This is a genomic window from Rhizobium sp. BK060, from assembly GCF_014193145.1.
Lineage (GTDB): Bacteria > Pseudomonadota > Alphaproteobacteria > Rhizobiales > Rhizobiaceae > Rhizobium.
Genome location: NZ_JACHYW010000007.1, coordinates 1 through 57362 on the forward strand (window position 1 = coordinate 1; position 57362 = coordinate 57362).

49 protein-coding genes and 6 pseudogenes (1 of these 55 running past the window's edge) are annotated in these 57362 nt (G+C 60.1%); 31 read left to right on the plus strand and 24 right to left on the minus strand.

The window, feature by feature from the left end:
• Positions 1-570: 570 nt before the first annotated feature.
• The 7 genes from FHT71_RS09365 (at position 571) to FHT71_RS09390 (ending at position 6470) form a co-directional block, all read left to right on the plus strand.
• Entirely contained in the window at positions 571-909 is a 339-nt protein-coding gene (locus FHT71_RS09365; RefSeq protein WP_183719529.1) for a hypothetical protein, read from the plus strand.
• 752 nt (positions 910-1661) lie between these two features.
• Entirely contained in the window at positions 1662-2405 is a 744-nt protein-coding gene (locus FHT71_RS09370; protein ID WP_183719531.1) for an SDR family NAD(P)-dependent oxidoreductase, read from the plus strand.
• A complete protein-coding gene (locus FHT71_RS09375) occupies positions 2402-3310 on the plus strand; it encodes an RNA polymerase sigma factor (RefSeq protein WP_183719533.1) in 909 nt (302 codons plus the stop codon). The genes FHT71_RS09370 and FHT71_RS09375 overlap by 4 nt, the downstream gene beginning before the upstream one ends.
• 375 nt (positions 3311-3685) lie before the next feature.
• On the plus strand, positions 3686-4021 hold the full coding sequence (locus tag FHT71_RS09380) for a GrpB family protein (RefSeq protein WP_348649297.1): 336 nt from the start codon (positions 3686-3688) through the stop codon (positions 4019-4021).
• On the plus strand, positions 3960-4136 hold the full coding sequence (locus FHT71_RS32305) for a GrpB family protein (RefSeq protein ID WP_348649298.1): 177 nt from the start codon (positions 3960-3962) through the stop codon (positions 4134-4136). The genes FHT71_RS09380 and FHT71_RS32305 overlap by 62 nt, the downstream gene beginning before the upstream one ends.
• 736 nt (positions 4137-4872) lie before the next feature.
• Positions 4873-5709, plus strand: coding sequence for an alpha/beta hydrolase (locus FHT71_RS09385; protein WP_348649203.1), 837 nt, complete (start codon positions 4873-4875; stop codon positions 5707-5709).
• An 83-nt stretch (positions 5710-5792) separates the two neighbouring features.
• Positions 5793-6470: a gamma-glutamylcyclotransferase gene (locus FHT71_RS09390; RefSeq protein WP_183719635.1), complete on the plus strand. Its 678-nt coding sequence runs from the start codon at positions 5793-5795 to the stop codon at positions 6468-6470.
• 21 nt (positions 6471-6491) lie between these two features.
• Here the strand turns inward: FHT71_RS09390 and FHT71_RS09395 are convergent, their stop codons facing one another.
• A complete protein-coding gene (locus FHT71_RS09395; protein WP_183719537.1) occupies positions 6492-7391 on the minus strand; it encodes a LysR family transcriptional regulator in 900 nt (299 codons plus the stop codon).
• A 117-nt stretch (positions 7392-7508) separates the two neighbouring features.
• On the opposite strand from FHT71_RS09395, the gene FHT71_RS09400 reads away from it, so the two are divergent.
• The 9 genes from FHT71_RS09400 (at position 7509) to FHT71_RS09445 (ending at position 16176) form a co-directional block, all read left to right on the plus strand.
• Complete coding sequence (locus FHT71_RS09400; RefSeq protein WP_132589668.1) at positions 7509-8441, plus strand: VOC family protein; 933 nt, start codon at positions 7509-7511, stop codon at positions 8439-8441.
• A 72-nt stretch (positions 8442-8513) separates the two neighbouring features.
• Positions 8514-9431, plus strand: a complete 918-nt coding sequence (locus FHT71_RS09405; protein ID WP_183719539.1) for a LysR family transcriptional regulator — start codon at positions 8514-8516, stop codon at positions 9429-9431.
• Between the two features lie 748 nt (positions 9432-10179).
• Positions 10180-10869 (plus strand): hydrolase, encoded by a 690-nt coding sequence (locus tag FHT71_RS09410; RefSeq protein ID WP_183719541.1) that lies wholly within the window; start codon positions 10180-10182, stop codon positions 10867-10869.
• 66 nt (positions 10870-10935) lie between these two features.
• A complete protein-coding gene (locus tag FHT71_RS09415; protein WP_132589672.1) occupies positions 10936-11223 on the plus strand; it encodes a XapX domain-containing protein in 288 nt (95 codons plus the stop codon).
• Positions 11223-13205 (plus strand): amidohydrolase, encoded by a 1983-nt coding sequence (locus FHT71_RS09420; RefSeq protein ID WP_183719543.1) that lies wholly within the window; start codon positions 11223-11225, stop codon positions 13203-13205. The genes FHT71_RS09415 and FHT71_RS09420 overlap by 1 nt, the downstream gene beginning before the upstream one ends.
• Before the next feature lie 162 nt (positions 13206-13367).
• Entirely contained in the window at positions 13368-13811 is a 444-nt protein-coding gene (locus FHT71_RS09425; protein ID WP_183719545.1) for a DoxX family protein, read from the plus strand.
• Positions 13812-14543: 732 nt separating this feature from the next.
• Entirely contained in the window at positions 14544-15218 is a 675-nt protein-coding gene (locus FHT71_RS09435) for a hypothetical protein (RefSeq protein WP_183719547.1), read from the plus strand.
• 134 nt (positions 15219-15352) lie between these two features.
• Positions 15353-15715 (plus strand): hypothetical protein, encoded by a 363-nt coding sequence (locus FHT71_RS09440; RefSeq protein ID WP_132589681.1) that lies wholly within the window; start codon positions 15353-15355, stop codon positions 15713-15715.
• 95 nt (positions 15716-15810) lie between these two features.
• Positions 15811-16176 carry a GNAT family N-acetyltransferase gene (locus tag FHT71_RS09445; RefSeq protein WP_183719549.1) on the plus strand — a complete coding sequence of 122 codons (366 nt, stop codon included), beginning with the start codon at positions 15811-15813 and terminating at the stop codon, positions 16174-16176.
• Positions 16177-16450: 274 nt separating this feature from the next.
• Here FHT71_RS09445 and FHT71_RS32310 read toward each other — a convergent pair.
• The 3 genes and pseudogenes from FHT71_RS32310 to soxR all read right to left on the minus strand — a co-directional run.
• Positions 16451-17135 (minus strand): annotated as a pseudogene (locus FHT71_RS32310) (nucleotidyl transferase AbiEii/AbiGii toxin family protein); the annotation flags it as partial.
• Complete coding sequence (locus tag FHT71_RS09455; RefSeq protein WP_132589685.1) at positions 17128-17721, minus strand: DUF6088 family protein; 594 nt, start codon at positions 17719-17721, stop codon at positions 17128-17130. The pseudogene FHT71_RS32310 and the gene FHT71_RS09455, both read right to left, overlap by 8 nt.
• 510 nt (positions 17722-18231) lie before the next feature.
• On the minus strand, positions 18232-18666 hold the full coding sequence (gene soxR / locus FHT71_RS09460) for a redox-sensitive transcriptional activator SoxR (protein ID WP_010059864.1): 435 nt from the start codon (positions 18664-18666) through the stop codon (positions 18232-18234).
• Positions 18667-18751: 85 nt separating this feature from the next.
• Here soxR and FHT71_RS09465 point away from each other — a divergent pair, with 85 nt between their 5' ends.
• The 6 genes and pseudogenes from FHT71_RS09465 to FHT71_RS31515 form a co-directional block, all read left to right on the plus strand.
• Positions 18752-19474, plus strand: a complete 723-nt coding sequence (locus FHT71_RS09465; RefSeq protein ID WP_132589687.1) for an SDR family oxidoreductase — start codon at positions 18752-18754, stop codon at positions 19472-19474.
• Positions 19471-20517, plus strand: a complete 1047-nt coding sequence (locus FHT71_RS09470; RefSeq protein WP_132589689.1) for an S-adenosylmethionine:tRNA ribosyltransferase-isomerase — start codon at positions 19471-19473, stop codon at positions 20515-20517. Before FHT71_RS09465 ends, FHT71_RS09470 begins: the two co-directional genes overlap by 4 nt.
• 83 nt (positions 20518-20600) lie before the next feature.
• A pseudogene (locus tag FHT71_RS09475) lies at positions 20601-20899 on the plus strand (hypothetical protein); the annotation flags it as partial.
• 170 nt (positions 20900-21069) lie between these two features.
• A pseudogene (locus FHT71_RS09480) lies at positions 21070-22773 on the plus strand (acetoacetate--CoA ligase); the annotation flags it as partial.
• A 239-nt stretch (positions 22774-23012) separates the two neighbouring features.
• Positions 23013-23342, plus strand: a pseudogene (locus FHT71_RS31510) (helix-turn-helix domain-containing protein); the annotation flags it as partial.
• A 21-nt stretch (positions 23343-23363) separates the two neighbouring features.
• Positions 23364-23846, plus strand: a pseudogene (locus FHT71_RS31515) (IS30 family transposase); the annotation flags it as partial.
• 323 nt (positions 23847-24169) lie between these two features.
• On the opposite strand, the gene FHT71_RS09490 reads toward FHT71_RS31515, so the two are convergent.
• Positions 24170-25954, minus strand: coding sequence for an APC family permease (locus FHT71_RS09490; RefSeq protein ID WP_132589717.1), 1785 nt, complete (start codon positions 25952-25954; stop codon positions 24170-24172).
• Positions 25955-26197: 243 nt separating this feature from the next.
• Here FHT71_RS09490 and FHT71_RS09495 point away from each other — a divergent pair, with 243 nt between their 5' ends.
• Positions 26198-28567, plus strand: a complete 2370-nt coding sequence (locus FHT71_RS09495; protein ID WP_183719551.1) for a DUF1989 domain-containing protein — start codon at positions 26198-26200, stop codon at positions 28565-28567.
• A gap of 4 nt (positions 28568-28571) precedes the next feature.
• Here the strand turns inward: FHT71_RS09495 and FHT71_RS32145 are convergent, their stop codons facing one another.
• The 14 genes from FHT71_RS32145 to FHT71_RS09565 all read right to left on the minus strand — a co-directional run bounded on the left by FHT71_RS32145 (position 28572) and on the right by FHT71_RS09565 (position 42641).
• Complete coding sequence (locus tag FHT71_RS32145; protein ID WP_183719553.1) at positions 28572-29171, minus strand: PAS domain-containing protein; 600 nt, start codon at positions 29169-29171, stop codon at positions 28572-28574.
• Positions 29172-29286: 115 nt separating this feature from the next.
• On the minus strand, positions 29287-30624 hold the full coding sequence (locus tag FHT71_RS09505) for an NAD(P)/FAD-dependent oxidoreductase (protein WP_183719555.1): 1338 nt from the start codon (positions 30622-30624) through the stop codon (positions 29287-29289).
• Between the two features lie 68 nt (positions 30625-30692).
• On the minus strand, positions 30693-31733 hold the full coding sequence (locus FHT71_RS09510; protein WP_132589725.1) for a DUF3445 domain-containing protein: 1041 nt from the start codon (positions 31731-31733) through the stop codon (positions 30693-30695).
• Between the two features lie 27 nt (positions 31734-31760).
• Positions 31761-32726, minus strand: a complete 966-nt coding sequence (locus tag FHT71_RS09515) for a PDR/VanB family oxidoreductase (RefSeq protein ID WP_132589727.1) — start codon at positions 32724-32726, stop codon at positions 31761-31763.
• The gene (locus FHT71_RS09520; RefSeq protein ID WP_132589729.1) at positions 32723-33328 is read right to left on the minus strand and encodes a dimethylamine monooxygenase subunit DmmA family protein; all 606 of its coding nucleotides are present in this window, start codon (positions 33326-33328) and stop codon (positions 32723-32725) included. The genes FHT71_RS09515 and FHT71_RS09520 overlap by 4 nt, the downstream gene beginning before the upstream one ends.
• Before the next feature lie 10 nt (positions 33329-33338).
• Positions 33339-34472: an aminomethyltransferase family protein gene (locus FHT71_RS09525; protein ID WP_183719557.1), complete on the minus strand. Its 1134-nt coding sequence runs from the start codon at positions 34470-34472 to the stop codon at positions 33339-33341.
• Positions 34473-34583: 111 nt separating this feature from the next.
• Complete coding sequence (gene folD / locus FHT71_RS09530; protein WP_183719559.1) at positions 34584-35483, minus strand: bifunctional methylenetetrahydrofolate dehydrogenase/methenyltetrahydrofolate cyclohydrolase FolD; 900 nt, start codon at positions 35481-35483, stop codon at positions 34584-34586.
• A 3-nt stretch (positions 35484-35486) separates the two neighbouring features.
• Positions 35487-36371, minus strand: a complete 885-nt coding sequence (gene purU, locus FHT71_RS09535; RefSeq protein WP_132589734.1) for a formyltetrahydrofolate deformylase — start codon at positions 36369-36371, stop codon at positions 35487-35489.
• Positions 36372-36471: 100 nt separating this feature from the next.
• The gene (gene glnT / locus FHT71_RS09540) at positions 36472-37779 is read right to left on the minus strand and encodes a type III glutamate--ammonia ligase (RefSeq protein ID WP_007788174.1); all 1308 of its coding nucleotides are present in this window, start codon (positions 37777-37779) and stop codon (positions 36472-36474) included.
• A gap of 79 nt (positions 37780-37858) precedes the next feature.
• Positions 37859-39187 carry an FMN-binding glutamate synthase family protein gene (locus FHT71_RS09545; RefSeq protein WP_007788172.1) on the minus strand — a complete coding sequence of 443 codons (1329 nt, stop codon included), beginning with the start codon at positions 39185-39187 and terminating at the stop codon, positions 37859-37861.
• A gap of 15 nt (positions 39188-39202) precedes the next feature.
• Complete coding sequence (locus FHT71_RS09550; RefSeq protein ID WP_132589736.1) at positions 39203-39889, minus strand: GXGXG domain-containing protein; 687 nt, start codon at positions 39887-39889, stop codon at positions 39203-39205.
• Between the two features lie 32 nt (positions 39890-39921).
• The gene (locus FHT71_RS09555) at positions 39922-40830 is read right to left on the minus strand and encodes a glutamine amidotransferase family protein (RefSeq protein ID WP_132589738.1); all 909 of its coding nucleotides are present in this window, start codon (positions 40828-40830) and stop codon (positions 39922-39924) included.
• A 91-nt stretch (positions 40831-40921) separates the two neighbouring features.
• On the minus strand, positions 40922-41605 hold the full coding sequence (locus tag FHT71_RS09560; protein ID WP_132589740.1) for a helix-turn-helix domain-containing protein: 684 nt from the start codon (positions 41603-41605) through the stop codon (positions 40922-40924).
• Between the two features lie 76 nt (positions 41606-41681).
• Positions 41682-42641 (minus strand): GlxA family transcriptional regulator, encoded by a 960-nt coding sequence (locus FHT71_RS09565; RefSeq protein ID WP_183719561.1) that lies wholly within the window; start codon positions 42639-42641, stop codon positions 41682-41684.
• 88 nt (positions 42642-42729) lie between these two features.
• Here FHT71_RS09565 and FHT71_RS09570 point away from each other — a divergent pair, with 88 nt between their 5' ends.
• Genes FHT71_RS09570 through FHT71_RS09585 form a run of 4 tightly spaced genes read left to right on the plus strand, consistent with a single transcriptional unit; the run spans position 42730 to position 47766 of the window.
• A complete protein-coding gene (locus FHT71_RS09570; protein ID WP_183719563.1) occupies positions 42730-43980 on the plus strand; it encodes a sarcosine oxidase subunit beta family protein in 1251 nt (416 codons plus the stop codon).
• Positions 43981-43992: 12 nt separating this feature from the next.
• Positions 43993-44271 (plus strand): sarcosine oxidase subunit delta, encoded by a 279-nt coding sequence (locus FHT71_RS09575; protein ID WP_183719565.1) that lies wholly within the window; start codon positions 43993-43995, stop codon positions 44269-44271.
• Positions 44268-47201 (plus strand): sarcosine oxidase subunit alpha family protein, encoded by a 2934-nt coding sequence (locus tag FHT71_RS09580; RefSeq protein ID WP_183719567.1) that lies wholly within the window; start codon positions 44268-44270, stop codon positions 47199-47201. The genes FHT71_RS09575 and FHT71_RS09580 overlap by 4 nt, the downstream gene beginning before the upstream one ends.
• On the plus strand, positions 47194-47766 hold the full coding sequence (locus tag FHT71_RS09585) for a sarcosine oxidase subunit gamma family protein (protein ID WP_183719569.1): 573 nt from the start codon (positions 47194-47196) through the stop codon (positions 47764-47766). Before FHT71_RS09580 ends, FHT71_RS09585 begins: the two co-directional genes overlap by 8 nt.
• Positions 47767-47848: 82 nt before the next feature.
• On the opposite strand, the gene FHT71_RS09590 is transcribed toward FHT71_RS09585, so the two are convergent.
• From FHT71_RS09590 to FHT71_RS09600, 3 genes are all read right to left on the minus strand, one after another.
• Entirely contained in the window at positions 47849-48091 is a 243-nt protein-coding gene (locus FHT71_RS09590; RefSeq protein ID WP_183719571.1) for a hypothetical protein, read from the minus strand.
• A gap of 79 nt (positions 48092-48170) precedes the next feature.
• The gene (locus tag FHT71_RS09595) at positions 48171-49526 is read right to left on the minus strand and encodes a GntP family permease (protein WP_183719573.1); all 1356 of its coding nucleotides are present in this window, start codon (positions 49524-49526) and stop codon (positions 48171-48173) included.
• An 80-nt stretch (positions 49527-49606) separates the two neighbouring features.
• Positions 49607-50155 carry a gluconokinase gene (locus tag FHT71_RS09600; RefSeq protein ID WP_132589756.1) on the minus strand — a complete coding sequence of 183 codons (549 nt, stop codon included), beginning with the start codon at positions 50153-50155 and terminating at the stop codon, positions 49607-49609.
• A 181-nt stretch (positions 50156-50336) separates the two neighbouring features.
• Between FHT71_RS09600 and FHT71_RS09605 the strand changes: the two genes are divergently transcribed.
• The 3 genes from FHT71_RS09605 to FHT71_RS09615 all read left to right on the plus strand — a co-directional run bounded on the left by FHT71_RS09605 (position 50337) and on the right by FHT71_RS09615 (position 52880).
• Positions 50337-51353, plus strand: coding sequence for a LacI family DNA-binding transcriptional regulator (locus FHT71_RS09605; RefSeq protein WP_132589757.1), 1017 nt, complete (start codon positions 50337-50339; stop codon positions 51351-51353).
• 295 nt (positions 51354-51648) lie between these two features.
• Positions 51649-51882: an AbrB/MazE/SpoVT family DNA-binding domain-containing protein gene (locus FHT71_RS09610; protein ID WP_007788156.1), complete on the plus strand. Its 234-nt coding sequence runs from the start codon at positions 51649-51651 to the stop codon at positions 51880-51882.
• Between the two features lie 227 nt (positions 51883-52109).
• The gene (locus FHT71_RS09615; protein WP_183719575.1) at positions 52110-52880 is read left to right on the plus strand and encodes an SDR family NAD(P)-dependent oxidoreductase; all 771 of its coding nucleotides are present in this window, start codon (positions 52110-52112) and stop codon (positions 52878-52880) included.
• Between the two features lie 116 nt (positions 52881-52996).
• Here the strand turns inward: FHT71_RS09615 and FHT71_RS09620 are convergent, their stop codons facing one another.
• Positions 52997-54580, minus strand: a complete 1584-nt coding sequence (locus FHT71_RS09620) for a Na+/H+ antiporter (RefSeq protein ID WP_183719577.1) — start codon at positions 54578-54580, stop codon at positions 52997-52999.
• Positions 54581-54918: 338 nt separating this feature from the next.
• Here FHT71_RS09620 and FHT71_RS09625 point away from each other — a divergent pair, with 338 nt between their 5' ends.
• On the plus strand, positions 54919-56574 hold the full coding sequence (locus FHT71_RS09625; protein WP_183719579.1) for a Na/Pi symporter: 1656 nt from the start codon (positions 54919-54921) through the stop codon (positions 56572-56574).
• 270 nt (positions 56575-56844) lie between these two features.
• On the opposite strand, the pseudogene FHT71_RS09630 reads toward FHT71_RS09625, so the two are convergent.
• Positions 56845-57362, minus strand: a pseudogene (locus FHT71_RS09630) (mobile mystery protein B); it runs 91 nt beyond the window's last position.

The window sequence follows — 57362 nt, forward strand, 5'->3', positions numbered from 1 at the left end:
TCTGAAGGGTGGGTTTGCAACACCCAAATCCTCTCAGACAGGAGGCATCTCTCAAAGCGGGCACCAATTGCCGCGACTAGCGGCTTAGTTCAATCTGCAGCTATGGTCGCGGTGTGGTGGCTATTGAAGTCCACCAGCGGTTTCAGGAGGTGGTCAAGCTCGTCTGCAGTTGGCTCGGCCGAAAGGGTTTCTAGGATTGCAATCATCGCGCGAGAATGCGTGAAAGGATGACGGTTGTCTAGTCGATAGTCGCAGCAGTTCGTTTATGGGACGCTTCTGACTTGGGCCGCCGATCTGAATGTCGATGCTATCGTTCAAAAAGCGATCGTGGATGCAGGAAGCGAGCAGCCGAGAGACTTCATTGCGAAACAAGGATGGGTCTTAATTGCTTTTTAGAATGCCATTTTCCACCTCTTCAATTCAAGTTCGCTAGAGCAGTGTTTGGTTGATACGATTTCGCGTGTCATGACCGCTATGGGGCCGAAGGCGGCCCTGGCGCGGGGCAACGGGTGATTTTCCATGCGAGACGTGTAAGCTGACCAACAATCTAAGCATATGGAGAAAGCATCAGTGCCACGTTTTCTTGCCGTTTACACCATGAAGCCCGAAGACCTCTCGTCTTTTCGAAGACTGCCAAAAGCCGAGCAGGATGCAATTGACGCCGTTGGCATAGCGCAGTGGGCAACGTGGGAGGAAAGAAACGCTGCGTTCATCCTTGATCGTGGCGGCATGGTCGGCAAAACGACCCGTATCACCAAGGACGGGGTCGCCAAAGCTGTAAACCCGTTCTGCGGTTACCTGGTGGTCGAGGCGGAAACCGCTGAGGCCGCCGCACGGCTGTTTGAGGACCACCCGCACATCACAGTGTTTCCTGGTGATGGCGTAGATATCATGCCATTTGTAACCTGAGCGCCTTCAGCCGAGCATAACCACCTCCGATCCGGGGGGCGGAACGGTGGATGGACTGCAAAAGGCTCGTCATGAACTGGTAAACGGTGGCATCCGCTTTCGGCTGACAGTACTGCTGAGCCTTCGGCCTTGTTACGCCACAAGCGCTCACATCAATCCGACTATCTCGCACGGAATGTTCGAAAGGCCAGCCAACCTGTGGTGGCAGCGAGCACTGGGCTGGCAGGTGCGGCCCACGCCATGCCCCACATAACGGCCTCCGCATCGCTGCATTGTACGGCTTCGGGGCAGCCGCGAAAGGAGTAATCACTCCGGATAGCAAACCCTGCGAGCTGAGAATCAGAAATACAAGCGTGGCACCAACGGCGATGGCGCAGGCAATCAGACCGGTGGCTATCTTCGCAGCCTCAGATATCCGGTAGCAATTGCCACCAGCATAGGGGAGAGCGACGGCAGCTTCGCGGCGCGAAGTTGCCGTTTGCTGCCGTCCTGGGAACATCACCAAAGCCACGAAGATAAGACCTCCCTTGTGTCTGTCCACGAAGTTGGCATCGCAGGATCAAGCCGCACTCGCCGGTCTGTATTGATCCGTTCTAGGCCGAAGTCGATCACCGTCGAATTTCGGAGGAGTCAGACTTTTAGACGCTGGCATCCGCAAATCGCTCTTGGCGATGACTCTTTTCACCTTGTTGGAACGTCGTTGTTGCGACCGTCGTCGAGCGGTCGGACCCGACCCAAATGAGGACTGAGAGATGGATCTGGAAGGAAAGCGAATCGTGGTTGTCGGCGGGAGCCGCGGCTTGGGGAGGGGGCTCGCCGAGGCATTTATGGTTCGCGCGGCCGAAGTCACCGTGGTAGCCCGAAACGCGGCTGCCGTGCAGGGGCCAGGCGAGCAATCGACCGTCACCGCCATATCGGCTGATGCAACCGATGTCGACACGGCATGGCGGATCATGGAGCAGACGCGACCAGATCTCGTCATCATGAATGCTGGAGCGGAACCGCCCATGGAACGGATCGACCGGATTGGCTGGCAGGCATTCACGACCAACTGGAATGTGGACGTCAAGGCCGCGCTGCACTGGGTACAGGCTGCTCTGACGTTGCCGATGACGCCGGGCGGGCTTGTCGTCCTGGTCTCCAGCGGAGCGGCCGTGCAGGGGTCGCCGCTATCGGGCGGTTATGCGGGAGCCAAGCGCGCGCAGTGGTTCATTGCAAAATATGCCGAGGGCCTGTCGGCGGAACTCGGACTGGGTCTGCGCTTCCGGGTCATCGTTCCCCGACAGATGTTCGCCGGAACCGGTGTGGGCGATACCGGCATCGCGGCCTATGCCGCGGCGGCGGGTCGGACATTCGCCGAACAGGCCGCCACCTGGCCGGACATGACGCCGCGGGCTTTTGGCGATATGGTCGCCGAGCTGATCGGCAGGACGGGCCTCGCCGAGGCCATGGTCTACGCGGTGCGTGGGGATACGGGTGTGACGGTCATCGAATGACAGAAGACGCTGCTCTCGAAGACGAAGAGAGGAAAACTCTGCTCGCGGCCCTGGCCAGGGAAGCGGACGCGCTTCGCCCCGAACTGCACCGCTATGCTGCCCGTCTGGTGGGTTCGGTGATCGACGGCGAGGATGTGATTCAGGAGGCGTTTGCCAGGGTATTTGCGACGGCTGGCTCGATCCCGCCGGGCACGCCGCTGCGACCCTGGCTATTTCGCATTGTCCACAATCGAGCCATAGATGCCCTGCGCCAGCGCAGTACGCTCCGATCGGAGCCCCTTGAGATGGCTTTCGATCTGGCCGATATCAGCGCCGTCGGTCCGGAGGACGCGCTGATCCGGCAGGACGCGGTGCGGGTCGCCCTGGGCCACTTTGCAGAATTGCCGGTGCCGCAACGCAGCGCGGTGATCCTCAAGGATGTGTTGGGAGAGTCGCTTGCGGACATCGCAGCGCTGCTGGAACTGAGTGTCGATGCCGTCAAGGCCCATCTGTCGCGCGGTCGGGCGAGATTGCGCGCCATCTCCGACGTGCGGTCCGAGGTTCCGCCACCGCCGAGTCCCGAGGTCCTGAACTTTGCAGCGCTCTTCAACGCCCGAGACTGGGACGCTTTGCGTCGCATGCTGGCGCAGGATGTTCGGCTTCGTCAGGCGCGACGGCCGGAAATCTCTGGTGCCGCCCACGTCGGTCGATTTTTCACCTATTATGCCGAATATCCGCGGGTCAGGATCGAACCGGCTTGGCTGGAAGGCCGGGAGATATTGCTGGTATCAGCCGAACCGTCGGGCGGTCCTTCATATTTCATGCTGCTCGAATGGCTTGGGCAAAAGATAAGCCTGATCCGCGACCATCGCTATGCGACCTATGTCATGGACGGTGCGGACGTCATGCTGGCCGCATCGCGGTGACCGACATTGATTAGGACGCGCTTTCTCGAGGAGGTCCAATTGCGGTCATTGGCTGTCTGCGCTTTCCAGGGGGCCGGCCCCACACTTTGATATGATTACCTCGGTCGACGCTAACTCATGTACGTTGGGAGAGTTCTGCCAGTCACGCTGCTCACATTGGCGACCGCCCAGTCGATATCAGCAATGACCCGTAAACAGATCATTGCTCGATTTATGATCCCTATTGATGTCATTTCATTTGACAACTTTTGGTAATCTGGCCGAGAGCTGACGACGAACGTGGCTGGATTGCGCCACATTTGGTTTCGAACAGCGGGTAGCTTGCCGAGCAGCGATTGGTTAGCGTCGTGCATCCCCTGTCAAAGGATGAAGCGCATGCCGACATTGGTTGAGCTCGTTCCATATGATCCGTATTGGGTAAGGCACTTTTCCGTCGCCGAAGCGGCATTGAAAACAGACCTTGGACCCAACGTTGTGGCCGTTGACCATATCGGAAGTACTGCCATTCCGGGTATGTCTGCAAAGCCTATCATTGATATCGATATCACTATGTCGAGTTTATCGGTCATTCCAAGTGCCAGGGCGCCCCTCGTCAACGCGGGATATGAGCCTCGGGGAAATAGGAAGAACGATGAAGTTTTGGGCATTCATGTCGAATTCCATCCCCAAGCTTCGGGCGTATCTTTGCCCTCCAGGAAATCAAATTCATGAGCGTCGATTAGTGTTTCGCAACTACTGCCGTCGCAACGACGATGTCGCTAAGGAGTATTCGTTTTTGAAGAGGCGGCTTGCTGATCAGCGGCTTGCTGGAACAGTTCCCATATGACGGAGATCGCTACACGTCAGAAAAACCCAGTTTTTAGCGACGGCAACCTGCCGTGCACGCTGTCGAAAATCTGTTACTCGAGATTCTGGCACCGGCCCGTTCCGGTCGCGGCACCGTCATCTGCGACTGTTGCCGCCGGGCAAGAAGCGCAAGCGACTTCGACGAGGACGGGTGCAGCATCTGTTGCGGGTGCCTAGAGTCGGACGCGCTCCTCGTTGAGCTGGACGCGAGCGTGAGGGGCGACGAGCGGTCAGCGGGCTCCCGATTAGGCTTTCAGGCATGAGAAGCGTGTTTCGCAACAGTCACCGTTGGTATCCGCCGAGCGATCGCAGCCTAACCTGCCGAACGTAACGCTGGCTCCGTGTTTATTCACGAGCTCCGCACGTAACTGCCAGAGCGACCACAATGACAGCACATCGCCGGTCAGAAACAGGACCCCACGATATGATGCCAACGCCCATTATTGCATAATGGACAATAAAGTGAAAACTATTATCGCAATTGTTGGTTTGCGGATCCCGCCGCATTCTCCATCCGTCAGACGAACTCAGCGTCGCCTGAAGTTCTCAATCACCAAATCGCAGGACGCGAGATGACCCAGAACCTTTCTTCCATGACACGCAGGGGCGCACTGCTCTCCGCAGGCGCCGCCGCAGCGAGCATGGCAATTTCACCCACTCTCAGCTTCGCAGCCACGGCAGCTCGCGCCACCAACCCAATCGAAGGAAACAAGACAATGGCATATGTAACCACCAAGGACGGCGTTGAGATCTTCTACAAGGACTGGGGTCCGAAGGACGCGCAGCCGATCGTCTTCCATCATGGCTGGCCGCTGTCGTCGGACGACTGGGACGCACAGATGCTGTTCTTCCTCTCGAAGGGCTATCGCGTCGTCGGCCATGATCGCCGCGGTCACGGCCGTTCCGCTCAGGTGGCCGATGGTCACGACATGGATCATTACGCGGCCGATGCCTTTGCCGTCGCAGAAGCGCTCGACCTGAAGAATGCCGTACATATCGGCCACTCGACGGGTGGCGGCGAGGTTGCCCGCTATGTGGTCAAGCACGGCCAGCCCGCCGGCCGCGTCGCCAAGGCGGTTCTTGTCTCCGCTGTACCGCCGCTGATGCTGAAGACCGATAACAATCCGGAAGGCCTGCCAATCGAAGTCTTCGATGGTTTCCGTTCGGCGCTCGCCGCCAACCGCGCCCAGTTCTTCCGCGATGTTCCAGCCGGTCCTTTCTATGGCTTCAATCGCGATGGCGCGGCGGTTCAGGAGGGTGTGATCCAGAACTGGTGGCGTCAGGGCATGATGGGCGGTGCCAAGGCCCATTACGACGGCATCAAGGCCTTCTCCGAAACCGACCAGACGGAAGACCTGAAGGCGATCACGGTTCCGACGCTCGTCCTGCACGGTGAAGACGACCAGATCGTTCCGATCGCGGACTCGGCGTTGAAGTCGGCCAAGCTTCTGAAGAACGGCTCGCTGAAGACCTATCCAGGCTTCTCGCACGGCATGCTGACAGTCAATGCCGACGTGCTGAACGCCGATCTTCTGGCCTTCGTTCAGGCCTAAACAAGACACGGAGCCGCGATGTGAAAGCAATCGCGGCTCCGATCTTTTATTGAACACAGAACGAATTTCTGAACGGGACCATGATGCTGTTGACCCCAGAGCTTGTTGCCCTGACGTTGCGAGACGTCCTGGACGATGGCCCAGAACCGGGCTGGACACCACTCTCCGAGGCGGAACTTGACTGTCTCGTCGACAGGATTGAACGAGAAGTAGGTGGCGAACCGATTTGGGTCTTCGCTTACGGTTCCCTTAGCTGGAATCCTGAGTTCAAGCCGACAGCCCGAATGCGAGCATCCGCATATGGATGGCACCGATCGTTTTCGCTGAGGATCGAACGTTGGCGGGCAACCAGCGAACAACCAGGCCTGATGATGGCTCTCGAACGCGGCGGCAGGTGCGATGGCGTAGTACTCGGGTTATCGGAAGAGCGTCGCCGCCAGGATCTCCGTGCGCTCGTGGCGCGCGAGATCAAGTACCACGAAGTCGCCGACATGGTCCGGTGGGTTCGCGTGCAGACGCCTGAAGGCATGAAGAACGCCCTGACGTTCTGGGCAAGTACCAGACGATCCGGCCTCACCAAGCCATTGCCGATCCAGACCACCGCGGACCTCATCGCAAATGCCTGCGGGCAAGGCGGATCGTGCGCGCAATATCTGCACAACACGATCGTTCATCTTGAGGCCGAGGGGATCCGAGACCGAAACCTCTGGCATCTGCAGGCGCTCGTGGCCGAGCAGATCAAGGCAAAGCAAGCGGCCTGAGGTCGTCGTCCTAACTGAGCGTCAATCCAGCATGACCATGTGCGCCGGGACCTGCTCTTCGAAGAACTTCGAGAAGGATGCGATCCGGGGAGGCAGGGCCTGATATGGGGGATAGTAAAGCGTCAGCCACAACTCTGGGGGTGCCCATCCTTTAAAGACCTGTACCAGGCGTCCGGTGCGCAGGTATTCGGCGATGTGAAAGCCCGGTAGCATGGCAACGCCCGCACCGTCGGCGGCCATGTCCGCCAGAACCTCGCCACTATTGGCGCTGAAGGCCCGACCTGCCGAAATCGTCATGCTGGATCCACCATCCGACAGGACCCAGTTCTCGCGCCGGCTCTCACCGCTATAGGCGAGGCAGTCGTCAGGTGTCAGTTCGTTCGGGTGCTGCATTTCGACGAACCGACTCCCGGGCGCCGCGACAAGAATCCGAGGGACGACGCGGATCTTGCGCCAGATCGTGAACTTGTCCGATGGTTGGGATGAGATGCGGATCGCCAGGTCGTAGTCGTCATCGACGATGTTCACCAATCCATCGGACAGCGAAATCTCGAAGCTCATCTTCGGATATCGTTCCTTGAATCCTGAAAGGATCGGCGGCAGCACTGCCTTGCCGAACCACGTCGGCGCACTGATCCGAAGCCGTCCCTCATCGGCCTTGTGCGCGTTCATCACCTCGCGCCGCGCGTCTTCAAGCGTCTTCACCGCGGGCTGGATCTGCGCGGCGAAGATGGCCCCATCAGTCGTTAGTGATACCTGTCTAGTCGTGCGAACAAAGAGCTGCACGCCAAGTTCCGCTTCGAGCGCGGCGATCGCCCGTGTCACGGCTGCGGGTGTCATGTCCAATTCGCGCGCGACCTGAGCGAAATTCCGCTTTTCGGCAGCGAGGAGGAAGGTTCGGAGTGCCTTGTAGTCGTTCATATCATTGTTTCAAATTTGGCAATTCAATCACAAGGAATATTGCAATTCTGCGCGGTGATCAACGGGCCTACATTCCTATCAACACTTGAACACCAACGCTGATCGAAAGGCACTGACATGATCAAGGACATCAAGGGACTTCACCACGTGACTTCGATGGCATCGGACGCGCGGCAGAACAATCACTTCTTCACCGACACGCTGGGCCTGCGCCGCGTCAAGCAGACGGTCAACTTCGACGATCCGAGCGTCTACCACCTGTACTACGGCGACGAGAATGGTTCCGCAGGCACGGTGATGACCTACTTCCCATTCCCGAACATGATGCTTGGTCGTCCGGGCGCGGGTGAGGTCGGTGAGACGCAGTTCTCGGTTCCAAAGGGCTCGCTGAAGTTCTGGCAGGATCGCTTCGCGGCTCAAGGTGTCGACGGTCTGGAAACGGATACTGTCTTCGGTACCAACCGTCTTCGCTTCATGGGTCCGGATGGCGACGGTCTTGCGCTGATCGAGTCGGCCGACGACAACCGCGCGCCATGGCTGGCGGATGGAATTCCCGACGATGCGGCCATCCGCGGTTTCGCCGGCGCTCGCTTCAGCCTGCATGACACCGCAGCGACGGAAGAGCTTCTCGGCTTCATGGGTTACCAGCGCGCCGAGAAGGAGGGCGACGTGACTCGCTTCATCATCCCCAATGGCAACGGAGCGGATACGATCGATCTCGCATCCCTGCCGAAAATGCCCTTTGCGCGTCAGGGGGCGGGATCGGTTCACCACATCGCGTTTGCCGTCGACAACCGCGAGAAGCAGCTCGAGGTGCGCAAGGCCTTAATGGACACGGGGTATCAGGTCACGCCCGTCATCGACCGCGACTATTTCTGGGCGATCTACTTCCGCACGCCGGGTGGCGTTCTGTTCGAGGTTGCCACGAACGAGCCGGGCTTCAATCGCGACGAAGACACGGCTCAGCTTGGGGAAGCGCTCAAGCTACCGGGCCGATATGAAGCCTTCCGCGATCAGATCCAGGCAAATCTCGAGCCATTGGCTGCCTGACAATACCACTCAAAACTGGTGGCATTTCGAATATTGGACGCCGCACCCATAAATTTCGATGGAGAGATGACAATGGATCAATTGGGAGCGATCAGAGCCTTTGTTCGCGTCGTCGAGGCCGGATCCTTTGCAAAGGCTGCAGACACGATGGGTGCGCCACGGTCGACCGTGAGTAAGCTTGTTCAGGATCTAGAGGCAAGCTTGAGCCTCAAACTGCTCGAACGCACGACACGTTCAGTCACAGTGACACCTGAGGGAGTTGCTTACTACGAGCGCGCCATTCGCCTGATCGCCGATTTCGACGAAATGAACAATGAGGCGAGCCGTGGGCGCCTAGCCACCAGGGGAAAACTTCGGGTTGACGTAGGAGGGACCTTCGCGAATGCAATTCTGATCCCTCGGTTGCCAGAGTTTTACGCGCTCTATCCAGAGATCGAGTTGCATCTTGGTGTAACAGAACGTCAGGCCGACATCGTCGAAGAGGGCATAGACTGCGTCATTCGTGCCGGCGATCTGCCCAGCGCATCTCTTGTTGCGAGGAAGTTATGCAGCGTTGAGATAGTCACCTGCGCAACCCCGCGGTACCTCGAAAAACACGGGGTGCCAGCTTTGCCATCGGATCTGCAGCGTGATCATATTTTCGTGCAGTACTTTTTTGCACGTAGTCTGAAAGCTGCACCCGTTCGACTGATTAAGGGCGATGAGAAAATAGAGATCTACGGCCCCATCAAGCTCTCCACCAGCGATGCGACGGCGCATTTGCATGGAATATTAGCAGGACTGGGTATCGGGCAGACATTCGAATTCTTGGCACGGCCCCATATCGCTCGTGGCGCCCTGGTCCCAATCATGAACGATTGGGCGCCACCAAGTTATCCTGTTCACATAGTAAGGCCAGCGGGCCGGTTTCCGAGCCTTAAGTATCAGGTCTTTGCAGACTGGATTGCGGGCGTGTTTTCTGCCTATGACGATGATACCGGCACACCTTAGTGGCTTTGTCCATATCCATGGATAGTTACTCCACAATGACGGGCTTCTCCCATCTCTCCTTTGAAGATATTTCCCACGGCTGATCCATCGTTGGACAGCGCGGAGTGGGTGATGGCCCTATCCTGTATGGGAGGTGCCGTGACATGCACTCGTCTCCTGGTTCGGCATAAATCGATCTCTGAATTTGGAGCAACGCCTGTTGAGAGTAAGCAGAAGACAAAGGAATCGCGATATGGAACCCCTGCGCGTACAGCGTACTCACCATCTAGTCGCGTCAACGCTAAATGGCCAACTGCCAAGCATTTCGCGGCTCACACGCCGCTCTCCTGTTGTCCACGGGCTGTCTCGCCCCAAGCGAATTCAGCCAAATCGCTCCACGCCGAATAGCGTGAACAGCGACACTGAAAACTACCTCAGGGCCGCCAGTCCGAACGAAATTTTCTTGAGTAAATTTTGGACCGAATGGTCGCGTAAAGCAGCCTCGTGCGACGTCCGCAGGTCAACCGAACTTCCAAGTAATTATTGCGGCAAAGGCAACTCATTCGCAATTAATATTGCAATTTTTCACAAGCGCAAATCACACTACGTTTCCTTTCAGCAGCCGAGGCAACGAGTGAATGAAAGCATCGGTTTCGACCTACTCAGGGCCTTATGAGCCGTGTTCGAGGACATGGTGTCCGTCCGACAGGCCCTGCCCAGTTTATAACCCGCCGCGTTCGCGGTCCAAACAACCGAAGAGGAAAATATCATGTCCAAGCTCGAAGTTCTCACTCCCGCCAACAGCCAGTTGATTTTTATCGACCAGCAACCTCAGATGGCTTTTGGCGTTCAGTCGATCGACCGCCAGGTACTGAAGAACAATGTCGTCGGCCTCGCCAAGGCCGCCAGGATCTTCAACGTCCCGACCACGATCACCACGGTCGAGACGCAATCCTTCTCGGGCAACACGTTTCCGGAATTGCTTGCCGTCTTTCCGGAGAACGACCTCCTCGAACGCACCTCCATGAACTCCTGGGACGATCAGAACGTCCGTGACGCGCTGGCGAAGAATGCCGCCGAGGGCCGCAAGAAGATCGTCGTCTCCGGTCTCTGGACCGAGGTCTGCAACACAACCTTCGCACTCTCGGCTGTGCATGATGTTCCGGATTATGAGATCTACATGGTCGCGGATGCTTCCGGCGGCACGTCCTCAGACGCGCACAAATACGCGATGGACCGGATGGTTCAGGCAGGCGTGATCCCTGTCACCTGGCAGCAGGTCCTGCTCGAGTGGCAGCGCGACTGGGCCCGCAGGGAAACCTACGATGCTGTCACCACCCTCGTGAAGGAGCATTCCGGCGCATACGGCATGGGCATCGACTACGCCTACACGATGGTTCACGGCGCAGAGGAACGCGTCAAGCACGGCAAGCGCATCGGACCGAACCCAGCCAAGTAACGGCCTGATCAGGCCGCTCCGATAACCCCGTCGCAGCGGCCTTTCTCTAACCGTGGAGGACATCCCGTGAAAATCTATCTCCTGTCTCTCGGCGCAGGCCTGCTGGTCGGCATCGTCTACAGCCTCCTGAACGTCCGCTCGCCGGCTCCGCCTGTCATCGCCTTGGTCGGCCTTCTCGGCATTCTCGTCGGTGAACAGATCATCCCTTTCGCAAAGACCTTGTGGAGCAGGGAGCCAGCAGCCGTTTCATGGCTTCATCAGATCAAGCCGCACATGTTCGGCCACCTACCGAAGGGCAGCGATCGGATCGACCTCGCCCATCAGGCAGCGGCGAAAGCGGAGGAGCGGAGCTGATGACGACTCGTCGATCCTTTCTTGGCGGCGCGTCGAGCCTGGCGTTCTCGAACCTCTTCTCCCCGGCGAAGGCCGCCGATCCCAACCAGACCGGAGTAGACACCATGCATCCCGACCTGATCCTCCACAACGGCCAGGTGACGACCCTTGACCGGACCAATCCGAACGCCACGGCGATCGCCATCAAGGATGGCCTGTTTCTCGAAGTCGGATCCGACAGCGAGATTATGGCGCTGGCTGGTGCCAACACAAAGATCGTCGACCTCAGGGGCAAGCGCGTCCTGCCGGGTCTGATCGACAACCACACCCACGTCGTTCGTGGTGGCCTGAACTACAACATGGAGCTGCGCTGGGACGGCGTTCGGTCGCTCGCCGATGCGATGGACATGCTGAAGCGCCAGGTGGCGATCACGCCCGCGCCGCAATGGGTTCGCGTCGTCGGCGGCTTCACCGAACACCAGTTCGCGGAAAAGCGCCTCCCGACCATCGAGGAGATCAATGCTGTCGCGCCCGACACACCCGTCTTCCTTCTGCATCTCTATGATCGGGCGCTGCTCAACGGGGCTGCCCTCCGTGCAGTCGGCTACACCCGGGACACGCCGAACCCGCCCGGCGGCGAAATCACGCGCGATGTCAACGGCAACCCGACTGGCATGCTGCTCGCGAAGCCGAATGCGGGCATTCTGTACTCGACGCTCGCCAAGGGGCCAAAGCTTCCTCTGGACTACCAGGTCAACTCGACCCGTCACTTCATGCGCGAACTGAACCGCCTCGGCGTGACAGGCGTGATCGATGCGGGCGGGGGCTTCCAGAACTATCCGGACGACTACGAGGTCATCCAGAAGCTCTCCGATGAGAAACAGATGACGGTGCGTCTGGCCTACAACCTCTTCACCCAGAAGCCCAAGCAAGAAAAGCAGGACTTCCTGAACTGGACGCAGTCGGTCAAATACAAGCAGGGCAACGACTACTTCCGCCACAACGGTGCCGGTGAGATGCTCGTCTTCTCGGCTGCCGACTTCGAGGATTTCCGCCAGCCCCGTCCGGAAATGGCTCCTGAAATGGAAGGCGAGCTGGAAGAGGTCGTCCGCGTACTGGCAGAAAACCGCTGGCCCTGGCGTCTCCACGCCACCTATGACGAGACCATCTCCCGCGCCCTCGATGTGTTCGAGAAGGTCGACAGGGACATTCCGCTCGAAGGACTGAACTGGTTCTTCGACCATGCCGAAACCATCTCGGATCGCTCGATCGACCGCATCGCCGCACTCGGCGGTGGCATCGCCACTCAGCATCGCATGGCTTACCAAGGCGAATACTTCGTCGAGCGATACGGTCACGGCGTGGCCGAGGCTACGCCGCCGATCCGCCGCATGCTCGACAAGGGTGTGAATGTCTCCGCAGGCACCGATGCGACGCGCGTTGCTTCCTACAATCCGTGGGTTTCGCTGTCGTGGATGGTCACCGGCAAGACTGTCGGCGGAATGCAACTCTATCCGCGAGCCAACTGCCTCGACCGGGAGACCGCGCTGCGCATGTGGACTGAGAAGGTCACGTGGTTCTCCAATGAAGAGGGCAAGAAGGGCCGCATCGAGAAGGGTCAGTTCGCCGATCTGGTGGTGCCGGACAAGGACTTCTTCTCCTGCGCCGAGGACGAGATTTCGTTCCTCACCTCGGAACTGACCATGGTCGGCGGCAAGATCGTCTATGGCGCGGGCGACTTCAAGACGCTCGACAAGAACGACATCCCGCCTGCGATGCCCGACTGGTCTCCAGTCCGCAAGTTCGGCGGTTACGCGGCCTGGGGCGAACCGGAAGGCGCAGGCGCTCGCTCATTGCGCCGCACGGCGATCTCCACATGCGGATGCGCCAGCGATTGCGGCGTGCACGGCCACGACCATGCCGGAGCTTGGACATCCAAGCTCCCGATCGCCGACCTCAAGGGGTTCTTTGGCGCACTCGGTTGCTCCTGCTGGGCCGTCTGACGAGCCTTAGCTCGGGTGGCATCCGGTCACCCGAGTATCACTTCATAATTGCTGCTTTTGCAATTAAATCGAAACTATTGCTGCAATTGTTGGCGCCGCTGCAACCAGTCAATATCGCTCCATCAAAAGCAGCCGCTCGCGGCGAACATGCAGGAGCAGATTATGACCCACCTATCCCCCACGTCGAACCCGATCCTAAGCGGCCTGACGCGCATCATGGCCTCTCCGATCACGCGAACCGTTTCGCTGCTCGCACTCTGCGCTGCCTACCTACAGGGTCCGCTTACCAAGATCTTCGACTTCAACGGCGCACTGGCTGAGATGGATCATTTCGGTCTTCATCCTGCCGCGTTCTTCGCGGTCGCCGTCATCGTGTTCGAGCTGACGGCTTCTGCCATGGTGGTATCGGGCCTCTTCCGTTGGGCTGGAGCATTGGCCCTCGCGGGCTTCACGCTCATGGCAACGTTCATCGCCGTACGCTTCTGGGAGATGGCTCCTGGCATGGATCGCATGATGGCGACCAACGCTTTCTTTGAACATCTCGGCCTCGCCGGCGCCTTCGTCTTCGTTGCAGCGTTTGACCTCACCAAGGGAGCAGGCGAATGAGTGCTGCAAAATCATCCGGCGGAACCTTCGCGCCCCTCACACAGCCAGTCTTCGCGGTTCTGTGGATCGCCACCGTCCTTGGCAACACCGGAAGGCCCGATGGAGCATGCCAAACTCATGCAGAGCATCGAGCTCTACGGATCAAAGGGCATCCCGCTGGTTCGCACCTGGCTGGGAGCGATTAGCGAAGGGATCTCTCTGGCGGACACCCGTCCGTCGTGGGTATGCCGGTGCCGCAGGTGAGCAGATGGACGGGACTGCCGGACAGGCGCTTAGCGTTCGACAAAGTCGAGGCCAGTTGACGCCGAGAAAGCTCAACACCTTCAGTAAGATCCTGACTTTGTTTCAAGTGATCACATAGCGCGCGCCCATGCCGCCGCTGGCGCCAATCACGACCGCGCGGAAGCCATGGGGCAGGGAGCGGAGGAGGGTAGGGGTTTGCATCATGTATAAACGCTCGGCGCCTTCCCATGTCCGCGTTCGGCTTCCCTCCAAAAGGCACAAATCACGTGGCCTGCCCCGCTCCGCTCGTTTCACTCACGCTCATTCCATGGATCCCCGGTTGAGAAAGCATATCCAAATGGCACCGCCTGGCGTCAGCTTTGACTTCAATGACGGGTCGGCCGTGGTCAGCGCCATCGGTCAGAGACTTCACCGCCGAGAGGTATTCCGAGAACGTTTGGATCGTCAAACTCGGGAACGGTGCCCGTAGGTACGCATTGGATTGTGAAGGTGATCAAGTTGTTGCTTTTCTTTGTACGGCGGACTGCAACAGACGCCTCTGGTGTTGCGGAATTGAACGAGCGCGATGTTGCTTTTTGGAGCCCTCGCAAATGGAGGTATTGGTCGCGTCATCCTGAAGTAGGACCCCGATTGCAGCGACGTCAAAAAGCAACTAGGAATAATGCCGATGATGGACTGATAGGATTCTTAGGGGGAACGACGAACGGTGAAGAGTTGAAGTTCATGTACGGTCTGATTTTTCTGGCTGGTGCTGCCGCGTTTAGTTGGTGCGGCATGCTTGTCTTGAACTACTGGGACCGCACTAAGGACCCCGACCGCTTGGCCTTCGTTCTAAACATCTCCCAGATACCATCGTCGGTCCGCAACCTTAACTGTAACGCCAGCGCCACCACGGACGTGATTGTTACGTGCTCGTTCGAGATTGACCCACGGGATTTCGACAAGGTGCTGTCTGGTTGGCAATTTACGGATAAGAACGTCTTGGGGAAGCGTGCCTTTTACGACCTTGAGGCACAGCCGACGGACACGTCTGGCTCATGGGGAATAAGGAAGGCGAAGTGGTCGCTGAGCGATATGACGAGTGACCTTTGTCGATTTCCACACACGGTACAGCGTCACTGTCCGCTCGATTGTCGGCCAGCAGGTGCCTTATTGATGGTCTGAGTAGCAGATGTTAGCTTTCCAATGGGAGCCTTACCAAACCTGCTGCCGGGTTGAAGGGTATTGATATTGATGACGTCCCTGTCCGGAGGTCGAAGTGTAATCGGCAGACTTCGACGAGGATTAAGGGATTGCCGATGTTCTATGAGACAATAAGGTTTTCGCCGCACAACATAGCAGCTCTCAAAAAGGCGCTGCGCAAGCGGTATCCAGCTATGGGCTCATCGCATGCCGATGAAGCTATTGCGGCCTCGTTCGGTTTCAGAACGTATGCAGCAATGCGGGGTGTGCTGCTGCAGGTCAGTGGCTCCGCCCGCTTCATGGTTCAAATCGACGCTTGCTTGCTTATGTTACGCCTTGAAGAGCTAGGCTATAGCAGCCTCACAGTCCAAGAATTGCGGCGAGCTATTTTGGAAGCGCCCTATCCTGATCGATGGATTGGGGACGAACTAGAGCAATCACTGGTGCGACGTCGCGTACCAGATGCGGCGAATGGCTAGGCTATGGGGCCCAAGTGGCGCAGGCAATGTCAATAATCCTACGTCCCGCGACAAAATCGGATGCAGCTTACCTGCTTAACCTAGAGGAGGCATGCATGCGCGGTTACGCGGACGCGTTGTGGGGCGACTGGAAACAGTCTGACACGGTGGAGAGCCTAGATGTTGCGGGTCATGAGGTGATTGAACTGAACGGCAAGGCCGTCGGCTGTATTGCCGCGATCTGGCACGAAGATCATATTTTCATAGAAAAACTCTATATTGCCCCCGCCTTTCAAAGCAGGGGGATAGGGACCTATGTTTTGAACACGAAGTCTTCCCAGGCAGCACAACAGGGACGTCCCACAAGGCTTAGTGTCCTGACCACAAATCCTGCGGACCGATTCTACAAGCGAGCGGGGTTCGTACTAGAGGCGGAAACGCTGGAACGCCGCTGGTTTTCCAAGGCAGTACCGACACCCTGAATTCGCGCCGCGCCCAAGCCACGATGCAAAGAGATGATAGTCGCTTACGTCCCGCCGGAGCCGACCGCATTAGCCTAGTACTACAGTTGTAAATGAAGGCAAATCATGATTCTCTTCAAGGAGTTTCTTGAAGGGGATGCGGCATGTCTGTTTCGGAATGGTTGGGTTCGGGGATTTCCTGGGAAGGGGAACTGTCGGCGCTGAAGGCGCGTCTTGGCGTGGCGTTCCGCCGTTCCGAGGCGCGGGAGGGCTGCGGGGCGTTTATCGACGGGCTTTCGCCGCGGAGGCGTTCCTGCAGGCAGAAGACATGGATTGCGGTCGCTTTCTCCCAGAACGTCCGCTCCGCGTGCATGACGCGAGGGCTCGTTTTCGGAAATTCGACACCATTGACCTGACCCGAGGCGTCGCAGGTCACATCGCGAATACTGGCTGGCTCACCGGTGGATCGGGCTCCGAATTCGAGCATGACGCTCGGGGCGACATAGCCGGATCCGCTGCTCACCGCGTCATAGTCCAGATAGAGCGTATCGTCCTCGATGCGAATTGCCGCCAGAAGAGATTGATCGCGCAGCGCGCCGGCGATAACCGGCTTCACCGACTCCGACACCCAGGCGGGAAGAGCGCTTTCGCACTTCGCTGGTCCAGCGTTTCTCCTCACTGCGGGTTTTCGGCAGCGCCTCATCGTTGTCGCCGACCAAGTCCGGCGCCAATGCGCGGATATCATAGGTCAGGTCGACGTCCTCCGAGAACCTTTTGATGACCCCGTAGGCTTTCGAAAGCGAAGTACCGCCCTTGAACACGAGGTGCTCGCCCAGCTTGGACGAAAAGAGGGTCTGCAGCGTCCAGACGACCCAGACATCCTTTTCGAGCAGATGAATGGGCCGTCCGCTGCGGTCGGCTGCCACAGCCAAGGCTTCGCGCCGGTCATCCTTTGACAAGCTCAGGAATAGATCAGCCATGCGCAGCCCTTCCTACGCTTCTTGCAAGCCAGGTTGGAAACTGCGGAGCCGCCGCCACCAGCTCCCCGAATTCGTCCGGCGGCAGCTTCCGCTTGATCCGCGACAGTGCTTCGTCGGCCTTCTCTGGCCCAAGCCATGCAAGTGCGCGGACCGCCACCCCGGCCGGTCGATCGGCCAAGGCCAATTGCCAGCGCGGCACGTGCTTGAGCTCGACCATCTGCTTTCCAAGATTCATCGTACGGCTGCGGCCGGATGTCAGGTAGACTGACCGGACTGGGACTTGAGTGGTCAGGCCCAGGGCATTCGCCGCGGCGGCGCCGTTCGAGACGATGACCTCACCGCGCTGCCGCGCCACCGCCTCTACGGCCTGTTCGACCGTTGGCGGCCGACTGCCAAAGCGACTTTTGACGGGCCGCATATAGATACCACGACCCGCCCGAACGAGCTCGCCGCGCTCGGCCAGTCGCGACAGGGCCTGGTCCAGTGCGGCACGATTTGCGAGATGCAGAAAGCTCTTTGCCGAAAGCGCGGATCCTTCCGGCAGTCGTTCAGCATGCCCCATGATTTGCGATGTCAGCTTTTGCATGGCATGTCTCCTGTCAGAAATATATGCAAATTTCTGACAATTTGCAATGAGAGGGGAAGACGACGCGTGTCATACTGGTATTTTTCGCCGCGTTCGTATTCTTGCTGGGAAAATCGAGGAAGGCGCCCGCTGCCAAAGCAGGGCGTCGAGCGTTGCGCTGACACTTCGCACCTCGGCGTAGTTGTAGCGGTCGTTCGACATCCGCTTCGAGGACGTTGCTGGCACGGCGAGAGCTTTCGAGGCCAGCGACCGGCTTGTTGCCATAGAGTTCACGTTTTAGGCCAGAAGGATCGCATAATGGATCTAAGGGAACCGGCCTTGAGGCGAATAGAAAAAGTGCTGCTTGCAGAGCACACAGGAAATTCGCACTAGCGGCCCGCGAGCGAATCCATTCAAGACTCGAATAAGGTAGTCGGACGTTGCCCGTCGTTACAAAGCCTATCGGCCAATATGGATTTGGGCGACATTGAATAATCGGGAAAATCGTTCGGCGTAACGTTGGAGGCTCATTCACCCCAGCCAATACCTCGCCCCCGGGCCTTTGCGCCCTGCCACGTCGGCAGGGTTCGCCAAGCGGCATCGGTCGATCGACAGGCAGCCGCAACCGATGCATTCGCCAAGACCAGACCGCAGGCGCTGTAGCTCGGCTATGCGTTGGTCGATACGTTTTGCCCACACGCTCGACAACCGCGACCAATCCCGACGTGACGGTACGCGATCGGCCGGCAGCTTGGCGAGCTCGGCGCCGATCTCCTCAAGCGTCAACCCGATCCGCTGTGCAAAGACGATGAAAGCGATCCGCCGCAATGCAGACCGGTGGTAGCGTCGATGTCCCGAGCCGGCGCGCTCGGATGCGATCAACCCACGCTCCTCATAGAAGCGCAGAGCTGATGAGGCAACGCCGCTGCGCCGCGACACGTCGGTGATGGTCAGCATCGGATCCATGCATAAATAAAAGCACGAAGCTCTCTTGACTTCAAGTTAACTTGAACTTGTAGCAGTTAGGGGTACCCATTGAAGGAGCACCGCAATGCAGGCGAATATCGATCTTCAAGGACTTCGCGTAGGGATCACCGGCGGCACTTCCGGCCTCGGACTGGCGCTTGTGCGGCAGCTTGCCGAGAAGGGTGCGAGCGTTGCCTTCGTCGCCCGCACCGCCGCGAATGTCGGACGCGTCGCAGCCGAGACGGGCGCGCACGGCATTGTCGCCGACATCGGCAAGAAGGAAGACATCTACCCGATCGCGATGCAAATCACTGCCAATCTTGGCGGTGTCGACGTCCTGATCAACAATGCGTCGAGCCTCGGTCCTGTGCCTCTGGCGCTTCTTGCCGATACGGAGTGCGAGGAGCTGGAAGCGGCGCTCGTAGTCAACCTTCTCGGCGTCTTCCGGCTGACGAAAGCCCTGTTCGGTGCGCTTGCCACGTCCGCGCGCGAGGGCCGCGGCGGGCTGGTGATCAACATCTCCAGCGACGCGGCGGTCAACGCCTATCCCGGTTGGGGCGCATATGGCGCGAGCAAGGCAGCGCTTGCCCATCTGACGGCAATCTGGGACTCGGAGTCGAACCCAGATGGAATAAGGTTTCTTGCCCTCGACCCGGGCGATATGGACACCCCGCTGCACGCGCTGGCGCTACCAGACGCCGATCGGTCGACCTTGAAAGATCCGGAGCTGGCCGCTGCCGAGATCATCGAAAAGATGCTCGACGCGTTGCCGAGTCACGATGCGCTTACCGCCGGAGCCCACGCGTGATCGCCGCTGATCGGCTCGATCGGCAATCGGCCAGGCTGCTCGTCGTGGAGCCGGACGGCACGATGCGCGACCTGCCGCGGGCTAACCTCGGGACGTTATTCGATCCTGGAGATCTGGTTGTCGCCAACGACGCTGCGACCTTGCCTGCCAGCCTGCACGGCACGCATCTCCAATGTGGAAAGACAATCGAGATCCGCTTAGCCGGCTGGCTGTCACCTTCCGCTCCAGTCCGTTTCCTTGCGATCGTCTTCGGCTCGGGCGATCACCGCACCCGCACGGAAGATCGGCTACCGCCGCCTGCGCTGTCATCAGGCGATCGCCTCCAGCTCGGCCCACTTCAAGCCGTCGTCAAGCGCGTTCTCGACCATCCTCGCCTTCTCGAGCTTAGCTTCCAAGGCACCCGAGCAGCCATGTTTACAGGACTGGCGCAGCATGGCAGGCCGATTCAATACGCGCATGTTCCCGAGCCGCTGGCACTGTGGGATGTTTGGACGAGAATTGCCGCCCGGCCGGTCGCGTTCGAGGCGCCATCGGCTTCCTTCGCGCTCGACTGGCGCACACTGCAAGTTTGGCGTCGGCGCGAAATCGGTTTTGCAACACTCACGCATGCCGCGGGGATTTCTTCCACCGGCGATCCCGCGCTCGACTCGCGCCTTCCCTTCGACGAGCCGTACCACATCCCTGAATGTACCGTGGCGCAGGTAGCGCGGGCGCAGCTCAGGGGCAGCCGCATCATCGCGATCGGCACGAGCGTCGTGCGCGCACTTGAAGCAGCCGCCAATCCCGATGGCAGCGTGCGTGCCGGAGATGGTATTGCGACAGGGCGCATCGCATGTGGCACTCCGCTCGGCGTCGTCGATGCGGTTCTCACTGGCGTCCACCAGCCGGGCGAAAGCCATTTCGAGCTGTTGCGCGCCTTCGCCGACGACGGCCTCCTCGCCAGTGCCTCCACCGCTCTAACTGCATGCGGTTACCGTGCGCATGAATTCGGCGATTCCATGCTGCTCAACCGTCAACCGCCACTTTATTGGCGCGAACCTTAGATGGATAGAGCAGTTTGCATCGCCGTTCCTTGGCTGGCCCGCCGGCACTGAAGCGTCGCGTAAGGCCGGTTGGAACATCGGCTCGCTCGCGCAAGGTGGTGCTCGGCGCCATCGTGATCAATGGCAGGATTCAGCAGGAGGCCGACGTGGAACACCTCGTCGCTCAGTAGATCTTCGATCTCTCGGCCGATCTGTCGTCCTGCCGGGCGCGACAGTGAATTCTGGCCGCCGACCGGACGCGGCGGCGACGTGTTCGCGCACGGCTCTTCATGCAGCCCGGATTCTCGCGAACGGCTGGCGCCGGGGCTTCGGCTGAGAGATATGTTTGTGCCGGACCTTTGATATCGATACCCTGAAGATCAAGGGCAGGAATTTTCAGTAGATTTGCTGCTGACTAATGGTAGCCACGGCGCAGCGGTGGTTCGATTCCCATCAAGGCGCTCAATGTCTCAAACGAACCTACTGAGACGCGCGGTTCGCAGATCTTCTTGTGACAATGCTCGTTCTGGATCCGACGCTCTTCCGAGGGCTGGCCCCATTCTTAGGACACTCGCCCGCTTCTTCCCCGATGCGCAGCTGAACTACGCCGAGAACCTGCTGGTCAAGCAGGGCGCCGCGGACGCCCTGCTTTTCCGCGGCGAGGACAAGGTCAATTATCGCTGGAGCTGGGACAAGCTCCATTCCACTGTCTCCAAGCTGCAGCAGGCCTTCCGCGCTATGGGCATCGGCAAGGGTGACCGCGTCTCGGCGATGATGCCGAACATGCCGGAGACCATCGCCTGCATGCTGGCCTCCGCCTCGATCGGTGCCATCTGGTCGTCCTGTTCGCCCGATTTCGGCGAGCAGGGCGTGCTCGACCGCTTCGGCCAGATCGAGCCAAAGTTGTTCATCACCTGCGATGCCTATTGGTACAATGGCAAGCTCCAGGATGTCGGTGACAAGGTCCGCGCCGTGGCGCCGCCCGGTCGTGGTCGTCAAATATGCGGGTGACACCGAAGCGCTCGCCGCCTCGCTGCCCAACGCGCAGACGTTCGACGCGGTGACCATCCCTTTCACCGCTAGGCCGGTGGAATACGAGCCGCTGCCATTTTCGCATCCGCTCTATATCCTCGTCTCGTCAGGCACGACCGGGGTGCCGAAATGCATTGTCCATTCCGCAGGCGGTACCCTGCTTCAGCACCTCAAGGAACACCGTTTCCATTCCGGGGTAGGGGAGGGCGACAAGCTTTTTTACTTCACCACCTGCGGCTGGATGATGTGGAACTGGTTGGCCTCCGGGCTCGCGAGCGGCGCGACGCTCTGCCTGTTCGACGGTTCGCCCTTCGCGCCCTCCGGCAATGTGTTGTGGGACTATGCTGCGCAGCAACGCTTTGCGATCTTCGGCACCTCGGCCAAATATATCGATGCCGTGCGCAAGGGTGGCATCGAGCCACTCAAGACGCATGATCTCTCAGAACTCCGCCTCATCACCTCCACCGGTTCGCCGCTGTCGCCGGAAGGCTTTTCCTTTGTCTATGAGGGCATCAAGCCGGACGTGCAGCTCGCCTCGATCTCCGGTGGCACCGACATCGTCTCCTGCTTCGTGCTCGGCAACCCAGTGAAGCCGGTCTGGCGCGGCGAGATCCAAGGCCCCGGCCTCGGCCTTGCTGTCGATGTCTGGGACGACGAGGGCAAGCCGGTTCGCGGCGAAAATGGCGAACTGGTCTGCACCAAGGCTTCCCCTCCATGCCGGTGGGCTTCTGGAACGACGAGAACGGCGCGAAATATCGCGCAGCCTATTTCGAGCGCTTCGACAATGTCTGGTGCCACGGCGATTTCGCCGAATGGACAGAACATGGCGGCCTCATCATCCATGGCCGCTCGGATGCGACGCTCAATCCCGGCGGCGTGCGGATCGGTACGGCCGAGATCTACAACCAGGTCGAACAGCTCGAGGAAGTGGCCGAGGCGATCTGCATCGGCCAAGATTGGGATGACGACGTGCGAGTCATCCTCTTCGTCCGCCTCGCGCCTGGCGTGTTCCTGGACGCGGAACTCGACAAGAAGCTCACCACCAAAATCCGTGTGGGTGCGTCGCCGCGTCACGTGCCGGCCAAAATCATTCAGGTCGCCGACATTCCGCGCACCAAGTCGGGAAAGATCGTCGAACTCGCCGTCCGCGAGGTCGTCCACGGCCGACCGGTGAAGAATAAGGAAGCGCTGACCAATCCGGAGGCGCTGGAGCTCTTTGCTGGGCTGGACGCACTAAGTGTCTAGGCGCCATCGTGATGAATGGCTTGTTGCGCAATAATGAGGCTACGTTTCGCGGCCAATCGTGGAAAAGTTCCATAAGTTATCTTATCCGACTTCTGGATGTAGGGGCTATTTAGTAATGCGACAGTTGGGCCCGTTAGAGATGCGACAGTCTCGCCTCTCGACGCACTGGTCAAAGCCAACGTTGGGAGCAAGGATGACGATCTTCAGCCTGGTCGAGACCATGAGCGGTCGGAGTCGTCATGTCCTTTATGATCACCATGTCGCAGAAAGAATTGCATCGCCTCGACGTCATTCAGAAGATCCGTGATCAGCGCCTGAGCGTCGTCCAGGCTGCCGAACTGCTCGACCTCAGTCGAAGTCAGGTCCATCGGCTGCTGCGGGCCTATGACCGGGATGGTCCAACTGGCCTGGTTTCGAAGAAGCGAACGCAGCCGAGCAACCGGCGCCACAGCGAGGAGTTTCGCAATGCGGCGCTGGACCTGATCCGCGAGCGCTATCTGGATTTCGGTCCGACGCTGGCGCGCGAGAAGCCGCGCGACGGCTTGATCCCGCTTGACTACAGAATCTCCCAACGCCCGGATTTTATTGGTGATCGTTCACAGTTCTGGCATTGGGAGGGCGATCTCCTGATCTTCCGGCGTGAACTCGGAGAGACCAACGTCACCTCGCTCGTCGAGCGCAAGAGCCGCTATACGGTGATGATCAAGAACCGCAGCCGGCACTCGCGGCCAATCATGGACAAGATCATCGATGCGTTCTCACCTTTGCCGGCCTTCGCCCGCCAGAGTTTCACCTTCGACCGTGGTACCGAGTTTCGCGGCTTTCGGGCTTTGGAAAATGGGATCGGCGCCAGAAGCTGGTTCTGCGATCCCAATTCGCCCTGGCAAAAAGGCGCTGTCGAGAACACCAACAAGCGCATTCGACGCTTCATGCCAGGCGATACGGATCTGTCCAATGTCGCTCAGCAGCAGCTCGTCGACCTCGCTCATCACCTGAATTCGCTGCCAAGAAAGTGCTTGGGCTACAAAACACCGGCGGAGGTCTTCATGGCGCATTTGCGTGAATGCGGCTAATCCCCTACCCTTCACACGCCCATGTTGCACTTGGTGTAGATTCTCCAACTCTTGCTGGTCTTGGATCGTTGGTAAGCGTGCTGACTGGATGTGCAGGCAGCACAAAAGCAGTTGCCGGGGCGCCGGCCCTTTTGTGGCGCCCGATAAAGCTTATGACAGCAATGCTTGACCAGATCATTCCCCAGACCGGTGCCGGGGCGGTCATCCCCGGCAACCATTCGCGCAAGATCCCCATCCTCCCCGGGCCCGGCCATCTACGAGATGCGCAACTGCCGAGGATAAATCAAGTGACGGGAAGATGCTGGTTCTGCCCTCGCCTTGCGTTATCCTGGCAGTTGGAAAAACCAATTGGCGATCAGCACGATTGCGAGGCCGCCGGCAAGCGCCAGATATGGCAGAATACCTGCCTTCTTCACACCTAGATCCAATCCGACCAGGCCCAGATCCTCCATCGCCCCGGCAGGGAACTTGCCGCCGTCGCGCACATAGTGCCTGTAGGCGAAAACCGGCAGGATCAACGCGGCGAAAGCGAAGCCGATCCAGAGCGCGTTTGCGTAACCCCAGACCTTGGCACCGGCACCGAGGAAGAGCGCATTGACGAAAGCGAGAACGGTGTTGAGGCCGATGAGCCAGGTCGGCGCCTTCCACGGACGCCCGATATGGCCGGAGTCGATGCGGTGGATCCAGCCGGAATTGAGATTGAGGAAGTTGAAGATGATGTAGCCGACGTTGGAGACGGCGAGCACGAAGAAATAGCCGCTGGTGTCAGATGCAATGGCGAGAAGGGCGAGGTTAAAGGCGAAGTCCGTCCACATTGCCCTGGTCGGTGCGCCATTCTCGTTCACATGGTCGAGATATTTCGGCAGCCAGCCGTCCTTCGAGCCCTGATAGAGCGTGCGTGAGGAACCGGCCATCGCGGTCATGATCGCGAGGAACAGCGCCAGGATCATCAGGATGACGAGCAGCTGCGTGACGATCCTGCCGGCGCCGATCAGGCCACCGAGCGCTTCGCCTACACCGGTGCCATCTACGATGCCCGGCGCCAACATGCCGGCATGGCCGAGCACGCCCTGGAAGGCGAAGGGCACGAGGAAGAAGAACAGGCAGCAGGCAAGACCGGAATAGAAAATCGCCTTGAACGTGTCGGTCTTCGGATTCTTGAGCTCGCGCGTATAGCAGACGGCGGTCTCAAAACCATAGGTCGACCAGGCAGCGATATAGAGGCCGCCGAGGAAGAGCGTCCAGCCACCATTGCTCCAGATACCGTCGGTACCGGCATAGGCGGCTGTCGGCGGCACGAGGCCGGTGACGTTGGAGGCAATGATCTGGCCGCTGACGATCGGATAGACACCGATGATCAGCAACGGCACGAGAACGATGATCGCGAGCCACTTCTGCACACTTGCCGTCTCAGAAATGCCGCGATGCTGGATCGCGAAGATGATCAGCATCAGGATCCCACCAATGAAGAAGGTGGCGTTGATGTTGGCGGTCGCGAGGAATGGAATGTTGAAGCTGACGAGAGACCAGTTGCGGATGGCTGGCGTCAGCGCGGCAACGCCATCGGCGCTGAGCAACGTGCTTACAGCATCCTGTGGCGACGTGCCGGCGTGAGCTGCAATATATTCAGCAACGCGCGGGCTATCGGCCGCTATAGACGTGGCATGCGCGCTGATCCAGGTGACGACGGCCTGCGAGTCCGCCGCCGGGATCGGGAAAAAGGCATTGAGAATATAGCCGGCTGCGATGGCACAACCCAGTGACAGCACCGGCGACCAGGCAAACCAATTGCACCAGACCGAGAGTGGCGCGATGAACTTCGAATAGCGCAACCAGGCAGTCGCACCGTAGACGGAGGCGCCGCCGGACTTGTTGGCAAACATGCCAGCAATTTCCGCGTAGGTGAAAGATTGCAGAAATCCCATGATCATCGAGATGATCCACACGGCGAAGGCGAGCTTGCCCGTTGTTCCGGCGATACCGCCGATGGAGAAAAGAACGAGCGGCGGCACGCCCGCAGCAACCCAGAACGCGCCCTTCCAGTCGAGCGCGCGTATAAGCTTACCTTCGGTGCCAGCGGAAACGCCGGCGTCCACAATATCAGTCATCGATGAAGTTCCCCGTTTTTGTTCCGAACGTAACTTTCGTACGTCTCCTTGAACGTGCCTCCCATGGCATTTCGGGCTTGCTGGAGGTTTTCGTGAGCCGCGTCTGCACGCGGATTTCCAGTCTAGGCCCTTTATAGAAAGTAAATATATTTTCTTTTTAGTCAACATCCCTTTACTTTCGGGAGGCGTTTTGTCAGCATGATCCGAGTGCCGGGAGGCACATCGTTCCGCCGAGAGGATTGCATGCGAGATCTCCATCCGACGATCGCCGGAGTGCGGCCCCCTTCGGCGAGCATGATCCGCTATCCGGGCATCACGACATTGCCGCCGAATACAGAACGCTACCGCTGCAAGGGTGGCGGATCGCTCGTTATGCGCGTCGAGCCCGGTGATCATATCACGGTGACCGACAGCGAGGGCGGACAGGCCTGCGAACTGTCCTTCCTCGATACGACGGGCAAGTTCCAGGCCGCCGGCTTGGGAACGGCCTTCACCGATGCTGCGGAAGGGCTGAAATCCATCCTCTCTTCCGACGACGAGAGCGCGGCAAGAACCCGCGCAGCATTGCAACGCCGTGGCGCCGATCTCTCGAAAGCCGGGGCTCTTCGTATCCTTGGAACGGCATCGCCTGCCGGCAGCACGGCCGAGTTCACGATTGCGCTGACAGGCCTGTTGATCGTCACGGCACCGGGCGATGCCATGTCACCGGAGGCACAGGACACCACGACGCCGATCGAGATTAGAATTCGGCGCAGCCAATTCATCCGCGACTATGCCTCCGCCCTGCCGGAACCGCTGGCAGACCCAATCGAGGATATCCGTATCAGGGCGGCCACGGCGTCCGCCTACTTCGTGCGCGCCGGCGAATTCATCCAGATCATCGACGTCTACGGCCGGCAGTGCACCGACTTCCAGGCCTTTGCTGCCCGCAAGGTGGACAAGGGGTTGGATCTCGCGCTCGATGCCACCATCACCCGCACTCTGCTCGGCCGCAGCTATCCCGCGCCCGGCCTGCCCTCGAAAGCCTTCGATCGCGACTTCGAACCGCTGGTGGAGATCGTGCAGGATACGGTCGGGCGTCACGACGCCTTCGCGACCGCCTGCAATTCCCGTTATTATGACGATATGGGCTATCCTGGCCACGTCAATTGCACCGACAACTTCAACGCGGCGCTGGCGCCCTATGGCATTGCCGGCCGCAAGGGCTGGGAAGCGCTCAACTACTTCTACAACACCAATATCGACCACAATAATCAGCTCTATCTCGACGAACCGTGGTCGCGGCCGGGCGACTATGTACTGATGCGGGCGCTGACCGATCTCGTCTGCGTCTCCTCCTCCTGCCCCGACGATATCGACGCGGCGAATGGCTGGGATCCGACGGATATTCACGTCCGCACCTTTTCCGGAAAAGAGAAATTCTCACGAGCGGTAGCCTATCGCATGACCCCTGACGCCGACGCCGAACTGACGCGCGAAACCGCGTTCCACCCTCGCCTCTGCGCACTGACGCGGGATTACACCGAATATCGCGGCTACTGGCTGCCGAACCGCTTTGCCGCCGAAGGCCCGGTCGAGGAATATTGGGCCTGCCGTGAACATGCTGCCGTCATCGATCTCTCGCCACTTCGCAAGTTCGAGGTGACGGGGCCGGATGCCGAAGAGCTGCTGCAATATTGCCTGACACGCGATGTCCGCAAGCTATCGACCGGCCAGGTCGTCTATTCAGCCATGTGCTATGAAAACGGCGGCATGATCGACGACGGCACGCTCTTCCGGCTCGGCGACAAGAATTTCCGCTGGATCGGCGGCGACGACTACAGCGGCATCTGGCTGCGCGAGCAGGCTGAGAAGAAGGGTTTCAAGGCCTGGGTACGCTCATCGACCGACCAGATGCACAATATCGCCGTGCAGGGACCTAAGAGCCGCGACATCCTGAAGGAGATCATCTGGACGGCGCCGCGCCAGCCGACGATCGGCGAACTGGAATGGTTCCGCTTCGCCGTTGGCCGCATCGGCGACTTCGAGGGCGCTCCCGTCGTCGTCTCGCGCACGGGTTACACCGGTGAGCTCGGCTACGAGATTTTCTGCCATCCCAAGGATGCTTTGACCGTCTTCGATGCCGTCTGGCAGGCGGGGCAACCGCACGGTCTGAAGCCCATGGGTCTCGAAGCACTCGACATGGTTCGCATCGAGGCGGGACTGATCTTCGCCCATCACGAATTCACCGACCAGACGGATCCCTTCGAGGCCGGCATCGGCTTCACCGTGCCGCTGAAATCCAAGCAGGATGATTTCATCGGCCGCGACGCACTTATCCGCCGCAAGGAGAACCCACGCCACCTTCTGGTCGGACTAGATGTCCAGGCCAATGAAGCGGTCGACCATGGCGATTGTGTTCATATCGGCCGAGCACAGGTCGGCGTCGTCACCAGCGCCACACGCTCGCCGATCCTCGCCAAGATGATCGCGCTTGCCCGCATCGACGTGACTCATGCAGGCGTCGGCACCGCGGTTGAGATTGGCAAGCTCGACGGCCAGCAGAAACGCTTGCCGGCCGTCATCGTGCCGCTCTCACACTACGATCCGCAAAAGACGCGGCCGCGGTCCTAATCGGCTACTCCGTTTTGCGCTGCGCATTCGAGATCGCCCGTGCGGCCTCCTCCGAAGAGTTGGCGAGAGAGCGCATCTCCGCCGCCAGCACGGCAAAGCCGGACCCAGCCGTTCCGGCTCTTGCCGCCTCTATGCCGGCATTGACCGCAAGCAATTTCAGGTAGCGCAGAGACTGCAGAATTTCGCCGGTCTTGGAGGCGGTGACCCGCATATCCGCGGTCTGTTCGTCGATACGCCGATAGAGCGATTCGATATTGATGATGCTGCCTTCGAGATAGAGCAGCGCGCCCGCTTCATCCCATACGCCGCCGCCAGTCTCCGTGACCCAGATGAAATGACCGTCACTGTGGCGTATCCGATATTCCATCGTCCAGTCGGTGCGGTTCTCCAACGCCTTGCCGACAACCTCGTCCATGATCGGCACGTCCTCCTCGCACATGATGGAGGTGAAGGTCCGCGTGCGGTTGCCGATGATCTCGTCGGCGCGATAGCCGAAGACGCGCTCGATGCCATCGGTCATTTCCAGCATCGTATAGTTCTCATCGGCGCGGCAACGATAGAGAAAGCCGCTCATGCGGCCGAGAACGCTCGTTTGGAAATCCATGAAGACCATGCCCGAAGAAAAAGAGTTGCAGATCAAGGTGCTTTGTCTTGTTTCAAACACACCGGAAAGGGCCGCGACGAACGGCCCTTTCCGGTTATGAAGTCTTACGAGATCCTCAGTTACGCAGATATTCCTCCATCGAGTCGTCGAGCGCTTCGACCCAGGGCGTGTGATGCTTCGGCGACAGATTGCCGGTCATCAGTGAGCGATAGGCATGGTCGCGGAAACCCATGATGTTTTCCGCCTTGTGGTGCTCCCACTCCATGAAGGTCTTGTTCGTGCCTTCGATGTCAAAGCTCGGATAGTCGGTCTCGGCAAGCAGCTCCTTCACATAGTCGCCCTGATACCAGATCATCTGCTCGGCATCTTCCAGCGTCTCCTCGCGGGCACGCCACATATCGAAATTCGCCTTCAGTTCCTCTTCCGGCGGCAGCTCGATGCGGCCCATCATGACATCGCGCGCCCACCAGGCCTGCACGTCGAACATGTTGAAGGTGTAAAACTGGTCCTGCATGCCGATATAGAAGAGCTGCGGATTCTTGTCGAAGATCACGCCTTTGTAGAGACCGTCGGCCCACAGCCGGTTGGCGGTCTTCAGGCGCAACTCGTCCGGCAGGAAAGGAAAATGGTGCTGGTATCCGGTGCACAGGATCAACGCATCGACCTGCTTGCTCGAACCATCGAGGAAATAAGCGGTCTTGTTTTCGAGCTTGGTCAGTAGCGGCCGTTCCTCGAAATTCTCCGGCCATTTGAAGCCCATCGGCTTCGAGCGGTAGCTCGTGGTCACCGATTTGGCGCCGTATTTCCAGCATTGCGAGCCAATGTCTTCGGCCGAATAGCTGCGGCCGACGATGAGGATGTCCTTGCCCTTGAATTCCAGCGCATCGCGGAAGTCATGGGCATGCAGCACACGGCCGTTGAAGGTCTTCACACCCTCGAAATAGGGAACGTTCGGCGTCGAGAAGTGCCCGGTGGCGACGACGACATAGTCGAATTCCTCGTCATACATGCGGTCTTCGACGCGGTCGTGCGCTGTTACCGTGAATTTCTTCTTGTCCTCGTCGAAACGCACCATGCGTACCGGCGTGCTGAAGCGGACCCATTTGCGCACATCCGCCTTCTCGACGCGGCCCTTGATATAGTCCCACAGCACGGCGCGCGGCGGATAGGAGGCGATCGGCTTGCCGAAATGTTCCTCGAACGAATAATCGGCAAATTCCAGGCATTCCTTCGGGCCGTTCGACCAGAGGTAACGATACATGCTGCCGTGAACCGGCTCACCATATTCGTCGAGGCCGGTGCGCCAAGTATAATTCCAAAGCCCTCCCCAGTCCGACTGCTTTTCGAAGCACACGACTTGCGGAATGTCGGCACCCTTCTTGGCAGCCGATTGGAAGGCCCGCAATTGAGCGAGCCCCGATGGTCCGGCACCGATAACGGCAACTCTTGTCATGAAGCATTCCCCTTCTCGATTCTATCGAAGTTCTTATCGCATGCAGTCATTTGGCGCGGCGGCCGGGATCAATCCGGGAAGATGCCGGGGCTTGTGGGAGCCCCGTCGTCATATGTCGAAAGCCAGTCGATCGTCGTCTGGCGGTAGCGCGTCAGGCCCTTGTAGTCGATGAGTTCCGGCGGCAGGGTGCGTAGCACGCGCGGAAAGCGGCGCGCCCACTTCGGCACGGTCACGAGCTCGTTCATGTTCATCAGATAGCAGCGGATGACGAAGAGAATGGCGTTCGAACGCGGCAGACGCCAAAGGCTCTGCAACTCGACGCGCAGATGCACCTTCTCGCCGACATTCGCTGGCGTCACGGTCGTGCGGTCAGGACCCCATTTGGGATAGTTCTCAGGACTGGTATCGAGGCGGGGATTGATGGTCATCGTCCAGTTGAAGCGCCGCGTCGGCTTGCCCTGCTGTAGGTTCAGGAGGAACTTCAGCGCGCGGTCGAAGACGCCGATCTGATGGGCAAGCGGCACCGGCCCGTGCCATTCCATGAAATTCATGCCGATGTCGAAATCAAGCGACCAGTCGGCCTGCGTCGTCACCATGCCGGCATCCATCCACAGGTTGCCGTCGCGCTGGTCGACGATGCAGAAGTCACCCTGGGCCTGGCGGGTTATGTATTCGAAGGGCTCGTAGGGCAGCGTTGAAGCATCGCCGAAGGTGAAGCTATCGTCGATGCCGAGCGGCCGGTTGATCCAGCGCCACTGGTCGCCGTTCTTGATCAGCGTGAAATGCTCGGGGTAACCGGCGGCCTGCTCTTCCATCAGCAGCTCCAGCGTATCCCATTGCGCCGTCATCATATGCGGCAGCGCCTGATAGCGCAGCGGATCTTCCTTCAGCACCAGCGCCCGATCGTGCATCTCGGCGACATAATGCTCATCGACATCGATCAGGCTTTCGTAGACGGTGCCCGCCTGCCCCTTCACATGCGGTTCCATGTTGACGGAATACATGTACTCGTCGCGATCGAAGGGGAACGGAAAGCGCCGGATGTTTTCCGGACTGTTCCGGTAGCTGAAATCGTCCCGGAAGGTTTCCTGCTTGAAGGCGATTGCCATGTCCGTTCTCCTGGTTCGGCCCGATGCCTAGAGGTCGAGATGCAGCGTGTTTCCCTCGAAGCGGGAGACACAGATCATCACCTTGCGGCCGGAAGCCTTTTCTTCATCGGTCAGATAGACGTCGTGGTGCAAAAGCTTGCCCTCGCAGGCGGCAACCACCGTCTCGCACTGTCCGCAGGCTCCGCCGCGACAGAGGAAGGGCGCGTCGACACCCGCCGCCTCGATGGCGTCCAGCATGCTCTCGTGATGGCCGACATGCACCGTCTTGCCGGAGCGCGTCAGTTTGATCGAGAACGGCTTGCCGGGTCTTGAGGAGAGGAAACGTTCAGAATGCAGGTTCTGCTCTGGCCAGCCGGCCTCCAGACCCGTCCTTAGCACGCCATCGATCATGCCGGCCGGGCCGCAGACATAGAGATGCGTACCGAGCGGCTGGCTCTCGAGCAGGCGGGCAACGGGAATAAAATTGCGATCGGCGTCGCAATAGATCTTCACCCGCTGCGCGCCATAGCGCGCGACGAGGTCCTGGCAATAGGCTCCGCGATCGAGCGAACGCACCGCATAATGCAGCTCGAAATTGGCACCCTCGCGGGAAAACTGCTCCATCATGGCGATGAAGGGCGTAATGCCGATGCCGCCGGCAATCAGCAGATGCTTGCGTCCACGCCAATCCGGCTGGAAGAGGTTGACTGGATAGCTCACCCTGAGCTCGTGGCCTTCGCTGACCTTCTCATGCATGAAGCTGGAGCCGCCGCGCGAATCCTCCACATGCAGCACGCTGACCTCATAGCCCGAGCAATCATGCGGCGGCGACATCAGCGAATAAGCGTTGCGTCTGATATGCCCCTCGTCGTTCATCGAGACGATCACGTGCGCACCGCCGGAGAAATAAGGCATCGGCTTGCCATCGAGGCGTTCGAAGCGGAAGCGTTTGATCCGATGCGCGATCGGCGTCACCTTCGTCACACGGACGGGAATTTCAGTACCACCGCTCATAGGAACAACTCCTCCGGATCAGGGGCGCTGCCCGGCTCTTCCGCATCGATGTTGACCCCCTGAAAGGCTCCGAGCCGGCGCGAATAATGGTCGCGCACCAAGAGCGGAAGCCCGCAGTGACCGCAGGCAAAGGGGCTGTGGGTGACATCCTCGCTAATGCCCTTGCAGTGGACGCACTGCACGCGACGCGCCAGCGAGCCACGATGCTCCGTCATGATCGAGGCATGGTCCATGCCGTAATCAAGCGCCACCATCATTGCCTGGCCGATAAAGCCTTCGGTGCCGGCAATATAAAGTCGCGTGCCCATACGGGCGGTGGCGAGCGAACCTTTGAGGCGAAAGAGCAGCGTCGCAATCGTCGGCGCTGCGAAGAACATATCGACGCCGAGCCTGCGCAGGATCTCATCATGGCCCTTGCCCTGCGAGCCGCGCGCAACATAGAGGACTTCGCTGCGAGCAAGTCCCGTTTCGTCAAGCGCAGCCTGCTGCTCGATAAGAGCCAGCGCGCCCTCGCCTTCCAGAGCGAAAATATGCTTGCGTGCCGTTGGCTGGATGATCAGGCCCCTGTAGACGGGTCGGCTCTTAATGCCTTCAACAAGCATGGCGCGCTCCCTAACCGATCGCGGTCCGCTTCTTTTTTTCCGGATCGTCGAATGGCAGCGTGTGCGCAATTGCACCGGCTTTGACGTTCTTGCCACGAACCTCGAGCTTTGTGCCCTGCACGGCCTTATCGACGTCGAGACGGGCGATTGCCATGGATTTCCTGGTCAGCGTGGAATAGCTCGTGCAGGTGATGACACCGACCTTCTTTCCGTCGGCAAAGACCTCGTCGCCGAGGTCGGCGGGGCCGTCGGCATCGATCAGCATGCCGAAAATCTTGAAGCGTTCCTTCCCTTTCAGGCGCGCATGTTCCTCAGCGCCGCGGAAGCCGGTCTTGCCGGGGCTGACCGTGAAGTCGAGGCCGAGTTCCCAAAGGCTGTCGCCTGGCGGCTGATCGGCAAAGGGATACATCTGAGAATTGTCGTAGGGATAAAAGAGCAGATAACTTTCGACGCGCAGCATGTCGAGGACGCTGAAGCAGCAAGGAATAATTCCCATATCTTCGCCTTCGGCGACGATCCGGTCCCAGACCATGACGGCATCCTGACCGCGCACGAAGATTTCATAACCGCGCTCGCCGGTATAGCCGGTGCGCGAGATCATCACAGGCGCGCCAAAGAGCGTGGTCTGCATATGGTGGAAATATTTGAGATCGCGAATGCCAGGTACATATTTGGCGAGATAATCGACCGCGACCGGCCCCTGCAGCGAAAGATCGTGCAGGTCGTCGTCGAAAAGCACGGCGCAATTGCGACCTGCCGCCTGCTTGACGATCTCTTCGTGGCCGGAGCCCGAGCCATGCACCAGCATCCAGGAATTCGGGCCAGTGCGATAGACAATGCAATCGTCTGTGAAATGGCCGCGGTCATTCAACATCGCGGCATAGACCGAGCGGCCGGGATAGATCTTCGTCATGTCGCGGGTGGTTATGTAGTCGAGGACGGCGATGGCATGCGGGCCGACGAGATGAACCTTTTTCAGCCCCGAAACGTCCATGATGCCGGCTTTTGTCCGGACCGCGACATGCTCTTCGGACATGTCCTTATTGTAGGTCCAGGCGGTGCCCATTCCGCTCCAGTCCTCAAGCTTCGAGCCCAGAGCGCGATGTCGGTCCGCCAAGGCGGAAAAACGCCAAGATAACGTCATTTCGTTCCCTCATTTTCTTCTATGGAATAATTATTTCCTGACTATAATCGGCTTTCGTGTCTTGGCAAGTCGACCCGAATGGTTTTTGTCGTCGTTTAGACGGATTTTCCCTCAAAACCTCGGCGGCGGCCTTCCTGCGGCGCGATGGGCGGCAACGACGGTATTGGCCATCAGCATGGCAATCGTCATCGGTCCGACACCGCCCGGCACCGGCGTGATCGCAGCGGCAACATCCGAGGCTTCCACATAGGCGACATCGCCCACCAGCCGGCTCTTGCCCTCGCCCCGCTCGGGTGCGGCAATGCGGTTGATACCGACATCGATGACCGTCGCGCCCGGTTTGATCCAGTCGGCCTTGACCATCTCCGGACGGCCGACCGCAGCCACCAGGATATCGGCGCCGCGTGCCACGGTCGCCAGATCCTTCGTGCGCGAATGCGCCATGGCCACCGTCGCATTGGCATGGAGCAGCAATTGCGCCATCGGCTTGCCGAACAGGTTGGAGCGGCCGATGACGACGGCATTCAGCCCCGACAGGTCCTCGCCATTGATGGAGCGCACGAGAAGCATGGCGCCGGCCGGCGTGCAGGAGATCAGGCCGGTTGCGAGATCGCCGGTCGCAAGCTTGCCGGCATTGACCACATGCAGACCATCGACGTCCTTCTCCGGCCGGATCGACTGGATGACCGCATCGGCATCCAGATCCTTCGGCAGCGGCAGCTGCACCAGGATGCCATGGATGGACGGGTCTACGTTCAGCGACCGCACGAGGCCAGCAAGCTCGCCTTGCGTCGTCTCCGCCGGCAACGTGTGCTGGATCGAGGTGAAGCCGCACTCCTTGGCCATCTTGCTCTTGGAATTCACATAGGTGTGGCTGGCCGGATCGTCGCCGACGATGACGACGGCAAGGCCCGTCTTCACACCCGTCTCCTTTTCCAGCGCCGACGTTGCCGTCTTTACCGCATCAATGACCGAAGCCGCCACCTGCTTGCCGTCGATGACCTTGCCCATCGCTCACCCCATGCGCTCAGAAGCATAGCTTCCCGGGCTGGCTGGGAAGACGATGGTGCGGTTGCCGTTGAGGAAGGTGCGGTAGTGGATATGCGCATGGATGGCACGCGCCAGCACCTGGCTCTCGACGTCGCGGCCGATGGATACGTAATCGTCGGCGCTTTGGGCGTGGGTGATGCGCGCCGTATCCTGCTCGATGATCGGGCCTTCATCGAGGTCGGCGGTTACATAATGCGCCGTGGCGCCAATCAGCTTCACACCACGCTCATAGGCCTGCTTGTAGGGGTTGGCCCCCTTGAAGCTCGGCAGGAAGGAATGGTGGATGTTGATGATCCGGCCCGACATCTTCTTGCAGAGCGCGTCCGACAGCACCTGCATATAGCGGGCGAGCACGATCAGTTCGGTGCCGGTCTGCTCGACGAGCTCCAGCAGTTGCGCTTCGGCCTGCGGCTTGTTGTCCTTCGTCACCTTGATGTGGTGGAAGGGAATGTCGTGATTGACGACCACCTTCTGATAGTCGAAATGATTGGAGACCACGCCGACGATGTCGATCGGCAGCGCACCGATCTTCCAGCGATACAGCAGGTCGTTGAGGCAATGGCCAAAACGCGACACCATCAAAAGCACCTTCATGCGCTTGTGGGCATCGTGGATCTCAGCCTCCATCTCGAACTTGCCGGCGATCGGCTTGAAGCCGTCGATCAGTGTCTCGTGCCCCACACCTTCCTCGGAGAGGAAGCTCACCCGCATGAAGAACTTGCCGGTATCGAGATCGTCGAACTGCGAACTGTCGACGATGTTGCAGCCCTGATTGGCCAGATAGTTCGAGATCGCCGCAACGATCCCACGCGTCGAGCGGCACGATACGGTCAATACGAATTTCATCATGCTGTCTCTTCCCTTGCCATTCGAAGCGCGCAGACTGTCATTGGCCGGGTTCCCGGTTCCGGCCTTTTGCGTCGCGATTTTCAATCGTCGGGCCACTGGCTCAGACGTCAAGCGTAGTCTCGCGTTCCCACTGCGTGAAATGCGAGCAGTAGGAATTCCATTCCTGCTGCTTGAGCTTGAGATAGGCGGCGGAGAATTCGGACCCGATCGCTGCCTTCAGGCCCTCGTCGGCATCATAGGCGCGCAATGCATCAAGCAGGTTGAGCGGCAGGCGCGGCGCATCCTTCACCAGATGGCCCTCGGCATACATGTCGATATCGTGATGCGGGCCGGGATCAGCCTTGTTGCGAATGCCGTCAAGGCCGGCGGCAATGATGATCGCCTGGAGCAGGTACGGGTTGACCGCACCATCCGGCAGGCGCAGCTCGAAGCGGCCGGGGCCTGGCACGCGCACCATATGGGTGCGGTTATTGCCGGTCCAGGTGACCGTGTTCGGCGACCAGGTGGCGCCCGACGTCGTACGCGGCGCGTTGATGCGCTTATAGGAGTTGACCGTCGGATTGGTGATGGCGGCAAGCGACGAAGCATGTTTCATGATGCCGCCAAGGAAGTGCCTCCCCTCCGCCGAGAGGCCGAATTCCGCTTCCCTGTCGGCGAAGATGTTGGTCCTGCCGTCATTGCTCCACACCGAGATATGGCAATGGCAGCCATTGCCGGTCAGGCCCTTGAAAGGTTTCGGCATGAAGGTGGCGCGCAAGCCATGCTTCTCAGCAACCGACTTGACCATGAACTTGAAGAAGGAATGCTTGTCGGCCGTGCGCAGTGCGTCGTCATATTCCCAGTTCATCTCGAACTGGCCGTTGGCGTCCTCGTGGTCGTTCTGGTAGGGTTTCCACCCCAGTTCCAGCATGTAATCGCAGATCTCGGCAATGACATCGTAACGGCGCATAACGGCCTGCTGATCGTAGCAGGGCTTCTCGGCGGTATCGTATTCATCCGAGATTTTCCCGCCGTCAGCTGTGATCAGGAAGAATTCGGCTTCGACGCCGGTCTTGACCCGCTTGCCCTCGGCCCCGGCTTCCTTGACCAGCTTCTTCAAAACATTGCGCGGCGCCTGGGCGACCAGCTCGCCATCCATCAGCAAATCGGCCGCGACCCAGGCAACATCCTTCTTCCATGGGAGCTGGATGACGGAGGATGGGTCCGGCACTGCGAAGAGGTCCGGATGGGCGGGCGTCATGTCGAGCCAGGTGGCGAAACCGGCAAAGCCCGCGCCCTCTTCCTGCATGCCCGCGATCGCCTGCGCCGGCACAAGCTTGGCGCGCTGGCCGGAAAACAGATCGGTATAGCTGATCATGAAATATTTGATGCCCTTGTCTTTCGCAAAAGCAGCAAGGTCCAGTGTCATTCTCGTTCCCCTTTGGATTTCTTAGAGACACTTCGTTTTTGACGGGATGCCGCCGGGCATTTCTGCCCGGCGGTGAAATTCAGTAGCCTCCCTTGCCCGGATACCAGTTGGTGCCCGCAAGCGGGATCTGCGCCATGGCAGCAGCTTCCATGGTCAGCGCGCAGAGATCCTCCGGCTCCAGATTATGCAGATGGTTCTTGCCGCAGGCACGCGCAATCGTCTGCGCTTCCAGCGTCATCACCTTGAGATAGTTGGCAAGACGACGGCCAGCCGCAACCGGGTCGAGCCGCGCGGCAAGTTCCGGATCCTGGGTCGTGATGCCGGCCGGATCCTTGCCTTCGTGCCAGTCGTCATAGGCGCCAGCGGTGGTGCCAAGCTTCTGATATTCTTCCTCCCAGCGCGGATCGTTGTCGCCGATCGCGACCAGCGCTGCCGTACCGATAGCGACCGCATCGGCGCCAAGCGCAAGCGCCTTTGCCACATCCGCACCGGAACGAATGCCGCCGGATATGATCAATTGCACCTTGCGGTGCATGCCGAGATCCTGCAGCGCCTGCACGGCGGGACGGATGCAGGCGAGCGTCGGCATGCCGACATTCTCGATGAAGACGTCCTGGGTCGCGGCCGTACCGCCCTGCATGCCGTCGAGGACGACGACATCGGCACCGGCCTTCACGGCCAAAGCCGTATCGTAATAGGGACGCGCGCCACCGACCTTCACATAAATGGGCTTTTCCCAATCGGTGATTTCGCGCAGTTCCATGATCTTGATCTCAAGATCGTCCGGACCGGTCCAGTCCGGATGCCGGCAGGCCGAGCGCTGGTCGATGCCTTTCGGCAGATTGCGCATATTGGCGACGCGATCGGAAATCTTCTGGCCGAGCAGCATGCCGCCGCCGCCGGGCTTCGCGCCCTGGCCGACCACCACCTCGATCGCATCTGCACGCCGCAAGTCCCTCGGATTCATGCCGTAGCGCGAAGGAAGATACTGATAGACGAGCGTCTGCGAATGGCCGCGCTCCTCGTCGGTCATGCCGCCGTCGCCCGTCGTGGTAGACGTACCCGCAAGCGTGGCGCCGCGCCCGAGCGCTTCCTTGGCATTGCCCGACAGCGCGCCGAAGCTCATGCCGGCAATGGTAATCGGAGTCTTGAGCATGATGGGCTTTTTGGCAAAGCGGCTGCCGAGAACGACCGACGTGTCGCACTTCTCGCGGTAGCCCTCGAGCGGATAGCGCGAGATCGATGCACCGAGGAAAAGAAGGTCGTCGAAATGCGGCACCTTGCGCTTCGTGCCGGCACCGCGAATGTCGTAGATGCCGGTTGCCGCCGCACGACGGATCTCAGCAAGCGTATGGTCGTCGAATGTGGCGGACTTGCGCGGCGGCGTAAAGGGATTGTGATAGCTCATAATGTCTGCCTCGCCTCAATACGCATCGGCGTTGTCGATGTTGAAATTATAGAGCTTGCGCGCCGATCCGTAGCGCTTGAACTCTTCCGGCCTGACGCCTCTCACGCCGGCCCTGTGGAGAAGCTCGGAAAGCTTTTCGAGATGCTCCGGGCGCATCTCCTTTTCAATGCAGTCCGAGCCGAGGCTCTTGACCGAGCCACGAACGAAAAGCTTGGCTTCGTAAAGGCTGTCTCCAAGGGCCTCACCGGCCTCACCGAGCACGACCAGATGGCCCGACTGCCCCATGAAGGCCGACATGTGGCCGATATTTCCATGAACGACGATATCAATGCCCTTCATGGAGATGCCGCAGCGCGAGGCGGCATTGCCCTTGATCACAAGGAGACCGCCCTGGCCGGTCGCGCCGGCATATTGGCTCGCGTCGCCTTCGATGACGACGGTGCCCGACATCATGTTCTCCGCGACACCCGGGCCGGCGGAGCCATGCACCGTGACGTTGCCGCCATCGTTCATGCCGGCGCAATAATAGCCGACGGATCCTCTGATATCGACGGTGACAGGAGCATCGATGCCGACGGCGACCGCATGATGGCCGCGCGGATTGACGACTTCGAAGGCGGTATCGTTGGCACCGGCTGCAAGGCTGTGAAGCATGCTGTTAAATTCGCGCAGCGAGGTAACGGATAGATCGAAAACTGGCATGAAAGAACTCTCTCGATTGCGCCAAGGCTGGATTAGGCGGCCTTTTCGTGATCCCAGAAATAGACGGTGGCCGGCTCCGGTTCCCAGATGCAGGCATTCTCGATGCCCGGCAGGTTTACGAGCGCACGATATTCGGAGCCGAAAGCGACATATTGATCGGTTTCGGCCATGACGGCCGGCTTGCAGGCAATGGGATCACGAACGACGCCAAAGCCGGACTTCGTGCCGACGACGAAGGTGAAGAAACCGTCGAGATCGCTGAGCGCACCGGTCAACGCCTCGCCGAGGTCCTTGCCCTTGGCCATCTCGGCCGTCAGATAGGCGGCGGCGACTTCGGAATCGTTCTGTGTTTCGAAGGTCATGCCCTCGCGCACGAGTTCACGGCGAAGATTATTGTGATTGGAAAGGGAACCGTTATGGACCAGGCATTGGTCTGATCCAGTTGAAAACGGATGGGCGCCAAGCGTGGTCACGGCCGATTCCGTTGCCATGCGGGTATGACCGATGCCATGCGTTCCGGACATGGAGGCTACACCGAAACGCGAGATGACGTCCTTCGGCAGGCCCGTCTCCTTGTAGATCTCGATGGCATCGCCGCTGCTCATCACCCGGACATCGGGCCGTAGCGTCGCGATCGCCGCCCGGCCCTCGTCGAGTTTTTCCTTCGCAAGCGCAATAACGGCATGCGTGCTCTTTACCTCGACCGACACCGACGTATCCAGCGCGCGCCTCAGCTCGTGCTCGAGGCCGTCGAAATCCTTTGCCGGGCTGGCCGACTGGATCGTGATCTTCGCCTTGTTGCCATTGGCGCCGCCGTAAATCGCGATGCCCGCGCTATCAGGCCCGCGATCAGTCATCGTGACAAGCATTGACGAAAGAAGCGAGCCGAGCTCCGGCTCGAGGCTTTTGTCTTTCAGGAAGAGACCCACAATTCCGCACATGATCAGACCCTCCATTTCGCGTCTGCAAAATGGCTATCAGGTCTATTTTTGGATTTCAACCCAAAAGAATATTTTTTTCTCTGGAGGCAAATTATTCGTTCTTGCCGCGCTGGGGATAGCTGATGATCGAGAGGTATTTGCTCGGCAATTTCACCAGCACTTCCGGGCCATGGGGTGCGTCCGCATCGAAGAACAGGCTGTCGCCGGGCTGCATGGGGTAAAGCTGATCGCCATGGCGATAGACCACCTCGCCTTCGAGCATGTAGAGGAACTCCATGCCCTCGTGCTGGAAGGTCGGGAACACATCGGAATCGGCCGAAAGCGTGATGAGATAGGGCTCGACGATGACGCCGCTGGAATTATTGTCGATGTGGCCGAGCAGATTATATTGATGGCCGGCGCGCGTGCCGCGCCGCTCCAGCTCCACGCCCTGCCCCGCCTTGACGAAGACGGCATTGCGCTGCTCCTCGAAGCGACGAAAGAACGCCGTCAGCGGCACGCCGAGGGCGCGGGAGAGCGATTGCAGCGTTGTCAGCGACGGCGAGATATTGCCGTTTTCGATTTTCGAAAGCATGCCAAGCGAAATTCCGGTTGCCGCGGCCAGATCCGTCACCGTGATGCCGAGCTTCTTGCGATAGGCGCGCACCTCGTGGCCGATCGCCATTTCAAGATTGTTTACCTTCGGTTCGCGAACCGCATGCGGATCCTGCAAGAATGCTGGCCGTGCGGTATGCGGATGGTCCTCGCTCGACGTTTCGTTCGGCTTGGTCTTCATTCACGATCCTTTTCCGATATTGCCCTATTGCAACAACTCTATCTTCGCAGTGAAATTTTCTCAACTACGGCGAAAGTCACGCCTGGCGGGTTTCACTTGGAGCGATGCCATAGAGATTGCGATAGGCTCGCGAGAAATGGGCGCCGCTGGAAAAGCCTGTCGCGATGGCGATTTCGGAAATCGAAAGCGGGCTTTGTTCGAGCAGCCGCCGCGCATGCTGCAGCCTGATGCGGCGATATTGATCGAGGAACGTCGAGCCCAGATGCGCAGCAAACAGCCGGTCTAGATGGCGCGGCGTGACACCTGCAATTCGCGCCATGGCTGTGCGGTCGAGCGGCAGTTCGATCGTCTCCTCCATTTTCTCCAGCACGCTTAAAAGACCGGGATGGTGGACGCCGTAACGCTCGGCCAGAGACCCTCGCTGCGGCGCCGTCGGCTCCGCCACCTCTGTGTGCAGATACCAATCGCTGACGCGGCGGGCGAAATCCGGCCCCATACGTTCGGAGATCAGCACATGCATCATGTCGAGCGGGGCTATCCCGCCGCCGCAGGTAATGCGGTTGCCGTCGATGACGAAGCGGGCCTGACGCGGCGACAGGGCCGGAAAAGCCTCGAGCAGCGCCGGAGCGTGCTCCCAATGGATGGTGAAATCGCGCTCTGTCAAAAGACCGGCCGCGGCCAGCAGATAGGGACCGCCGGAAATGCCGCCGATACGCACCCCCTCACGCGCCAACTGCCTCAGACAGGCCAGCACAGCCGGATAATGCCAGTCGCGTGGCGAGCCGCCGGCACAAACGAAGACCGTTGCAAGCCCGGAGCCACGGCCGGGAAGCGGTGCCGCCGGCACGGGCACGCCACCGGAGGAGAATGCCGGCGCACCATCCGGCGAGAAGGTCGACAATCGATAGATCTCGCGTCCGGCCAGCAGATTGGCGGCGCGCAGCGGCTCGCTCGCCGAGGCATAAGACATCAGCGCAAATTCTGGGATCAGGATGAAGCCGATATGCTGGACGTTTCTCGCATCGATCGAAGACATGTCCCTTTTCTATCGAAATATGTCCTGAATAGGCAAGTCGGCAAATGCCGTTCTGCCATCATGAGCGCAATTCCACTCGGACGAATCCATGCGCTATTCCGCTCTCTCCATTTTCCTCAACGGTCTTCGCGGCAATGCCGGCTGGGCTCCGGCGTGGCGTCAGCCCGCGCCGAAGCCGCACTATGACGTCGTCATCGTCGGTGGCGGCGGTCATGGGTTGGCGACGGCTTACTATCTCGCCAAGATCTTCGGCATCACCAATGTCGCCGTGCTGGAAAAGGGCTATCTCGGTTCCGGCAATATCGGCCGAAACACGACGATCATCCGCTCGAACTACCTGCTGCCCGGCAACAATCCCTTCTACGAGCTATCGATGAAGCTCTGGGAGGGGCTGGAGCAGGATTTCAACTACAACGCCATGGTCTCGCAGCGCGGCGTGCTCAACCTCTTCCACTCCGACGCCCAGCGCGATGCCTATACACGGCGCGGCAACGCCATGCGGCTGCACGGCGTCGATGCCGAATTGCTCGACCGGGCGGCCGTACGCCTGAAACTCCCCTTCCTTGATTTCGACAATGCCCGCTTCCCCATCATGGGCGGCCTGCTCCAGCCGCGCGGCGGCACGGTGCGCCACGATGCGGTCGCCTGGGGCTATGCCCGTGGCGCCGACAGCCGCGGCGTCGACATCATCACTGGCTGTGAGGTAACTGGCATCCGCAGCGAGAACGGCCGCGTAACCGGTGTCGAGACCAACAAGGGCTTTATCGGCTGCGGCAAGCTGGCGCTGGCGGCCGCCGGCAATTCCACTGTCGTCGCCGACATGGTGGGCCTGCGCCTGCCGATCGAAAGCCATGTGCTGCAAGCCTTCGTCTCCGAAGGGCTGAAGCCGTTCATCGATACCGTGGTCACCTTCGGCGCCGGGCACTTCTATGTCTCGCAATCGGACAAGGGCGGCCTCGTCTTCGGCGGCGATATCGACGGCTATAATTCCTATGCCCAGCGCGGCAATCTTTCGGCCGTCGAGCATGTCGCCGAGGCCGGCGTCGCCCTGATCCCTGCCTTGACCCGCGTGCGCTACCTGCGCACATGGGGCGGCGTCATGGATATGAGCATGGACGGCTCGCCGATCATCGACCGCACCCATATCGACAATCTCTATCTGAACGCCGGCTGGTGTTACGGCGGCTTCAAGGCGACACCCGCCTCCGGCTACTGCTACGCCCATCTGATCGCCCGCAACGAGCCGCACGAGACGGCGCGGGAACTGCGCCTCGACCGGTTCCAGCGCGGTTACCAGATCGATGAAAAGGGCGTCGGCGCCCAGCCGAACCTGCATTGAGGATATGACGACATGGCAAGCCTGATTTCCTGCCCTCACTGTGGCATTCGTCCCAGGGAGGAATTTACCATCAAGGGCGACGCAAGCCTTGCTCGCCCGGCTCCCACTGCCGGTCCCGACGTCTGGTACGACTACGTCTATCTGCGTGACAATCCGAAAGGACGGCACAAGGAATATTGGCACCATTCCTCCGGTTGCCGCCGCTGGCTGGTCGTCGAGCGCGATACGGTTACCCACCTGGTCTACAGCGTCAGCGACGCAGCCCTTGCCAAGCTCGGAGATCAGGCATGACCAGTTTCCGCCTTTCTTTCGGCGGCCGGATCGACCGCTTCAAGAGCATCGGTTTCAGCTTCGACGGCGCGGATCTCACGGGCCACCCCGGCGATACGCTCGCCTCCGCCCTGCTTGCCAACGGGATCCAGCTCGTCGGGCGCAGCTTCAAATACCACCGGCCGCGCGGCATTCTGACGGCGGGTGCGGCCGAACCCAACGCGCTGGTGACCACCGGAGCCGGAGGCAGGACGGAGGCCAACAGCCGCGCCACGATGATCGAACTGCATGAGGGGCTGGTTGCGCGCAGCCAGAACCGCTGGCCCTCGCTTAGCTTCGATGTCGGCGCCGTCAACGGACTGCTCTCGCCTTTCCTCGGCGCCGGTTTCTACTACAAGACTTTCATGTGGCCGGCCGCCTTCTGGGAGAAAGTTTACGAACCGCTCATCCGCAAGGCCGCCGGCCTCGGTAAGGCATCCTATGAGACGGACCCCGATTCCTACGAGAAATGCTGGGCGCATTGCGACCTGCTCGTCATCGGCGCGGGGCCTGCGGGGCTCGCCGCCGCGCTGACGGCAGGACGCGCCGGAGCGCGCGTATTGCTTGCGGACGAAGGATTTGCCCTTGGCGGCAGCTTCCTTGCTGATCGTCAATCACCCCTTGGCGACATTCTGAACGAACTCGAAAGCCTGCCTAACATCCAATGCCTGCCGCGCACGACCGTCATCGGCTGGTATGACGACAACGTCTTCGGCGCCGTCGAGCGTGTGCAGAAACATGTCGCAACGCCGGATGCGCACCGGCCGGTCGAGCGCCTTTGGCGCATCATCGCCAGGCAGGCCATTCTTGCCACCGGCGCCGAAGAGCGGCCCCTCGTCTTCGGTGGCAACGACATTCCGGGCGTCATGATGGCGGGCGCCATGCGCAGCTATCTGAACCGCCATGCGGTCGCACCGGGCAAGCGGACCGTTGTCTTCACCACGAACCGGTCCGGCTACCAAACGGCAGCCGATCTCGAAGCGGCAGGTATCGAAGTCGCCGCCATCGTCGACAGCCGCGCTGGGGCAAACGACGCTTGGAGCGGCAAAGCCCCCTTGTTGTCCGGTGCCCGCATCATCGATGCGCAAGGCGGCAAGCGGCTGCGTCGGGTTGGCATTGCGACGGCCGCAGGAATACAACAGCTCGAAGCCGATGCGCTTGCCATGTCCGGCGGCTGGAGCCCGATCATTCACCTCGCCTGCCATCGCGGCGCAAGGCCGGCCTGGTCCGACAAGCATGCAGCCTTCCTCGCGCCGGAGCGGCAGGAGGGATTGCTAATCGCGGGTTCGGCTGCCGGTCTTGCCTCGACCGATGCGTGCCTAGGTGACGGCGCGCGCAAGGCAGTAGAGGCGCTGGAGGCGGTCGGTCTCGCCAAGATCGAGCCTGCCTTCCTGCCGGTGGAAGATATGCAGGCTTCCGCCTCGCCGCTCTGGTCCGTCAAGGGTGGCAAGGGCAAGGCTTTCGTCGATTACCAGAACGATGTCCACCTCAAGGACCTCGGCCTTGCCGTGCGTGAGGGTTATGGGCATGTCGAGCTTGCCAAGCGTTATACGACGAACGGCATGGCGACCGATCAGGGCAAGCTCTCCAATATCAACGCGATCGGCATTCTCGCCGAGGCCCGTGGGGTGTCGCCCGCCGAAGTCGGTACCACGACATTCCGGCCCTTCTATACGCCGGTCTCCTTCGGCGCGCTTGCCGGTTCATCGCGCGGCAAGCACTTTCAGCCCGCGCGCAAATCACCTTTGCACGACTGGGCGAAGAAGAACGGCGCGGTCTTCGTCGAGACCGGGCTCTGGTATCGTTCCTCCTGGTTCCCGCGCGAGGGTGAAAAGAGCTGGCGCGAGAGCGTCGACCGCGAGGTGCTGAACATCCGCAAGAATGCCGGCATCTGCGATGTCTCGACGCTCGGCAAGATCGAGATTTTCGGCAAGGACGCGGCGACCTTCCTCGACCGCATCTATTGCAACGGCTTCGCCAAGCTTTCCGTTGGCAAGGCGCGCTACGGCATCATGCTGCGTGAAGACGGCATGATCTATGATGACGGAACCACCAGTCGTCTCGGCGAAGAACATTTCTTCATGACGACGACGACAGCCCTTGCGGCCGGCGTGCTGATCCACCTCGAATTCTGCGCTCAGACGCTCTGGCCTGAGCTTGAGGTCTACTTTGCCTCCTCCACCGACCAATGGGCGCAGATGGCGGTCGCGGGGCCGAAATCCCGGGCGATCCTCTCCGAGATCGTCGATGATGACATATCCGATGCCACCTTCCCTTTCATGGGCGCACGCGCGGTGACGCTGTTCGGCGGCAAGCTCGAGGGCCGGCTCTTTCGCATCTCGTTTTCCGGCGAACTCGCCTATGAGCTCGGCGTAGCCGCTGCCTATGGCGAGTCCGTCGCCGATGCCATCATGCAGGCGGGGCAGAAGTACGAGATCTGCCCCTATGGTACCGAGGCGCTCGGCGTCATGCGTATCGAGAAGGGCCATGTCACCCATGCCGAAATCAATGGCACCGTGACGCCGGGTGATCTCGGCTTCGCCCGTATGGTCTCCGCGACGAAGGCAGATTTCATCGGCAAGGCGATGCTTGCCCGCGAGGGTCTTCAGGCCACCGACCGCCCACGCCTCGTCGGCGTCAAGCCACTGGATCCGGCGACAAGCTTCCGCACAGGCGCCCATATCCTCGCGGACGGTGCGCCGGCAACGCTGGAAAGCGATCAGGGCTATGTGACGTCGAGTGCCTTTTCGCCGAGCCTTGGGCATACGATCGGTCTAGCGCTGGTCAAGAACGGGCCGGAGCGGATCGGCGAGAAAGTCTTGATCTGGAACGGCCTTCGAAGCGAATTCACCGAAGGGCAGCTCTGCAGCCCGGTCTTCATCGACCCTGACAATGAGAAGCTCCATGCCTGATCTTCCTGAAAAAAGGTCGGTCCTTGCCGACAAAGCCATTTCGCAAGGTCCGGGCATCCGGCTCGAGGCCCTGCCCGAGGGCCATCTGCTGCACGTGATGGGAGCGACAACGACCGAAGGCCTCGAGGCCCATCTTTCAGCGGCTGGCATCAAGGACAGCGCCGTGCGCCCGGCCGGATACCGGCAATGGTTCATCGCCGGCAACGATATGCTGTCCAAGGCCCTTATTCAGGATTTGTCCAACGCTCTTGCCGGTAGCGCCTTTGTCTCTGACCAGAGCCATGGCCGCGTCCGCATCGGCGTCTCTGGCCCGCTTGCCGCCCAATTGCTGAGCAAGGGCACGGCGGTCGATCTTCATCCGTCAGCCTTCCCTGAGGGACACGCCGCGGTGACGCTCTTCGGCCACATATCAGTGCAGGTCGCACGCACCGGTGCCTGCGACTTCGAGCTGGTGGTGCTGCGCAGCTTTGCGCAATCTCTGTACGAGGAGCTCGAGGTGCTTGCTGCTATCGCTGGGTCGGGTACGGGTCAGTCCGACGTCACGCTTGTTGAAAAAGGAAGATGAAGTTGGAAATCAACTATCACAAGTTCCAAAATAATGCTTACGCCATCTGCAATCCATGATTGCAGCGTTGCACAATTGCGTCTCATAAGGAAAGAAAAGCAACCTGGCACGGCATTGATCGGCAATGCTGTGCGCCGCCATTGGTAGCAACCACTCGTGTGTTTCCGTGCTGCAGCACCAGCAACACATTCCAGGCGTCGAGCGCAACAAGACAGCCCGCAGCACTGGCAGCAGACCTTCCCTTTCGGTCAGCCACCGTGCGCCATTCCTCCAGCAGCAGGTTCTTGTCCTGCCCGGCGCGCCGCCGGGGCTTTTTTTCCTCCATGATTGCCTCTTGGGAGTGCGCAAGCACGGCGTCGAGGCGGCCCTTCTACCCGCCGCCTTCGATCAGGGTCAACCGCCGCTCACACGGCGAGCGACAGCAGCAGCACGAAGCCGAGACCGATCACGGAGATGATCGTCTCCATGACGCTCCAGGTCTTGAAGGTTTCGCCCACCGTCATGTTGAAGTACTGTTTTACCAGCCAGAAGCCCGCATCGTTGACATGCGAGAGTATGACCGACCCGGCGCCGGTTGCGAGCACGAGCAGCTCGCGGTTAACGCCCGGCACCAACGCCACGACCGGAGCGACGATCCCAGCACCGGTGATCGTGGCAACCGTCGCCGAGCCCGTCGCAATGCGGATCACGGCGGCGACGAGCCAGGCCAGAAGGATTGGCGATACGTCGGCCTGAACGGCCATTTTTCCGATGACATCGCCGACGCCGCTGGCAACGAGCATCTGTTTGAAGCCGCCACCGGCACCGACGATGAGCACAATGGAGGCCACCGGCGCAAGGCTCTCGTTCAGCAGTTTGGTGATCGTGTCGCGCGAGAAGCCGCAATAGGATCCGAAGGTATAAAAGCTGATGAGCAGCGCCACGAGCAGTGCGGTGATCGGGTGGCCGATCAGGTCCATCCAGACGCGCACGGCGTGGTGCTCGGGAAGAGAGATATCGGCGAGTGCCTTGAGAAGCATCAGGAACACAGGCATCAGGATTGTAATCAGCGTCACAGAGAAGCTTGGCAGCTTGGCTGTATCCACATCCTCGCGCACGAACTGCTCCATTAGCTCCGGCGACGCTTCACCCGGGATTCTCTTGGCGATGAAGGCGCCGAAGATCGGCCCTGCAATCGCAGCAGTCGGTAAGCCGACGATAAGACCGTAGAAGATCGTCTTGCCGATATCCGCGCCGAAGACGCTGATGGCGAGAAGCGGGCCCGGATGGGGTGGCACCAAGCCATGGACGACCGATAGACCAGCTAGAAGCGGTATACCGATCTTAACGATCGATACGCCCGACCGGCGCGCGACGATGTAGACCAGCGGTACGAGAAGCACGAAGCCGATTTCGAAGAAGAGGGGAAGCCCGACGAGGAAAGCAGCGAGCATCATCGCCCAATGTACCCGTTCCTTGCCGAAAGTGCGGATCAGGGTCTGGGCAATCTGGTCCGCGCCGCCGGATTCAGCCATGAGTTTGCCGAGCATGGTTCCAAGGCCAAGCACAATGCCTACAAATCCGAGAACCCCACCGAAGCCCTCCTGAAAGGACTTCATCACCAGCTCCGTCGGCATGCCGGAGGTGAGGCCAAGGAAACCCGCGGCGATGGTGAGCCCGATGAAGGGGTGTATCTTGAAGCGGGTGATGAGAAGCACGAGGCCAACAATGGTCACGCCAGCATCCAGCAGAAGATAGGTCTCCCGCGTCAGTCCTAACATTGAAATTTCTCCATGAAAGCTTCTTGTTGAGGCAGGCGCCTGTGCGGCCCGCCGTCCGATTTCCGTTTTGAGCGAGCAGCTTATGCGCCTGTCGGCTGCATTGGCTGGCCGTCAGCAAGGGACGTGTGTTCCCACCATGCAACCGCCCCGCGCGCGATCTCCGCGATCGGCAAGGTCGCGTCTACAGCGTAAATGTTCGCCTCGCCGTGGGGTGGCTCGAGGGTCGCAAACTGGCTGTCGATAAGGCTTGCGGGCATGAAATGATCCGGCCGATGGCTAACGCGCTCGCCCGCCACCTCTCTCGTCAGCTCCAGAAACACAAACCCGAGGCCGGGCGTCTTGCTGCGCAGAATGTCGCGGTAGCTTTTCTTCAGCGCCGAGCATGCGAGCACCGGCCGCTCGCCGTTCTTGACCGCGTCCGACAGGATTGTCGCGAGGCTGTCCAGCCAGCCAGCCCGGTCCTCGTCGGTGAGCGGGTGGCCCGCGCTCATCTTCTTGATATTTTCTTCCGGATGAAAGGCATCGCCTTCGATCATCGTGCCGTTGACGGCATCCGAAATGGCCTGGCCGACGCTGCTTTTGCCGCAGCCCGAAACGCCCATGACCACAACGGCTGGCATTTTTTCCATTCTATCCTCCTCGAGATAGCGCTATCTCGCTTCTTTGAAAATAGATTGCCGGTCGAACCTTGGCCGATTCAAAACTCGCAAATCGACGCTGTTTTCTCCCGCAAAGACGCCAAAACGACTTTGAGATAGCGCTGTCTTACTAGTCGTTGTAGTAGGATTTGGCAAGTTGGAGGAAACTTTCATGAAACACACCCCGTCGCGAGCCACGGGCCGACCCACGCTTGCGCAGGTCGCAGCACGGGCAGGCGTGTCGCAGATAACGGCCTCACGCGCACTGCGCTCAATTGCAACGGTCGACCCGCAGCTTGCAATCAGGGTGCACGACGCCGCCAAGGCGCTCGCCTATGTGCCCAACCCGGCGGCGCGCACACTTGCTTCGGCGCGCAGCCACTCGATCCTTGTGCTTGTTCCCGCCTTGTCGAACCATCTGTTTATCGAGACCCTGGAGGCGGTGCAGGATGTGCTGCGCCCACGCGGATTTGAGGTCCTGATCGGCAACTATCACTACCGACAGGATGAGGAAGAAGAGCTGATTCGGAACTATCTCTCGTTTCAGCCGTGCGGCATTCTGCTTACCGGCTTCAATCGTAGCGAAACCGCAGCACAGCTTTTGACAAATGCCGGGGTGCCTTGCGTATACATGATGGAACTGCGGGAGGAAGAGGGCATCGTCTGTGTCGGCTTTTCGCAGGAAGCGGCCGGGGCCAAGGTTGCGGACCACCTTCTATCGCGCGGACGGCGAAAGCTGGTCTTTGTCGGGGCCCAGCTTGATGCGCGCGTCCTTCAGCGTCGCGACGGCTACCAGCAAGCGATTGCCAGGGCTGGTCTTTCTCCGGCGATCGAGATCATGACGCCGGAACCGTCCTCAGTGGAACTTGGCGGCGATCTCTTCAATCAGCTTTTGGCCGCGCATCCCGACACAGACGGGATCTTCTTTTGTAACGACGATCTTGCCTTCGGAGCGTCATTCGAGGCTCTGCGGAAAGGGGTGGCAATCCCCGAGCGGATTTCGGTGGTCGGATTTAACGATCTACCGGGGGCGGGCCAAATGGTCCCGCGACTGACCTCTGTTCGCACGCCCCGTGCCACCATTGGCCAGCAAGCCGCAGCCAGCCTTCTCAAGCTTCTCGATGGCGAAACGCCCGAGATCCCGGCGCTGGATTTGGGTTTCGAACTGATGATCAGGGAAAGCAGTTAGCGCCGTCCAGACATTGAGGCTAAGGGCCGCGCCGGCCGTTCGAGCCGGCGAGTATCCCATTCGCCGGTCGCGTGGCTGAAAGAAGGCGTGACGCGACGGCGGTGGAATCTCTCTCGGTGCAGCATAAGTTGCCCGCCGAGACGATGCAGGAAGAGCTTGCCGCACCAGGTCGGTGCCAAAGGGCTCACCTGCCCTCGCACTCTAAGTTCTGTCGGACTGCTCTTTGCCCAATTCTCCTGAGAACCGGGCCGCGAAGTAATACCTTCAAAAAATCATTCCTAACAATGGTTCGACAATGGCGACGACGGTTACAGCCAAGGGGCAGGTTACGATCCCCAAACCAGTACGCGACCTCTTGGGCATAGTGCCTGGGAGCAAGGTTGATTTCCGTCGCGCGCCGGATGGAAGCATAGTGCTCGTCCATGCCGCCAAAAAACAGCAGCCCAGCCGCTTCGCAAATCTGCGAGGGCACGCCGGCAAAGGGCTGGATACTGACGCGATCATGGCCCTCACGCGTGGCGAACCATGATACTCGTAGACACGAATGTTCTTCTCGAGTCGTAACCGATGATCCGACATGGGCCGATTGGTCCAAGCGCAACTCGAAGACGCAAGTCTTGGGGGGACACTGTGGATCAAGAGGATCGTCCGATAAGGGGGACGGCGTGACAAGCGCGCTCATGTCTCTGGAGGGGTGGCCCACCGAGCGCTCCCGCCTATCTCTTTGCCATGACAACAAGCTAGCAGGCGACCACCATGAGCCGTGTCTTCATTACAGGATCCACCGACGGTCTCGGATTGGCTGCGGCGCGCACCTTGATAGACGACGGGCATGAGGTCGTGTTGCATGCTCGCTCCAACGACAGGGCGTTGGCCGTGGCCGGCCTGCGCCGCAGAGCTTTGGCGCTCGTCGTCGGCGATCTTAGCAGCGGCGTGGAGACGCGTTCCATCGCGGAACAAGTCAACGAGATCGGGCAGATGGACGCCGTCATCCACAATGCCGGCATCTACTCCGAAAGACGTCGTGGGGGCACGCCCGAAGGTCATGCGAAGATTCTGGCGGTCAACACGTTGGCACCATACCTGCTCACGGCCTTGATCGATCGACCCAATCGCCTGGTCTATTTAAGCAGCGGCATGCACCAAAGCGGTGGTGGGTCGATTGACGACATCGACTGGAAAAGGCGCGCTTGGAATGCAAGCCAGGCCTATTGCGAAAGCAAGCTCCATGTCGCCACCATCGCGGCGGCCGTTGCGCGGTACTGGCCTGGGGTCCTCAGTAATGCTGTGGATCCCGGCTGGGTGCCCACGAAGATGGGCGGGCCTGGAGCGCCCGATGATCTAGAGATGGGCTATCAGACCCAGACCTGGCTGGCGACAAGCGACGACGAGGCCGCGAAGATAAGCGGTGCCTACTGGTATCACCGCCGCCAGCGTCAACCAGCCGCAGAAGTCACGGACGCGGCTTATCAGGACAGGCTTATGGACAAGCTGGCAGATCTCACGGGCGTCAGGCTATTTGACTGAATATCAAGCCGATTGCCTTGATATTAGGTTCAATTGACCTGAGTGGCGGAATCCTGGTCCACTCTCCGGCAGCACTTGTTGCAAAATAGCGCAAAATAGAAACTCAGGTCACGGTCTCACGCCTTTGCGGAGATCGCGCTCAGTTCCTCGAGGTCGAGGTCCCGTTCAAGTTCCTGCAACGTTTCATCATCGATCTCACCAGCACGATGAAGGCGGATGAGTTCCCGGCGTCCGGATGCTACTGCTTCAAGAACGACGTCGAAATGGGCATGGAGGACCGGCACGTAGTGTTCGGTCCGTGCGGCGTAGTCGACGATCGCCGTTGCCCTGCGCTGATACTGCTCCAGCAGTCGAGGATGGATGAGTTTTCCTTCGGCGTCGTATGCCAGACTTTGTATGGTCGTCAGTTGCGCCTGGGCCATTGCGGCTTCGGCCTGACTCATTGTGAGGCGTGCCTTTTCCGCGTCGTGTTCGGTCAGCTTCGCCCAGGCGATGACGCGCCCCAGCGTCGTGCCCTGCACGAGCACCGTTCCCAAGATCGCGGCGAATGATGTTACCAGGATAAAGTCGCGGCTAGGAAATCCCTCCGGCAAGCTGAGGGCAAGGGCGAGCGTGACGACGCCGCGCACGCCCGCCCAGCTCAGGACGGTCGCACCACCGACGCCGAGAGGCTGCGTTCGGGCCAGCCCCGAGGCAGTGCAGAACTTGATGACAAGATCGGATCCGAAAACCCAGGCAAAGCGCGCGACGACGAGCGTGACGAGAATCGCAATGGCCGGCAGTCCCATTGTCGCAACGACCGTGCCAAAGCCACCACCGCGCTCGACGACGTCCCGCAGGGACAGGCCGATCAATATGAAGACCGCAGCCTCCATCAGGAAGACCATGACGGTCCAGAACGACGTCCCTCGCATGCGCGTCGCTGCCGAAAGTACGGTGTGCTGGTGCCAGGTCGCGATCAGGCCGGTGGCGACGGTGGCGATGACGCCTGAAACGTGAAGCAGTTCTCCAAGCAGATAGGAAATCCAAGCGAGCAGCGTCGTGGCCGCAATGATGAGGTATTCGTCGCCGAGACGGCGGACGAACTTCACCCATGCGGCACCGACAACGACGCCGACGACCGCACCACCAACCGCCAGCAGGAGGAAGTTGCCAACCGCCGCCACCGAACTGAAGGTACCTGTCGCGACGGCAGCAACCGCAAAACGGAAAAGCACCAGGCCGCTCGCATCGTTCAGGAGGCTCTCGCCTTCCAGCAGAATCTGGAGCCGACGGGGCAGCTTTACGCGCTCCAGCACGGCGCGGGCGGAAACGGCGTCGGGCGGCGATACGATCGCGCCAAGTGCCGCGCAGGCAGCCCACGGAAGCGACGGGAAAAGGAGATGGGTCACCACGGCCACGACGGCGCAGGTGAAGAACACCGCCCCCACGGCGAGCGACGCGATACCGATCATGTGACGGCGCAGTCGTTCCACAGCGATGGACCAAGCGCCGTCGAGCAGAAGCGGCGGGAGGAAGATGACGAGCACCAGCTCTGGATTGACGGTGATTGCAGGCAGACCCGGCAAGAACGCGAGTGTCGCCCCGCCAGCAAGCAATGCGACTGAGGGCGGCAGTCCCAGTCTGTGGGCCGCGTAGTGGAGGGCGATGATCGCAAGAAACATTGCGATCACCAGTTCAAACAAGTGAGTTCCATCCATGCTTACCCCCGACATGGTCCCCGTCTCGAGGGGCTCATCAAAGGACTTGTCCAATCAAAGCGCAACACCGCACGTCGATCGGACGCAGATTGCTGAAGACTCCATTGCCTTCAGCGAGGATCGAAGACCGGAATCCTCAAGGAGGTCTTGGTCAGGTCTCCGCCGTATTCTCCCAGGATCGTTCGGCTAACTTTGAACAAACAACCGCTAACGTGACATCATACCGGTGCCCGTGTCTTGGGACGCACAACCTGCAAAGGGCGGTTTTGGACAATCGTATCTGCGATGCTATGACTTAAGAGCGATCAGAGGCGAAGCGCACACGGGGCGGAGCGCGCATGTCGACGGCAGTTGCTATTCTGGGGGGTATCGGGCTTTTCCTGCTCGGTATGACCGTCATGACTGACGGTCTAAAGGCGCTGGCGGGATCTGCACTGCGTACTGTTCTCGGCAAGGCCGCGGCAACGCCGCTCTCAGGGGCCTTCTGGGGCGCCATCGTAACACTGCTCGTACAGTCGTCGAGCGCGGTAACGATGACGACGATCGGCCTCGTCAGCGCCGGGCTCTTGACGTTTCCGCAGGGGCTTGGCCTCGTGTTCGGCGCGAATGTCGGCACGACGGGAACGGCCTGGCTCGTGGCGCTGATTGGTGTGCGCGTCTCGCTTTCAACCTACGCCCTACCGATTATCTTCTTTGGCGCGCTGGCCAAGTTGCTGGGGGGTAGGCTAATCGCGGCGGCGGGCGGCGCGCTCGCAGGATTTGCGCTGGTACTCTACGGGCTGACCACCCTACAGCAGGGCATGGGAGGTCTTGCCGAAAGTCTGCACCCGTCCGACCTGCCCGCCGTCCTCGGCACGCCGGGTGTCGGCTGGATGGAGGGGTCGGTCGGTCTCGTGAGCTTGATCGTCGTTGGCTTGGCGATGACCGCAGTCATGCAGTCATCGACAGCTTCGATCGCCGTTACCATTTCGGCTTTCTACGCCGGTGCGGTGGGCCTCGAGCAGGGCGCAGCCCTGATCATCGGTCAGAACATCGGAACGGCGACGAGCTCCGCATTGGCAGCCATAGGTGCCAGCACAACGGCCAAGCGCCTGGCTCTTGCCTATGTGCTATTCAAGCTCATCGCAGCGCTTATCGCAATCGTCGCCTTTCCGATCACGGCCTCAGTGATGAAGGCCTTTACCACTTCGCTCGATGGGATGACGCTCCTTGCCGCCTACCACACGGCTTATAACGTGGTGGGTGTCGCAGTGCTCCTTCCGGCAACACAGTGGTTCACCCGTATCGTGGAGCGGCTCCTGCCCTCCAGGCAGACGGCGCTTCAGCGAGCTCTCGATCCAAGCGCGCTTGCCAGTCCCGTGATTGCGGTAGAAACCGCCCGGCGTGTCATTGCCGGCGTGCTCGGGAGGACTGCGGCTTGCGTTTCCGCAATGCTTTCTGGTGGAGCCGTCCCGTCGGCCCAGGCCGCTGAGGCGAAGGCCGCACTTCAGGAAGTACGGGCTTTCCTGTCCGAGTTAAGGGAAGGGCCTGAGACAGATGCCGAGCGCCTGCGTATGACGAGCACGCTGCACGCACTCGACCACGCCTCGCGTCTCGTGGAAATCTTAGCCGACGACAGTTCGCCTGGACACCCGGCTCAGGCCACCGGCGACCTGCGGGCTGCGGAGCTATGCGCACGGGCCATGCGTGCGGCACAGGCGACAGGTGGCTTCATCACCTCGGAGTCTGCTCTTAGCACAAAAGCCGCCTCCATCGGTTGGAGCGTTTCGACCGAGGTCGCCGCAGCGCTCGATGAAGCAGGGGCAGCATCGTGCGAGCTCGAGGCTCTGCAGCGCAACCATCGCGCCGCGGCCCTCGCCTCCGTTGCGCAGGGGGAACTGACTGCTGCGGATGCCCTTATGCGGATCGAGGCTGCCCGACGGCTTGACCAAATCGCCCATCATGCCTGGCGTTCGGCTGCCCACCTGCTCGGCCGAGGTGTTAATGCCGATTGAGGCTTGCGGCGAGCCCCAAGAGCAGATGTGCTTATGACATTTTCACCGTGCCGCTTTGCTAGCAGATTGTTAAAGTCGCGCGGCCAACGCTTCGCCTTTGTCTTCTCGACGGCTTGAAATCTCCTCGTCGTACAGCATCACAACCGCTCAGGCCTCGCCCGACATTCGCCCGCATCCGCGCCGGGGCGCGTGGAAGGCCGTGACGGGCGCGCTGGATGGCTGCCAGGTCGACCGCAGAGCCGCAAATTGGAAGTCAAAGGGATCGGCCGGTCAGCTGCGCGCAAATTCCAGCAGTGGCCCGATGTCATGATTATCCGCAGTGCGTAACGCGGCAACGTAACGTGCTCGCAGTTCACCGACATCGGGCAAGCTGCCGCTGCCCCAACTGAAAGGCTTGCTGCCGAGCCGTTCAATCAGAAGATCAGCAGCCAACCGCGCGTGACGGCCGTTCCCATTTGAAAACGGGTGAATAGCGACAAGGCGATGATGGAATCTGATCGCGATCTCGTCCGGTGGAAAGGTCTTCTGCGCAATCCAGGAGCGGATGTCGCTCGACAGGTTCGCTAGCTCTGTTCCGATGCGATAAGCCTGTATGCCGATGTTGCGCTCAGTTGTTTTGAATGTTCCTGCCCATTGCCAAACTTCCCCAAACATCCGCGTGTGCAATGCTCGCATGAAGTCTGCGCTAAGCAGCCGCTCAAGCGGCACACGTCGTCGGCCACGTGCTCACGCCGCACCCCCAACGATGTTTTCTTGTTCGGCCTCGTTAATATCCCGGCGGTGCGTAA

Excerpts from the sequence above, each read along its gene's own strand:
- FHT71_RS09370 (WP_183719531.1), top strand. The coding sequence starts at position 1,662 with ATGGATCTGGAAGGAAAGCGAATCGTGGTTGTCGGCGGGAGCCGCGGC.
- FHT71_RS09375 (WP_183719533.1), top strand. The coding sequence starts at position 2,402 with ATGACAGAAGACGCTGCTCTCGAAGACGAAGAGAGGAAAACTCTGCTC.
- FHT71_RS09380 (WP_348649297.1), top strand. The coding sequence starts at position 3,686 with ATGCCGACATTGGTTGAGCTCGTTCCATATGATCCGTATTGGGTAAGG.
- FHT71_RS32305 (WP_348649298.1), top strand. The coding sequence starts at position 3,960 with ATGTCGAATTCCATCCCCAAGCTTCGGGCGTATCTTTGCCCTCCAGGA.
- FHT71_RS09385 (WP_348649203.1), top strand. The coding sequence starts at position 4,873 with ATGGCATATGTAACCACCAAGGACGGCGTTGAGATCTTCTACAAGGAC.
- FHT71_RS09390 (WP_183719635.1), top strand. The coding sequence starts at position 5,793 with ATGCTGTTGACCCCAGAGCTTGTTGCCCTGACGTTGCGAGACGTCCTG.
- FHT71_RS09395 (WP_183719537.1), bottom strand. The coding sequence starts at position 7,391 with ATGAACGACTACAAGGCACTCCGAACCTTCCTCCTCGCTGCCGAAAAG.
- FHT71_RS09400 (WP_132589668.1), top strand. The coding sequence starts at position 7,509 with ATGATCAAGGACATCAAGGGACTTCACCACGTGACTTCGATGGCATCG.
- FHT71_RS09405 (WP_183719539.1), top strand. The coding sequence starts at position 8,514 with ATGGATCAATTGGGAGCGATCAGAGCCTTTGTTCGCGTCGTCGAGGCC.
- FHT71_RS09410 (WP_183719541.1), top strand. The coding sequence starts at position 10,180 with ATGTCCAAGCTCGAAGTTCTCACTCCCGCCAACAGCCAGTTGATTTTT.
- FHT71_RS09420 (WP_183719543.1), top strand. The coding sequence starts at position 11,223 with ATGACGACTCGTCGATCCTTTCTTGGCGGCGCGTCGAGCCTGGCGTTC.
- FHT71_RS09425 (WP_183719545.1), top strand. The coding sequence starts at position 13,368 with ATGACCCACCTATCCCCCACGTCGAACCCGATCCTAAGCGGCCTGACG.
- FHT71_RS09440 (WP_132589681.1), top strand. The coding sequence starts at position 15,353 with ATGTTCTATGAGACAATAAGGTTTTCGCCGCACAACATAGCAGCTCTC.
- FHT71_RS09445 (WP_183719549.1), top strand. The coding sequence starts at position 15,811 with ATGCGCGGTTACGCGGACGCGTTGTGGGGCGACTGGAAACAGTCTGAC.
- FHT71_RS09455 (WP_132589685.1), bottom strand. The coding sequence starts at position 17,721 with ATGCAAAAGCTGACATCGCAAATCATGGGGCATGCTGAACGACTGCCG.
- soxR (WP_010059864.1), bottom strand. The coding sequence starts at position 18,666 with ATGGATCCGATGCTGACCATCACCGACGTGTCGCGGCGCAGCGGCGTT.
- FHT71_RS09465 (WP_132589687.1), top strand. The coding sequence starts at position 18,752 with ATGCAGGCGAATATCGATCTTCAAGGACTTCGCGTAGGGATCACCGGC.
- FHT71_RS09490 (WP_132589717.1), bottom strand. The coding sequence starts at position 25,954 with ATGACTGATATTGTGGACGCCGGCGTTTCCGCTGGCACCGAAGGTAAG.
- FHT71_RS09495 (WP_183719551.1), top strand. The coding sequence starts at position 26,198 with ATGCGAGATCTCCATCCGACGATCGCCGGAGTGCGGCCCCCTTCGGCG.
- FHT71_RS32145 (WP_183719553.1), bottom strand. The coding sequence starts at position 29,171 with ATGGATTTCCAAACGAGCGTTCTCGGCCGCATGAGCGGCTTTCTCTAT.
- FHT71_RS09505 (WP_183719555.1), bottom strand. The coding sequence starts at position 30,624 with ATGACAAGAGTTGCCGTTATCGGTGCCGGACCATCGGGGCTCGCTCAA.
- FHT71_RS09510 (WP_132589725.1), bottom strand. The coding sequence starts at position 31,733 with ATGGCAATCGCCTTCAAGCAGGAAACCTTCCGGGACGATTTCAGCTAC.
- FHT71_RS09515 (WP_132589727.1), bottom strand. The coding sequence starts at position 32,726 with ATGAGCGGTGGTACTGAAATTCCCGTCCGTGTGACGAAGGTGACGCCG.
- FHT71_RS09520 (WP_132589729.1), bottom strand. The coding sequence starts at position 33,328 with ATGCTTGTTGAAGGCATTAAGAGCCGACCCGTCTACAGGGGCCTGATC.
- FHT71_RS09525 (WP_183719557.1), bottom strand. The coding sequence starts at position 34,472 with ATGACGTTATCTTGGCGTTTTTCCGCCTTGGCGGACCGACATCGCGCT.
- folD (WP_183719559.1), bottom strand. The coding sequence starts at position 35,483 with ATGGGCAAGGTCATCGACGGCAAGCAGGTGGCGGCTTCGGTCATTGAT.
- purU (WP_132589734.1), bottom strand. The coding sequence starts at position 36,371 with ATGATGAAATTCGTATTGACCGTATCGTGCCGCTCGACGCGTGGGATC.
- glnT (WP_007788174.1), bottom strand. The coding sequence starts at position 37,779 with ATGACACTGGACCTTGCTGCTTTTGCGAAAGACAAGGGCATCAAATAT.
- FHT71_RS09545 (WP_007788172.1), bottom strand. The coding sequence starts at position 39,187 with ATGAGCTATCACAATCCCTTTACGCCGCCGCGCAAGTCCGCCACATTC.
- FHT71_RS09550 (WP_132589736.1), bottom strand. The coding sequence starts at position 39,889 with ATGCCAGTTTTCGATCTATCCGTTACCTCGCTGCGCGAATTTAACAGC.
- FHT71_RS09555 (WP_132589738.1), bottom strand. The coding sequence starts at position 40,830 with ATGTGCGGAATTGTGGGTCTCTTCCTGAAAGACAAAAGCCTCGAGCCG.
- FHT71_RS09560 (WP_132589740.1), bottom strand. The coding sequence starts at position 41,605 with ATGAAGACCAAGCCGAACGAAACGTCGAGCGAGGACCATCCGCATACC.
- FHT71_RS09565 (WP_183719561.1), bottom strand. The coding sequence starts at position 42,641 with ATGTCTTCGATCGATGCGAGAAACGTCCAGCATATCGGCTTCATCCTG.
- FHT71_RS09570 (WP_183719563.1), top strand. The coding sequence starts at position 42,730 with ATGCGCTATTCCGCTCTCTCCATTTTCCTCAACGGTCTTCGCGGCAAT.
- FHT71_RS09575 (WP_183719565.1), top strand. The coding sequence starts at position 43,993 with ATGGCAAGCCTGATTTCCTGCCCTCACTGTGGCATTCGTCCCAGGGAG.
- FHT71_RS09580 (WP_183719567.1), top strand. The coding sequence starts at position 44,268 with ATGACCAGTTTCCGCCTTTCTTTCGGCGGCCGGATCGACCGCTTCAAG.
- FHT71_RS09585 (WP_183719569.1), top strand. The coding sequence starts at position 47,194 with ATGCCTGATCTTCCTGAAAAAAGGTCGGTCCTTGCCGACAAAGCCATT.
- FHT71_RS09590 (WP_183719571.1), bottom strand. The coding sequence starts at position 48,091 with ATGGAGGAAAAAAAGCCCCGGCGGCGCGCCGGGCAGGACAAGAACCTG.
- FHT71_RS09595 (WP_183719573.1), bottom strand. The coding sequence starts at position 49,526 with ATGTTAGGACTGACGCGGGAGACCTATCTTCTGCTGGATGCTGGCGTG.
- FHT71_RS09600 (WP_132589756.1), bottom strand. The coding sequence starts at position 50,155 with ATGGAAAAAATGCCAGCCGTTGTGGTCATGGGCGTTTCGGGCTGCGGC.
- FHT71_RS09605 (WP_132589757.1), top strand. The coding sequence starts at position 50,337 with ATGAAACACACCCCGTCGCGAGCCACGGGCCGACCCACGCTTGCGCAG.
- FHT71_RS09610 (WP_007788156.1), top strand. The coding sequence starts at position 51,649 with ATGGCGACGACGGTTACAGCCAAGGGGCAGGTTACGATCCCCAAACCA.
- FHT71_RS09615 (WP_183719575.1), top strand. The coding sequence starts at position 52,110 with ATGAGCCGTGTCTTCATTACAGGATCCACCGACGGTCTCGGATTGGCT.
- FHT71_RS09620 (WP_183719577.1), bottom strand. The coding sequence starts at position 54,580 with ATGGATGGAACTCACTTGTTTGAACTGGTGATCGCAATGTTTCTTGCG.
- FHT71_RS09625 (WP_183719579.1), top strand. The coding sequence starts at position 54,919 with ATGTCGACGGCAGTTGCTATTCTGGGGGGTATCGGGCTTTTCCTGCTC.